The organism is Rhizobium sp. S96 (assembly GCF_030382195.1).
Classification (GTDB): Bacteria; Pseudomonadota; Alphaproteobacteria; order Rhizobiales; family Rhizobiaceae; genus Rhizobium.
Genome location: NZ_JAUDRY010000015.1, coordinates 55,662 through 112,073, shown reverse-complemented (window position 1 = coordinate 112,073; position 56,412 = coordinate 55,662). Strand labels below are relative to the sequence as shown.

General features: G+C 59.2%; 53 protein-coding genes, 2 tRNA genes and 1 pseudogene (1 of these 56 cut by a window edge). 23 read left to right on the top strand and 33 right to left on the bottom strand.

Annotation, left to right across the window (positions count from 1 at the left end):
* Positions 1 to 53: 53 nt before the first annotated feature.
* Entirely contained in the window at positions 54 to 890 is an 837-nt protein-coding gene (locus QTL94_RS18125; protein ID WP_065694317.1) for a cell envelope integrity EipB family protein, read from the bottom strand.
* A 136-nt stretch (positions 891 to 1,026) separates the two neighbouring features.
* Here QTL94_RS18125 and QTL94_RS18120 point away from each other — a divergent pair, with 136 nt between their 5' ends.
* From QTL94_RS18120 to QTL94_RS18105, 4 genes are all read left to right on the top strand, one after another.
* Positions 1,027 to 1,497, top strand: coding sequence for a RidA family protein (locus QTL94_RS18120; protein WP_065694316.1), 471 nt, complete (start codon positions 1,027 to 1,029; stop codon positions 1,495 to 1,497).
* Positions 1,494 to 2,213: a glycerophosphodiester phosphodiesterase gene (locus tag QTL94_RS18115; protein ID WP_289802756.1), complete on the top strand. Its 720-nt coding sequence runs from the start codon at positions 1,494 to 1,496 to the stop codon at positions 2,211 to 2,213. The genes QTL94_RS18120 and QTL94_RS18115 overlap by 4 nt, the downstream gene beginning before the upstream one ends.
* Positions 2,214 to 2,290: 77 nt before the next feature.
* The gene (locus tag QTL94_RS18110) at positions 2,291 to 3,481 is read left to right on the top strand and encodes a GNAT family N-acetyltransferase (protein ID WP_289802755.1); all 1,191 of its coding nucleotides are present in this window, start codon (positions 2,291 to 2,293) and stop codon (positions 3,479 to 3,481) included.
* Between the two features lie 55 nt (positions 3,482 to 3,536).
* Entirely contained in the window at positions 3,537 to 3,962 is a 426-nt protein-coding gene (locus QTL94_RS18105; protein ID WP_289802754.1) for an HIT family protein, read from the top strand.
* 77 nt (positions 3,963 to 4,039) lie between these two features.
* On the opposite strand, the gene clpA is transcribed toward QTL94_RS18105, so the two are convergent.
* The 7 genes from clpA to QTL94_RS18070 form a co-directional block, all read right to left on the bottom strand.
* A complete protein-coding gene (clpA, locus tag QTL94_RS18100; RefSeq protein WP_289802753.1) occupies positions 4,040 to 6,553 on the bottom strand; it encodes an ATP-dependent Clp protease ATP-binding subunit ClpA in 2,514 nt (837 codons plus the stop codon).
* 10 nt (positions 6,554 to 6,563) lie between these two features.
* A complete protein-coding gene (clpS, locus tag QTL94_RS18095; RefSeq protein ID WP_065694377.1) occupies positions 6,564 to 6,917 on the bottom strand; it encodes an ATP-dependent Clp protease adapter ClpS in 354 nt (117 codons plus the stop codon).
* Between the two features lie 259 nt (positions 6,918 to 7,176).
* Positions 7,177 to 7,548, bottom strand: coding sequence for a phasin family protein (locus QTL94_RS18090; protein ID WP_289802752.1), 372 nt, complete (start codon positions 7,546 to 7,548; stop codon positions 7,177 to 7,179).
* A gap of 214 nt (positions 7,549 to 7,762) precedes the next feature.
* Positions 7,763 to 8,191 (bottom strand): DUF3597 domain-containing protein, encoded by a 429-nt coding sequence (locus QTL94_RS18085; RefSeq protein ID WP_289802751.1) that lies wholly within the window; start codon positions 8,189 to 8,191, stop codon positions 7,763 to 7,765.
* Positions 8,192 to 8,435: 244 nt separating this feature from the next.
* Complete coding sequence (locus QTL94_RS18080; RefSeq protein ID WP_065694309.1) at positions 8,436 to 8,639, bottom strand: DUF3126 family protein; 204 nt, start codon at positions 8,637 to 8,639, stop codon at positions 8,436 to 8,438.
* A gap of 138 nt (positions 8,640 to 8,777) precedes the next feature.
* Positions 8,778 to 9,611: a serine O-acetyltransferase gene (cysE, locus tag QTL94_RS18075; RefSeq protein ID WP_289802750.1), complete on the bottom strand. Its 834-nt coding sequence runs from the start codon at positions 9,609 to 9,611 to the stop codon at positions 8,778 to 8,780.
* Positions 9,612 to 9,732: 121 nt separating this feature from the next.
* Positions 9,733 to 10,518: an alpha/beta fold hydrolase gene (locus QTL94_RS18070; RefSeq protein ID WP_289802749.1), complete on the bottom strand. Its 786-nt coding sequence runs from the start codon at positions 10,516 to 10,518 to the stop codon at positions 9,733 to 9,735.
* 157 nt (positions 10,519 to 10,675) lie between these two features.
* Between QTL94_RS18070 and QTL94_RS18065 the strand changes: the two genes are divergently transcribed.
* Together QTL94_RS18065 and QTL94_RS18060 are read left to right on the top strand one after the other, a co-directional pair.
* Positions 10,676 to 10,921 (top strand): zinc-finger domain-containing protein, encoded by a 246-nt coding sequence (locus QTL94_RS18065; protein WP_065694306.1) that lies wholly within the window; start codon positions 10,676 to 10,678, stop codon positions 10,919 to 10,921.
* Between the two features lie 27 nt (positions 10,922 to 10,948).
* Positions 10,949 to 12,100: an FAD-dependent monooxygenase gene (locus QTL94_RS18060; RefSeq protein WP_289802748.1), complete on the top strand. Its 1,152-nt coding sequence runs from the start codon at positions 10,949 to 10,951 to the stop codon at positions 12,098 to 12,100.
* Here QTL94_RS18060 and QTL94_RS18055 read toward each other — a convergent pair whose 3' ends face one another.
* Positions 12,101 to 13,291, bottom strand: a complete 1,191-nt coding sequence (locus QTL94_RS18055) for a cystathionine beta-lyase (protein ID WP_289802747.1) — start codon at positions 13,289 to 13,291, stop codon at positions 12,101 to 12,103.
* Positions 13,292 to 13,658: 367 nt separating this feature from the next.
* Here QTL94_RS18055 and QTL94_RS18050 point away from each other — a divergent pair, with 367 nt between their 5' ends.
* From QTL94_RS18050 to QTL94_RS18035, 4 genes are all read left to right on the top strand, one after another.
* Entirely contained in the window at positions 13,659 to 14,684 is a 1,026-nt protein-coding gene (locus tag QTL94_RS18050; protein ID WP_065694303.1) for an amino acid ABC transporter substrate-binding protein, read from the top strand.
* Between the two features lie 95 nt (positions 14,685 to 14,779).
* Positions 14,780 to 15,982: an amino acid ABC transporter permease gene (locus QTL94_RS18045; protein ID WP_289802746.1), complete on the top strand. Its 1,203-nt coding sequence runs from the start codon at positions 14,780 to 14,782 to the stop codon at positions 15,980 to 15,982.
* Position 15,983: 1 nt separating this feature from the next.
* Complete coding sequence (locus QTL94_RS18040; RefSeq protein ID WP_289802745.1) at positions 15,984 to 17,138, top strand: amino acid ABC transporter permease; 1,155 nt, start codon at positions 15,984 to 15,986, stop codon at positions 17,136 to 17,138.
* Between the two features lie 17 nt (positions 17,139 to 17,155).
* Positions 17,156 to 17,929, top strand: a complete 774-nt coding sequence (locus tag QTL94_RS18035) for an amino acid ABC transporter ATP-binding protein (RefSeq protein WP_065694300.1) — start codon at positions 17,156 to 17,158, stop codon at positions 17,927 to 17,929.
* A 175-nt stretch (positions 17,930 to 18,104) separates the two neighbouring features.
* Here QTL94_RS18035 and QTL94_RS18030 read toward each other — a convergent pair whose 3' ends face one another.
* The gene (locus QTL94_RS18030; protein ID WP_065694299.1) at positions 18,105 to 18,539 is read right to left on the bottom strand and encodes a hypothetical protein; all 435 of its coding nucleotides are present in this window, start codon (positions 18,537 to 18,539) and stop codon (positions 18,105 to 18,107) included.
* 219 nt (positions 18,540 to 18,758) lie between these two features.
* Between QTL94_RS18030 and QTL94_RS18025 the strand changes: the two genes are divergently transcribed.
* Positions 18,759 to 19,820: a class I SAM-dependent methyltransferase gene (locus QTL94_RS18025; protein ID WP_289802744.1), complete on the top strand. Its 1,062-nt coding sequence runs from the start codon at positions 18,759 to 18,761 to the stop codon at positions 19,818 to 19,820.
* A gap of 237 nt (positions 19,821 to 20,057) precedes the next feature.
* Positions 20,058 to 20,132, top strand: a tRNA-Glu gene (locus QTL94_RS18020).
* A gap of 302 nt (positions 20,133 to 20,434) precedes the next feature.
* Here the strand turns inward: QTL94_RS18020 and QTL94_RS18015 are convergent.
* The 6 genes from QTL94_RS18015 to QTL94_RS17990 all read right to left on the bottom strand — a co-directional run bounded on the left by QTL94_RS18015 (position 20,435) and on the right by QTL94_RS17990 (position 28,595).
* Complete coding sequence (locus tag QTL94_RS18015) at positions 20,435 to 20,824, bottom strand: cupin domain-containing protein (protein ID WP_289802743.1); 390 nt, start codon at positions 20,822 to 20,824, stop codon at positions 20,435 to 20,437.
* A gap of 555 nt (positions 20,825 to 21,379) precedes the next feature.
* A complete protein-coding gene (gene recJ, locus QTL94_RS18010; protein ID WP_289802742.1) occupies positions 21,380 to 23,185 on the bottom strand; it encodes a single-stranded-DNA-specific exonuclease RecJ in 1,806 nt (601 codons plus the stop codon).
* A gap of 60 nt (positions 23,186 to 23,245) precedes the next feature.
* On the bottom strand, positions 23,246 to 25,147 hold the full coding sequence (locus tag QTL94_RS18005) for an acyltransferase family protein (protein ID WP_289802741.1): 1,902 nt from the start codon (positions 25,145 to 25,147) through the stop codon (positions 23,246 to 23,248).
* A gap of 196 nt (positions 25,148 to 25,343) precedes the next feature.
* Complete coding sequence (locus QTL94_RS18000; protein WP_289802740.1) at positions 25,344 to 26,666, bottom strand: homoserine dehydrogenase; 1,323 nt, start codon at positions 26,664 to 26,666, stop codon at positions 25,344 to 25,346.
* Between the two features lie 66 nt (positions 26,667 to 26,732).
* Positions 26,733 to 27,953, bottom strand: a complete 1,221-nt coding sequence (locus tag QTL94_RS17995) for an LL-diaminopimelate aminotransferase (RefSeq protein ID WP_065694292.1) — start codon at positions 27,951 to 27,953, stop codon at positions 26,733 to 26,735.
* A gap of 225 nt (positions 27,954 to 28,178) precedes the next feature.
* Complete coding sequence (locus QTL94_RS17990; protein WP_065694291.1) at positions 28,179 to 28,595, bottom strand: hypothetical protein; 417 nt, start codon at positions 28,593 to 28,595, stop codon at positions 28,179 to 28,181.
* A 152-nt stretch (positions 28,596 to 28,747) separates the two neighbouring features.
* Between QTL94_RS17990 and phaC the strand changes: the two genes are divergently transcribed.
* Positions 28,748 to 30,586, top strand: coding sequence for a class I poly(R)-hydroxyalkanoic acid synthase (gene phaC / locus QTL94_RS17985; RefSeq protein ID WP_289802739.1), 1,839 nt, complete (start codon positions 28,748 to 28,750; stop codon positions 30,584 to 30,586).
* Positions 30,587 to 30,611: 25 nt separating this feature from the next.
* Here the strand turns inward: phaC and QTL94_RS17980 are convergent, their stop codons facing one another.
* Positions 30,612 to 31,631 carry an SAM-dependent methyltransferase gene (locus tag QTL94_RS17980; protein ID WP_289802738.1) on the bottom strand — a complete coding sequence of 340 codons (1,020 nt, stop codon included), beginning with the start codon at positions 31,629 to 31,631 and terminating at the stop codon, positions 30,612 to 30,614.
* Between the two features lie 349 nt (positions 31,632 to 31,980).
* Here QTL94_RS17980 and QTL94_RS17975 point away from each other — a divergent pair, with 349 nt between their 5' ends.
* The 5 genes from QTL94_RS17975 (at position 31,981) to QTL94_RS17955 (ending at position 38,632) form a co-directional block, all read left to right on the top strand.
* Complete coding sequence (locus QTL94_RS17975) at positions 31,981 to 33,294, top strand: DUF2778 domain-containing protein (RefSeq protein WP_289802737.1); 1,314 nt, start codon at positions 31,981 to 31,983, stop codon at positions 33,292 to 33,294.
* Between the two features lie 132 nt (positions 33,295 to 33,426).
* Positions 33,427 to 34,263, top strand: coding sequence for a type I methionyl aminopeptidase (map, locus tag QTL94_RS17970; protein WP_289802736.1), 837 nt, complete (start codon positions 33,427 to 33,429; stop codon positions 34,261 to 34,263).
* 7 nt (positions 34,264 to 34,270) lie between these two features.
* Positions 34,271 to 35,083 (top strand): RadC family protein, encoded by an 813-nt coding sequence (radC, locus tag QTL94_RS17965; protein WP_289802735.1) that lies wholly within the window; start codon positions 34,271 to 34,273, stop codon positions 35,081 to 35,083.
* Between the two features lie 166 nt (positions 35,084 to 35,249).
* Positions 35,250 to 36,656, top strand: a complete 1,407-nt coding sequence (gene sthA / locus QTL94_RS17960) for a Si-specific NAD(P)(+) transhydrogenase (RefSeq protein ID WP_289802734.1) — start codon at positions 35,250 to 35,252, stop codon at positions 36,654 to 36,656.
* A gap of 131 nt (positions 36,657 to 36,787) precedes the next feature.
* On the top strand, positions 36,788 to 38,632 hold the full coding sequence (locus tag QTL94_RS17955; RefSeq protein ID WP_502944151.1) for a B12-binding domain-containing radical SAM protein: 1,845 nt from the start codon (positions 36,788 to 36,790) through the stop codon (positions 38,630 to 38,632).
* 52 nt (positions 38,633 to 38,684) lie between these two features.
* On the opposite strand, the gene QTL94_RS17950 is transcribed toward QTL94_RS17955, so the two are convergent.
* The 5 genes from QTL94_RS17950 to QTL94_RS17930 all read right to left on the bottom strand — a co-directional run bounded on the left by QTL94_RS17950 (position 38,685) and on the right by QTL94_RS17930 (position 42,878).
* The gene (locus QTL94_RS17950) at positions 38,685 to 39,110 is read right to left on the bottom strand and encodes a nuclear transport factor 2 family protein (protein ID WP_289802732.1); all 426 of its coding nucleotides are present in this window, start codon (positions 39,108 to 39,110) and stop codon (positions 38,685 to 38,687) included.
* Between the two features lie 176 nt (positions 39,111 to 39,286).
* Positions 39,287 to 40,765, bottom strand: coding sequence for a trigger factor (gene tig, locus QTL94_RS17945; protein ID WP_289802731.1), 1,479 nt, complete (start codon positions 40,763 to 40,765; stop codon positions 39,287 to 39,289).
* Between the two features lie 181 nt (positions 40,766 to 40,946).
* Positions 40,947 to 41,031 (bottom strand) — tRNA-Leu (locus tag QTL94_RS17940).
* 156 nt (positions 41,032 to 41,187) lie between these two features.
* Positions 41,188 to 41,778, bottom strand: coding sequence for a GDYXXLXY domain-containing protein (locus QTL94_RS17935; protein WP_289802730.1), 591 nt, complete (start codon positions 41,776 to 41,778; stop codon positions 41,188 to 41,190).
* Positions 41,775 to 42,878 (bottom strand): DUF2157 domain-containing protein, encoded by a 1,104-nt coding sequence (locus QTL94_RS17930; protein WP_289802729.1) that lies wholly within the window; start codon positions 42,876 to 42,878, stop codon positions 41,775 to 41,777. The genes QTL94_RS17935 and QTL94_RS17930 overlap by 4 nt, the downstream gene beginning before the upstream one ends.
* Before the next feature lie 723 nt (positions 42,879 to 43,601).
* Between QTL94_RS17930 and QTL94_RS17925 the strand changes: the two genes are divergently transcribed.
* Positions 43,602 to 43,745: a DUF1127 domain-containing protein gene (locus QTL94_RS17925; RefSeq protein WP_289802728.1), complete on the top strand. Its 144-nt coding sequence runs from the start codon at positions 43,602 to 43,604 to the stop codon at positions 43,743 to 43,745.
* 296 nt (positions 43,746 to 44,041) lie between these two features.
* Positions 44,042 to 44,185, top strand: coding sequence for a DUF1127 domain-containing protein (locus QTL94_RS17920; RefSeq protein ID WP_065694257.1), 144 nt, complete (start codon positions 44,042 to 44,044; stop codon positions 44,183 to 44,185).
* Positions 44,186 to 44,309: 124 nt separating this feature from the next.
* Here the strand turns inward: QTL94_RS17920 and QTL94_RS17915 are convergent, their stop codons facing one another.
* Positions 44,310 to 45,893 (bottom strand): GMC oxidoreductase, encoded by a 1,584-nt coding sequence (locus QTL94_RS17915; RefSeq protein WP_289802727.1) that lies wholly within the window; start codon positions 45,891 to 45,893, stop codon positions 44,310 to 44,312.
* Between the two features lie 733 nt (positions 45,894 to 46,626).
* Between QTL94_RS17915 and QTL94_RS28490 the strand changes: the two are divergent.
* Positions 46,627 to 46,806: pseudogene (locus QTL94_RS28490) on the top strand (DUF2934 domain-containing protein); the annotation flags it as partial.
* A gap of 18 nt (positions 46,807 to 46,824) precedes the next feature.
* On the opposite strand, the gene QTL94_RS28485 reads toward QTL94_RS28490, so the two are convergent.
* The 3 genes from QTL94_RS28485 to QTL94_RS17900 all read right to left on the bottom strand — a co-directional run bounded on the left by QTL94_RS28485 (position 46,825) and on the right by QTL94_RS17900 (position 47,686).
* The gene (locus QTL94_RS28485; protein WP_502944157.1) at positions 46,825 to 47,019 is read right to left on the bottom strand and encodes a hypothetical protein; all 195 of its coding nucleotides are present in this window, start codon (positions 47,017 to 47,019) and stop codon (positions 46,825 to 46,827) included.
* A 221-nt stretch (positions 47,020 to 47,240) separates the two neighbouring features.
* The gene (locus QTL94_RS17905) at positions 47,241 to 47,450 is read right to left on the bottom strand and encodes a hypothetical protein (RefSeq protein WP_289802726.1); all 210 of its coding nucleotides are present in this window, start codon (positions 47,448 to 47,450) and stop codon (positions 47,241 to 47,243) included.
* Complete coding sequence (locus tag QTL94_RS17900) at positions 47,447 to 47,686, bottom strand: hypothetical protein (protein ID WP_289802725.1); 240 nt, start codon at positions 47,684 to 47,686, stop codon at positions 47,447 to 47,449. Before QTL94_RS17900 ends, QTL94_RS17905 begins: the two co-directional genes overlap by 4 nt.
* Here QTL94_RS17900 and trmFO point away from each other — a divergent pair.
* Positions 47,685 to 49,118, top strand: coding sequence for a methylenetetrahydrofolate--tRNA-(uracil(54)-C(5))-methyltransferase (FADH(2)-oxidizing) TrmFO (gene trmFO / locus QTL94_RS17895; RefSeq protein WP_289802724.1), 1,434 nt, complete (start codon positions 47,685 to 47,687; stop codon positions 49,116 to 49,118). The genes QTL94_RS17900 and trmFO overlap by 2 nt on opposite strands.
* Positions 49,119 to 49,164: 46 nt before the next feature.
* On the opposite strand, the gene QTL94_RS17890 is transcribed toward trmFO, so the two are convergent.
* The 6 genes from QTL94_RS17890 to yajC all read right to left on the bottom strand — a co-directional run bounded on the left by QTL94_RS17890 (position 49,165) and on the right by yajC (position 54,720).
* A complete protein-coding gene (locus QTL94_RS17890; RefSeq protein WP_289802870.1) occupies positions 49,165 to 49,827 on the bottom strand; it encodes a peroxiredoxin in 663 nt (220 codons plus the stop codon).
* Positions 49,828 to 49,974: 147 nt separating this feature from the next.
* Positions 49,975 to 50,442, bottom strand: coding sequence for a hypothetical protein (locus QTL94_RS17885; RefSeq protein WP_289802723.1), 468 nt, complete (start codon positions 50,440 to 50,442; stop codon positions 49,975 to 49,977).
* A 70-nt stretch (positions 50,443 to 50,512) separates the two neighbouring features.
* Positions 50,513 to 51,364 (bottom strand): phytoene/squalene synthase family protein, encoded by an 852-nt coding sequence (locus QTL94_RS17880; RefSeq protein WP_289802722.1) that lies wholly within the window; start codon positions 51,362 to 51,364, stop codon positions 50,513 to 50,515.
* A 2-nt stretch (positions 51,365 to 51,366) separates the two neighbouring features.
* Positions 51,367 to 51,753 carry an Mth938-like domain-containing protein gene (locus tag QTL94_RS17875; protein ID WP_065694247.1) on the bottom strand — a complete coding sequence of 129 codons (387 nt, stop codon included), beginning with the start codon at positions 51,751 to 51,753 and terminating at the stop codon, positions 51,367 to 51,369.
* A 4-nt stretch (positions 51,754 to 51,757) separates the two neighbouring features.
* Positions 51,758 to 54,319, bottom strand: a complete 2,562-nt coding sequence (gene secDF / locus QTL94_RS17870; RefSeq protein WP_289802721.1) for a protein translocase subunit SecDF — start codon at positions 54,317 to 54,319, stop codon at positions 51,758 to 51,760.
* Positions 54,320 to 54,372: 53 nt separating this feature from the next.
* Positions 54,373 to 54,720 (bottom strand): preprotein translocase subunit YajC, encoded by a 348-nt coding sequence (yajC, locus tag QTL94_RS17865; RefSeq protein WP_065694245.1) that lies wholly within the window; start codon positions 54,718 to 54,720, stop codon positions 54,373 to 54,375.
* Between the two features lie 209 nt (positions 54,721 to 54,929).
* Between yajC and QTL94_RS17860 the strand changes: the two genes are divergently transcribed.
* The gene (locus tag QTL94_RS17860; protein ID WP_065694244.1) at positions 54,930 to 55,805 is read left to right on the top strand and encodes an ATP-binding protein; all 876 of its coding nucleotides are present in this window, start codon (positions 54,930 to 54,932) and stop codon (positions 55,803 to 55,805) included.
* Positions 55,806 to 55,876: 71 nt separating this feature from the next.
* Here QTL94_RS17860 and QTL94_RS17855 read toward each other — a convergent pair whose 3' ends face one another.
* On the bottom strand, positions 55,877 to 56,412 hold the 3' end of the coding sequence (locus QTL94_RS17855; RefSeq protein ID WP_289802720.1) for a peptidoglycan DD-metalloendopeptidase family protein. 1,033 nt of this gene lie beyond the right edge of the window; the window shows 536 of its 1,569 coding nt (coding positions 1,034-1,569); the start codon falls outside the window, past its right edge; the stop codon is at positions 55,877 to 55,879.

The following is a 56,412-nucleotide window of genomic DNA, read 5'->3' as shown; positions in this document are numbered from 1 at the left end:
TTGGATATATCGGGCGGTCCTACCAATATCGCCCGATCAGCCAATATCCGTAACTACTTACAGGCAGCTGTCTTGGCGTCGATCAGCTCAAGCTTGGATAGCTTGCCCGACAGTACGAAGTCACCGTAGTCCATGGTGAGGTCGCGGGTGATGCCGTTTTCATAGAGCTTGAAGGACATGCGGTAGACGGGCAGCGCATCCGTCTTGGTGTTCTCGTTGAAATAGGAAATCGTCACCGGCCAGAAGGCCGTCTTGGAAAAGACGCCGGCATTGCCGGAATCGGCTTCGTCAGTAGCCGGGGTGACAGGCTTTCCGACCACGGTCGTCGTGACGAGGGCCTTGTCACCATCATCCGAACCGTCGAAGACGCGCGCCTCGAAAAGGCGGTTTCCAGCCTTGGCGTTCTGGATCACATCGAGCATGTGCTCCGTCGGGAAGCGGCTTGCCGCCAGTTGGAGCTCCTTGCTCGCCGGCTGCTTCAGGTCAACCTTCACACCTTCAGCTTGGTCTTCAGCGGCGCCATTGACCTCCTTGTCGAGCTGGTCGTCGGTGAAGGACTTCGTGTCGAAGGTGAATTTCCGATCCTTCAGGTTTTCGAACGTCTTGGTCTGCTGGTCGCTGACGCGGACGGCATCGCCCGTGTCGATCTGCGTCACGAATCGAAAGCTGGTGGTAAAGCCCGTGCAGTAATTGCCCTGGAACTCATAGACCATTCGTCCGGACATGCCCGATATGCCGGAGCGCTCGGATGCATCCTTCAGTTCAAGATCATAAACGGCCCGATGGGCAACCAGACCCGTGGCAATCGCCGCACTGGTTGCAGGTGCCGCTGCGAAGGCGTTCGCCGAAACGCCTGCTAGGAAGAGTGCGGCAAGACTCGCTCGGACCATCGATAATCTCCTGTTGGACTCGCCTGCGATGTTATAAGTACGCTTTCGGCCAAATCGAGGCTCGAAGATGTCACAAAATAGATTACGGCCTTGATGCATAATTCTAGAACTATTGACAACAAAAGCGGAGAGGAAAATGTCCAATCAAATCGCTGCAAGGCTCAAAGAGATGGGGATATCCCTGCCGGAAGCCGCCGCACCCGCCGCCAACTATGTTCCCTATGTCATCAGCGGTGGCCTTCTCTATATATCGGGCCAGCTGCCGCTCGAAGGCGGCAAGATCGCGGTCACTGGTCACCTCGGCAAGAATGTTGACGTGCCGACCGGCCAACGCGCAGCTGAGCTGTGCGCGATCAATATCCTGGCACAGGCCAATGCGGCGCTCGGCGGCGATCTCGGACGCATCAAGCGCGTGATCAAGCTCAACGGCTTCGTCGCCGCCACGCCCGATTTCGTCGAGGAACATCTGGTCATCAACGGCGCATCGAACCTGATCGCTGCCGTTCTCGGTGAAGCTGGCAAGCACGCCCGCGCAGCCGTCGGCATGGCGGCGCTGCCAATGAATGCCGCCGTCGAAATCGATGCGATCATGGAAATCGGACAATGACCTCTGCTGCCTGGCTAAAAGAACAGCCTGTCGCCCATCGCGGCTACCACGACATGAACAAGGCCGTCTGGGAGAATACGCTCTCGGCATTCTCGCGTGCCGTCGAAGCCGGTTTCGCCATCGAATGCGATCTGCACTATGCGTCCGACGGTGTGCCGGTCGTGTTCCATGACGAAGATCTGGAGCGCCTGTGCAATCTGAAGGGCGACGTGCGCGATCGTACGTCAAAGGAACTCGGACTGCTCTCCGTCGGCGGCACGAGCGACAAGATCCCGACGCTGAAGCAGCTCCTGGACCTTGTCAAAGGTCAGGTTCCGCTGGTGATCGAGCTCAAGGGCAGAGAAGCAGACGACGAGGGCTTTGTCGAGGCGGTGCTGGAAGTGCTCGAAGGATACGAAGGCAAGGTTGCGCTGATGAGCTTCGACCATTGGCTGCTTCGCGAACTGAAGGCGCTCAACGCCCCCTATCCGCTGGGCCTTACGGCCGGCGGCAACAATCCCGAGGAGTTCGAGGTTCACGAGAAAGCCATGAGCCTCGGCCTCGATTTCATCTCCTACTTTTTCGCCGATCTCCCCAATCCCTTCATAACGAAGCAGCGGGAAAAAGGCATCGTCGTCATCACATGGACGGTCCACGACGAGAAGGCGCGCAAGCATACCTTCGAGAACGCCGACCAGATGACCTTCGAAGGTTTCGATCCGCGCGCGTCGGTTTGACGCTCGCTTTTTGGACAAGATCATGCGCAGACTGTTCGGGAGCCCTATTCCCCCCCAAACGGTCTCGCATTTGCTCCATGACAGACGATCTTTCAATCCGCATCGAGCGGTCCTTTGCCGACATTTCCCCTGAGAGCTGGTCACGGCTTTCCGGGGCCTCCAATACGGGCAAGGCGATTGCTTATAATCCATTCATTTCACACGCCTTCCTGTCCTCGCTGGAAGAATCCGGATCCGCCACCGCGCAGACCGGCTGGCTCGGGCATCATATGCTGCTGGAAACCGACCGCGGGGAACTCGTCGGCGCCCTGCCCGGCTACCTGAAAAACCACAGCCAAGGTGAATACGTCTTCGACCATGGGTGGGCGGATGCCTTCGAACGCGCCGGCGGCCGCTACTACCCGAAGCTCCAATGCTCCATTCCCTTCACGCCCGCGACCGGTCCGCGCCTGCTTGTGGCGGAGGGATTGGACCGTCGTCCGATCCAGGACGCAATGGCGGAGAGCCTGAAGGAGGTTGTCCGGCGGCTTGGTGTTTCAACGGCGCATGTGACCTTCCTGCCGGAAGACGAAGTCAGCATCTTCGAGGGTGATGGCTATCTCCATCGGACCGACCAGCAATTTCACTTCATCAACGACGGCTATGCCAACCACGAGGAGTTCCTCGAAACGCTCGCGTCACGCAAACGCAAGGCGTTGCGCAGAGAGCGGCGGGCAGCGTTGGAAAACGGCATCAGCATCGACTGGCTGACAGGCCAGGATCTGACGGAACGCATCTGGGATCAGTTCTTCGCCTTCTACATGGATACCGGAAGCCGCAAGTGGGGCCGTCCTTATCTGACGCGGAAGTTCTACTCGCTGATTGGCGAACGCATGCCCGAGGACATCCTGCTGATCATGGCCAGGCACAACGGGCGCTATGTCGCCGGCGCGATCAACTTTATCGGCGGCGATACGCTCTATGGCCGCCACTGGGGCTGCATCGAGGACCATCCCTTCCTGCATTTCGAGGTCTGCTACCATCAGGCGATCGACTTTGCCCTGGCGAAGGGCTTGAAGCGGGTGGAGGCCGGCGCGCAGGGCGAGCACAAGCTGGCGCGTGGTTACCTACCGGTGACAACCCATTCCGCGCACTATGTCGCCCATGCCGGCCTGCGCCGCGCGATCGCCGACTATCTCGAGCGCGAGCGGGACGATGTCGAGCACATGAACGACATTCTGACCGAGCACAGCCCCTTTCGCAAAGGCGAGCGGCTTCAGGAGGATTGACGCCCTCGCCTTGACCGCGCTACGCGAACCAGATGCCGCAACGAGGAGATATCGAATGCCAAGCGCCGCCTATGACAGCACCAACATTTTCGCCAAGATCCTGCGCGGTGAAATCCCCTCTCACCGGATCTACGAAGACGAGCACACCGTTGCCTTCATGGACGTGATGCCACAGGCGCCGGGCCATGTCCTCGTCGTCCCAAAGGCGGCCTCGCGCAATCTGCTCGACGCCGATCCGGCGACCCTCGCTCAAACGATTCCGGTGGTCCAGAAGGTTGCGAACGCGATCAAGGAAGCCTTCGACGCCGATGGCGTCTTCGTCTGCCAGTTCAACGAACCGGCCGCCGGGCAGACGGTCTTCCATCTGCATTTCCACGTGATTCCACGCCACGAGGGCGTTGCATTGAAGCCGCATTCGGGCAAGATGGAAGACAACGCCGTACTCGCGGCCAATGCGGAAAAGATCAAGGCTGAGCTTTGATCGCAGGTTTTCCGCGCCAAGCTGACGGATCGCGGTTGACGTCAAAATAAAAGGCGGCTCAAGAGCCGCCTTTTTCCTTACTTCTTCGGAACCCGGGGAACCGCACTGCCCTTCTTGGGCGGGCTCTTCGTCTCGGGTTCGGCCGCGACAGCAGCCTTGGCTTTCTTGACGGTCGCCGTCGCCTTCTTGGCGCGGGACTTTGTCTTCAGCTCACCATCATCCTCGTGGTCCGTTTCCGGATGCACAACCTCGGCTTCCGGCTTGGGCTTGATCGGCGCGCTGTCCGATACCGACTCAAGGAGGATACCTTGCTTGCCGTCTTCCTTGATGCCGACCGTGACGTTGACGACGCCGCCCTTCTTCAGCTTGCCGAAGAGGATTTCGTTGGCCAACGGCTTCTTGATGACGTCCTGGATCACGCGAGCAAGCGGGCGAGCGCCCATCTTTTCGTCGTAACCCTTTTCAGCCAGCCATGCGATCGCGTCTTCGTGCAGGTCGAAGGTAACGTTCCGCTCGGAAAGCTGCGCTTCGAGCTGCATGATGAACTTCTGCACGACCTTGTGAATCACGACAGTCGGCAGCGGCGCGAACGGAATGACCGCGTCGAGACGGTTGCGGAATTCCGGTGTGAAGATGCGGTTCAGCGCCTCTTCGTCCTCGCCCGTGCGCTTGGAAGAACCAAAGCCGAAAGCAGCCTTGGCCATCTCGGACGCACCCGCATTGGTCGTCATGATAAGGATGACGTTGCGGAAGTCGATCTTCTTGCCGTTATGGTCGGTCAGCGTGCCGTGGTCCATCACCTGCAACAGGATGTTGTAGATGTCTGGATGGGCCTTTTCGATTTCGTCGAGCAGCACCACGCAATGCGGATGCTGATCGACACCATCGGTCAGCAGACCACCCTGGTCGAAGCCGACATAGCCGGGAGGTGCACCGAGCAACCGGGATACGGTGTGCCGCTCCATATATTCCGACATGTCGAAGCGCAGCAGTTCCACGCCGAGCGATGCCGCCAGCTGCTTTGCCACTTCGGTCTTGCCGACGCCGGTCGGGCCGGAGAAAACATAGGAACCGATCGGCTTGTTCGGCTCACGCAGGCCGGCACGCGCCAGCTTGATGGAGGTCGAGAGCGCTTCGATTGCCGTGTCCTGGCCGTAAACGACAGACCGCAATTCCTGCTCGAGGTTGGCAAGAACGGCCTCGTCGTCCTTCGACACGGTCTTCGGCGGAATACGGGCCATCGTCGCCACGGTGGCTTCGATTTCCTTTTCCGTGATCAGCTTGCGACGCTTGGACGGCGGCAGCAGCATCTGGGCCGCACCGGTTTCGTCAATGACGTCGATCGCCTTGTCCGGCAGCTTGCGGTCGGAGATATAGCGCGCCGAAAGCTCGACGGCCGTCTTGATCGCTTCGTTCGAATACCGGAGGTGGTGATACTCTTCGAAATAGGGCTTCAGGCCCTTCATGATTTCGATAGCATCGTCGATCGACGGCTCGTTGACGTCGATCTTCTGGAAACGACGAACCAGCGCGCGGTCCTTCTCGAAGAACTGGCGATATTCCTTGTACGTGGTCGAACCGATGCAACGGATCGCCCCGGACGACAGCGCCGGCTTCAGAAGGTTCGAAGCATCCATAGCTCCGCCAGACGTCGCACCCGCACCGATAACGGTATGGATTTCGTCGATGAACAGCACGGCACCTGGATATTCTTCCAGTTCCTTCACGACCTGCTTCAGGCGCTCTTCGAAGTCGCCACGGTAACGCGTGCCCGCAAGCAGCGTACCCATGTCGAGCGAGAAGATGGTGGCGTCAGCCAAGGCTTCCGGGACCTTGCCTTCGACGATGCGCTTGGCGAGGCCTTCGGCGATTGCGGTCTTGCCCACACCCGGATCACCGACGTAGAGCGGGTTGTTCTTGGAACGGCGGCACAGGACCTGAATGGTGCGATTGACCTCGGCGTGACGGCCGATCAGCGGGTCGATCTTGCCGCCCTTGGCCTTCTCGTTGAGGTTCACGCAATAGGCCTTCAGGGCGTCCTGCTGCTTCTTGGCGCCGCCTTCTTCCTGCTCGCCGCTTCCGCGAGATGCAGGCTTGTTCTCGGATTCACCCTCGTCTGAGCCACGTGGCGCACGCGACTCGGACGACCCAGCGCGCTTGCCGATGCCGTGGGAGATATAGTTGACGGCATCATAGCGGGTCATCTCCTGCTCTTGCAGGAAGAATGCCGCGTGGCTTTCACGCTCGGCGAAGATCGCGACAAGCACGTTCGCCCCGGTCACTTCTTCGCGGCCGGACGACTGGACGTGGATGACGGCACGCTGGATGACGCGCTGGAAGCCGGATGTCGGCTTCGAGTCCTCGTCATAACCGGTTACCAGGTTTGAAAGTTCGTTATCGACATATTCAATAAGCGTCTTGCGCAGCGCGTCGAGGTCCACATTGCAGGCACCCATGACCGCTGCCGCATCGGCATCGTCAATCAGCGCAAGCAACAGATGCTCGAGCGTCGCATACTCGTGATGCCGCTCGTTGGCAAAGGTCAGTGCCTGATGGAGCGCCTTCTCAAGACTAGGCGAAAATGTTGGCACGTTCAGATCCTCACTTCTTTTCCATGACGCATTGCAACGGATGCTGGTGCTGCCGGGCAAAGTCCATCACCTGGCTTACCTTGGTCTCCGCTACCTCGTATGTAAATATTCCGCACTCGCCGACGCCGTGGTTATGGACATGAAGCATGATGCGGGTGGCACTTTCACGATCCTTCTGAAAAAAACGCTCCAGGATATGGATGACGAACTCCATCGGCGTGTAGTCATCATTCAAAAGCAATACGCGGTACAGATTGGGTTTCTTGGTCTTCGGTTTCGTGCGTGTGATGACCGAGGTTCCGCGATTTCCGTTGTCCCCGTTCCTTTCGCTATCATTTTGCATCCGGATCGGCTTTACGATCATGTTCATTCATTCCTCGATCAGTTCGACGGTGCATCGGGAGACTGCTTTACCCGCCGAAAATCTGACTACTAACTTAGTTCATCGTAGAGCGATTTTAAGCCCCTCGTTTCACACTGCAATCACAATTCACCCGGAGTTTGTGCAAAGACACAAAAACTACGGGGCCAATCGTTCGAGGTTTCGTGAAAAACGAAAAGACCGGCCGCAAGTGCGTAGCCGGTCTTCGTTTTTCAAGGGGTATTTTGGTTTTTACGGCGGACTATGCCGCGTTGCTGGTAACCGCAGTCGCGGCCTTGCTGGCTTTAGCGACAGCCGCAGCAACCGGCGCCTCGTAGCTCTTGTAGGCGCTCTTGGCGAGATCGGAGTACATTTCGCCCAGCTTGGTTGCTTCCGCAACGAAGTTCTCATAGGCCGACTTCGCGTATTTGGTCTGGAGTTCCAGAGCGGCTTCGAAGCTGCGGGTTCCCGCGAGCGCTTCGAAATGGCTAATCGCATCCTGGAAAGATTTCTTCGAGTACTCTGTGGCTTCCGACGTTATCGCCTGAAATCCCTTGGTCGTGTCCGAATAGCTTTTCAGTATCGTGTCCATGGCTTCCTTGCTCTTCCCGTTGGCATCATCGAAGGTCAACATGCTTTATCCTCCCTGTAGGCATAGCTGACGTTAGCTGCACCGCACACAGAGTCAAGTAGTCTTGTGCGATGCAAAACAACCGATAATTGCATACCCAATCTAAGGAGATCAGGACGCCGCCGAGCGACGTCCATCATTCTTTGATTTTGCTAAAATATATCAGGTCGCCGCAACCAGGAGCTTTGCTCAAAATAATGCCACGGCGCCGGATCGGTCAGTCCAGCAGGTCGGCTGGAACCTTGCCGCCGTTTTCCGCGAGGCGCTTCATCAGTGCCTTGTGCAGGAACATGTTCATGGTGGCCGTGTCGTGTGTGTCGCCGGTGTAGCCGAGTTCGGAGGCAAGCTCCTTTCGCTCGGCAAGGCTTGCGTCCATTCCCACCGCCTTCATCAGGTCGACGATAGAACGGCGCCAATCAAGCTTCTGACCGCTTTTTTTAACAGCGGCATCGAGCAGCGGTACGATATCCACTGCGGCAGCCGGCGCCGATTGGGCGGGCGCGGAAGTCGTCGGTACCGGTGACGGAGCAGCGGAAGGAGAAGCCGGCGCCTGTACCGGCTCGACCCTCGGTGCTGCGGCCGGCGTGACCGGAGCCGCCTGGGCCTCCCCAAAAATCGCCTGCTTGATCTTGTCGAAAATACCCATTCTCAATGTCCCCTTGCTGGCGCTTGAGCACATGCTCCGGGCGGAAGATGGGGCAGCGGCGCTGGTGGTCCAGACTCCACGGCCATTTCAATCCACCGTCGGGCGACTGAATCGATATATTTCAGCTATTTCGGGAAAATTGGCGGCAGGCGCGCCGAAACGTCGGGGCGGCTATCCGCCGATTTGCAAGCCGCATCGCGTGCGACTTGCTGAATGGCAACGAAGACGTTCGTCGAATGCCAGATCAAAGATCGACGTCGAGGATCGCCATCGAGAAATTGTAGGAGCGGTCGCCGTCTTCGTCATCGATGTAAACGACGCCCAGAAATTCTTCGCCCATGTAGACTTCAGCGGAATCGTTCTTGCGAGGACGTGCCTTGACGATCATCTGCGGGTTGAACGTGCGTTTGAAATAGGCGTCGAGTTTCTTGATTTCTTCGGGCTTCACACTGCATCTCCTGAGCGGTCTCGGTGGCCGCTTCTTGCACGGGAAAGACGGGCCTGTAAAGGCACGGGAAGCGATGCTTGATTGCTTTCCCCGCCGAAGTTCAGGCCATTTTCATGTGTTGTTGCTGCGCCGGCAACGTCAGATGTCGGCGCCGATAACCTGATCCATTACCCGCGACGGCTCGGAACACCCGGCCTCTCCTACCACCTTCGCCGGCACGCCCGCGACGGTCGTTTTTGGAGGAACCGCCTTCAGAACCACCGAACCTGCGGCGATGCGCGAGCAGTAGCCGATCTCGATGTTGCCGAGTATCTTGGCGCCTGCGCCGATGAGGACGCCGCTGCCGATTTTCGGATGGCGGTCAGCCCCCTCCTTGCCCGTGCCGCCAAGCGTCACGCCGTGCAGGATCGACACGTTGTCGCCGATCACAGCGGTTTCGCCGACGACGAGGCCCGTCGCGTGATCAAGGAAAATGCCGCGACCGATACGGGCAGCCGGGTTGATATCTGTCTGGAATACGCTCGACGACCGGCTCTGGAGATAGAGCGCGAGATCCCGGCGACCGCGATTAAGCAGCCAGTGCGCCAGCCGATGGGTCTGCAGCGCATGGAATCCCTTGAAGTAGAGCACGGCTTCCATGAACCGGAGGCATGCCGGGTCGCGGTCGTAGATGGCCTGGATGTCGACGCGCAGGATCGTGCCCCATTCCGGCCAGTCTTCCAGCATCTGGTCAAAGGTCTGGCGCAGCAGGATCGCCTGCATATCGGGATGATCGAGGCGTTCGCAGATGCGGTAGATCACGCACTCTTCCAGTGATCGGTAGTTGAGAACCGTCGAATAGAGAAACGCCGCCAGCACCGGATCGCTTTCCGCTGCTGCTCGCGCTTCCTCGCGCAGGCTGTCCCAGATCGGATCCATCACCTTGAGCGAGCTTGCCGTCTCAAGAGGACGAATGTCTGTCTTTGCGACCATGGAAGGTCTCCTCGTATTCCGTATGAACGGCAGTATATAAGGCAAAAAGCCGCTGACATAAATGGCTTATGCGAGAATGGTTTCCCACATTCGCCTTACCCGATCGGCCGACCGCAGAATGTCACCGACCGGCGACCTTTCCATAGAAGCCGAGAACGGCCTGCTTGAACACTTTATCACCCACTGCCAGCATGTGATCGCGCCCGGGAATATCAAGCGCTTCGGCATTCGGCATCAGGGATGCAAGTTCCTGCGGAGATCCGGCAATGTCGTCCTTGGTTCCGACGCCGATCAGCGTCGGCGCGTCGATTTTTCCCATATCCTCTCGCGGCACAAGATCGCGTGAACCGCGGATACAGGCCGCCAGCGCCTGGCGGTCGCTCTTTGTCTGCTCGGCAAAGGCGCGAAACATCCGGCCGCGGGCATGGCTGACACCATCCAGCGCGGGCGCCAACAGCGCGTCGGCGATCGGATCCCAGTCGCCCACGCCATCCGTCATGCCGATCCCGAGACCACCGAGAACCAGAGAGCGAACGCGATCGGGACGCGCCAGCGCTGCAAACACCGAGATGCGCGCGCCCATCGAATAGCCCATGATATTGGCTTCGGGAATGCCGAGGTGATCGAGAAGCGCGATAGAATCGCCCGCCATATGCCAGGGCCTGTAGGCCTCGGCGTCATGCGGCTTGTCGCTTGCTCCGTGGCCGCGATTGTCCATTGCGATCACCCGATAGCCCGCATCGCCCAGGGTTTTCACCCAGCCTGGATGAACCCAGTTCACGCTCGCGGTCGAAGCAAAGCCGTGGATCAACAGAACGGGCGCTCCGTTCGGATCGCCTTCATCGAAGTAGGCTAGGTTCAGGCCATCGTGTGTAAAGCTGGAAAAGGCAGGCGTATTCAAGTTCATCGGGGCAGTCCTATTTTTGACGGGACCATATTTTATCGATCTGCGAACGGGAACCCCTGCCCCGACCAAAAATCGGCAGTGCGTCTCTTTGGCTCTACACATTTGCGATGAAGGACTATAAGGTCCGCGCACATTTCAAAGGCATTCGGAGATCACCATGGCCGGTCACAATATTCCTCACTTCCAGAACGACGGCGGACACCGCGTTATCGAAGTCGGCGTCAAGGAATTCATGTGCACCGGCGCGTCTGTTCCCTTCGATCACCCGCACATCTTCATCGACATGGGCGACGAAGACGAGAAGGTCTGTTCCTACTGCTCGACGCTGTACCGTTTCAACAGCTCGCTGAAGGCAACCCAGACGAATCCTGCCGGCTGCGTTTTCCATTTCCAGGTCGCCTAACACCACTGCGGAGAGATCGGATCCCTGATGCCGGTCGAACATGTCGCTATCGTCGGTGCCGGTATTGCCGGGCTGACAGCTGCGCTCGCATTGGCGAACCACGGCATTAGTTCCGAGATTTTCGAACAGGCACCTGCGCTGACAACCGTCGGCGCGGGTCTCCAGCTTTCGCCTAACGCATCGCGGCTTCTCGACAGGCTCGGCGTTCTCGAACAGCTTACAACGGTCTGGTTCGAACCGCAGTCGATCCGGCTGGTATCGGGAAAGTCGCTGCGCGAACTCGCGTCAGTCCCTTCCGGTCAGTTTGCCCGTGCGCGCTGGCACGCACCCTACGGGGTACTGCATCGCGCGACGCTGCAAAACGCTTTGCTTGATGCGGTTCGGAGCAACCCACGCTGTAGCCTGCATCTCGGTTCCCATATCGCGGCTGGCGACATGTTCGCTGGCGCGCGCAAAGCGGATGTGACGGTCGGCGCGGACGGCGTCTGGTCGAAGACACGAGATCTTATTGCCGGCAGTCCAGCATCCCGATTTTCTGGCAACATTGCCTATCGCTTCACCCTGCCCGCGGCGAAAGCCCCTGCATTTCTCGACCGCAACAGCGTAACGGCGTTTCTCGGGCCGTCGGCCCACTTGGTCTGCTATCCGCTTCGGGAGACGGACAGCTTCAACATGGTGGCGATCGCTGCCGGACATGCTGCCCCGCACGAATGGCTGAGCGAGCCGTCAGACACGCAACGGCGGCAGCTGATGCGCCAATTCTCGCGCTGGGACAGCAAGCTTGTTTCCCTATTCGAAACAGCTAGCGACATTACGTACTGGCCACTTTATGAGGCGACAGGCGGCAACTGGCATAATGGTCGCGATACTGTCCTGATCGGCGACGCAGCGCATGCCATGATGCCCTTTGCGGCGCAAGGCGCGGCAATGGCGATCGAGGATGCCTGCGAACTTGCCGCTTTCCTCGCCACACGCTCCCCCAGCGAGGCCTTACCGCTTTTCCAAGCCCATCGGGTGCCGCGCATCAATCATCTGCGGCAACGCGGCGCCTTCAACCAATTCGCTTATCATGCCCGGGGGCCTATTCGCATGGCTCGCGATGTCTTCCTGTCGCTGAAACCGCCGCAAAGTCTCGCGGCGGATCTTGACTGGATTTACGGCTACCAGGCCATCAACTGATCAGACGGCACTTGCCGCCGCAAAGCCGCGCTCGATATCGGCCTTGATATCGGCAACGTCTTCCAGTCCGATCTGCAACCGGATGACCGGCCCTTCGGCCGGCCCCTTGGCAATCCGGCGGTCGTTGAGGTTCACGTGAACCGCAAGGCTCTCGAAACCACCCCAGGACCAGCCGAGGCCGAAGATCTGCAGTGCATCAAGGAAGGCATGCGCCTTGGGCTTGAAGCTGCTGGCCGCATCGGCCTTCAGCACGAAGGAGAAGATGCCGCTCGCGCCCTTGAAATCGCGCTTCCACAGATCGTGCCCCGGGAAGCTCGGCAGCGCCGGGTGAAGCACCGAGGCAACGTCATCGCGGCCTTCAAGCCACTTGGCGATCGTCAAGGCACTTTCATAGTGACGCTCAAGGCGAACGCCCATGGTGCGCAGGCCACGCAGGATCTGATAGGCGTCGTCGGGCGCGCCGCAGATGCCCAGCGTAATGTTCGCCTCGTGCAACTGCTCCCAGTGCTTGGCATTGGCCGAAACGGTCCCCATCAGAATATCGGAATGGCCGGACGGGTATTTGGTCGCTGCGTGGATCGAAATATCGACACCATGGTCGAGCGGACGGAAATACACCGGGGTTGCCCAGGTGTTGTCCATCGCCACCACGGCGCCATGCTTGTGCGCGACTGCCGAAATTGCCGAAATGTCCTGCATTTCAAAGGTGTTGGAACCAGGAGCCTCGGTATGAACAAGCTTCGTATTCGGCTTGATCAGGGCTTCGATACCCGCACCGATCATGGGATCGTAATATTCGATATCCACACCAAGGCGCTTCAGCATCGTGTCACAGAAGTGACGCGTCGGGCCGTAGACGGAGTCAACGACCAGCGCATGATCACCTGCGGAGAGAAACGCCAGGAAAGGAACGGTGACAGCCGCGAGACCCGAGGGAACGAGGATCGTTCCGGCCGATCCTTCAAGCGCGTCGATAGCTTCGCAGAGCGCGTCCGTGGTCGGTGTGCCGCGCGTGCCGTAGGTGTATTTCTGGGCGCGCGTCTCCATTGCCTTGGCGGTCGGGAAAAGCACGGTCGAGGCGTGCACAACCGGCGGATTGACGAAACCATGGTAATCTGCGGGATCGTTGCCCAGGTGGGAAAGGCGGGTGTTGATGCCTGCGTTCTGAAGCAGACCGTCTCTATCTTTCATGCGGAAATAGCCTTTGGCAGGAAATGCAATTTCCGAAACTTTTGGACCCGCCTTTGCGTGCGGTCAACCCATCGAAAACACTGAACGACATCACGCCAGGGCGGAATCGCCAGATATATCAGCAAATTCAAGCAGTTTTTTTCGTCAACCGGTGCTCATTTCCTAGTCATTTGCTTATTTTACGCACCTCAATTAGCGAATTGCCGAATTATCACGCAATCTTGCAGCGCGACACTTGACCATAGTGACATTTGCGACTGTGATAGACCCACTCGCGCCGGGAGGGTGTCGGGTCGCTTGGGGGGTCTGCGCGCTTCAGCCGGCGCTCCCACAAGAAAAGATAAGATAACGGAAAAGGTTGGGAAAAATGAAGATTAAGCTTCTGTCGGCCGCGATTGGCGCAGCGGTTTTCGCACTTGGCGCTTCGGCAGCTTCGGCAACCACACTCGAAGATGTCAAGGCAAAGGGATTCGTCCAGTGCGGCGTCAACACCGGCCTTCTCGGCTTCGCGCAACCAGACGCATCCGGCAATTGGGCCGGCTTCGACGTCGACTTCTGCAAGGCCGTCGCCTCTGCAGTTTTCGGGGATCCTACAAAGGTCAAGTACACGCCGACCAACGCCAAGGAGCGCTTCACCGCGCTGCAGTCTGGCGAAATCGACGTCCTCTCCCGTAACACGACCTGGACGATCAACCGCGACACCGCTCTCGGCTTCAACTTCCGCCCGGTCACCTATTACGACGGCCAGGGCTTCATGGTTCGCAAGAGCCTGAACGTGAAGTCCGCTCTGGAGCTGTCGGGTGCAGCGATCTGCGTTCAGTCGGGCACCACGACCGAACTCAACCTCGCCGACTACTTCAAGGCGAACAACCTCCAGTACAATCCTGTCGTTTTCGAAAACCTGCCTGAGGTCAACGCCGCCTATGACGCAGGTCGTTGCGACGTCTACACGACCGATCAGTCGGGTCTTTATTCGCTGCGCCTGACGCTGAAGAATCCCGATGAGCACATGATTCTTCCCGAGATCATCTCCAAGGAGCCGCTCGGCCCGGCCGTTCGCCAGGGCGACGACCAGTGGTTCGACATCGTATCCTGGACGGCCTACGCACTGATCAATGCCGAAGAATTCGGCATCACCCAGGCGAATGTCGACGAGATGAAGAACTCTCCGAACCCTGACATCAAGCGCTTCCTCGGCACGGAAGCCGATACCAAGATCGGGACCGATCTCGGCCTCACCAACGACTGGGCCTACAACATCATTAAGGGCGTCGGAAACTACGGCGAAGTCTTCGAACGCAACGTTGGCCAGGGCAGCCCGCTGAAGATCCAGCGCGGCCTGAACGCTCTGTGGAACAAGGGCGGCATCCAGTACGCTCCTCCGGTTCGCTAAGCGACAACCGGTCTGAAAGCGTGGGAAGGCGGCTCGCGTCGCCTTTCCACCACAAAGAAAAGCCCAAAAAGGGCTCATAGGGGAATTGGCTCGGCATGACGCAAGAGGCTGTGCACACGACACCTTTGCCAAGCACCGGCTGGAGTTTCCGGTCGGTCATGTATGACCCCAAGTTTCGGGGCATATTCTTTCAGGTCCTAACCATTGTCGTCCTCGTCGGCGTCGTTTGGTGGATTGCTCACAACACCGCGCAGAATCTCGCCCGAAGCAACACGGCTTCCGGTTTCGGCTTCCTGCGCGGACGCGCCGGTTTTGAAATCGGCCAATCGCTGATCTCTTACTCCAGCGATTCGACCTATGGCCGGGCGATCATCGTCGGTCTGCTCAATACGATCCTCGTTGCGGTCGCCGGCATCATCACCGCCACGATCATTGGCTTCGTCGTTGGCATCGGGCGCCTGTCGCATAACTGGCTGATCGCCAAGTTGTGCACGGTCTATGTTGAGGTGTTTCGCAACATTCCGCCGCTGCTGGTCATCTTCTTCTGGTACCAGGGCGTTCTAGCGGTGCTGCCGCAGCCGCGCGAATCGTTGCACCTGCCGCTCAACATGTTCCTGAACAACCGCGGACTGGCCTTTCCGAAGCCGCTCTTCGATACAGGGATGTGGTTCGTGGGCGCGGCGCTGCTCGTTGGCATTGTCGCCAGCGTTGTCACCGCACGGTGGGCACACAAGCGACAGGAAGCAACGGGCAAGCAGTTTCACACCATTTGGGTGTCTATCGCCCTTGTTGTCGGCCTGCCGGCCTTGGCTTTCCTTGTCAGCGGGATGCCGCTAACCTTCGATGTTCCGATTGCGGGCAAGTTCAACCTCACCGGTGGCTCCGTGGTCGGCCCGGAGTTCATGTCGCTGTTTCTCGCCTTGTCGTTCTATACGGCAGCCTTCATTGCCGAGATCGTGCGGGCGGGCATCCGCGGCGTGGCGAAAGGGCAGTCCGAGGCGGCGGGCGCTCTTGGGTTACATCCCTCGAGCACGACCCGGCTGATCGTCGTGCCCCAGGCACTGCGCATCATCATCCCACCTCTGACGAGCCAGTATCTCAACCTGACGAAGAACTCGTCGCTCGCCATCGCCATCGGCTTCTCCGATCTCGTCGCCGTCGGCGGCACCATCCTCAACCAGACAGGTCAGGCCATCGAAGTCGTCCTGATATGGGCGATCGTCTACCTCACGCTCAGTATCCTGACGTCCATCTTCATGAACTGGTTCAACGCCAAGATGGCATTGGTGGAGAGATAAGATGTCGGTATCGAACACCTCTTACGTCAGAAAAGCGATCCTTGCACCGGAACCGGCACCACGCGGGGAAAGGGGCGCAGCAGCCTGGGTTCGGAAGAACCTGCTCGCAACGCCGAAGGATGTCGTCCTCACCGTCGCAGCCCTTGCCGTTCTCGCCTGGGCATTGCCGCACATGATCAACTGGCTGTTCATCCAGGCAGTCTGGCAGGGCTCGGATCGCACATTCTGCGCGACCACCGTGCAGGGCGGCATCCAGCCGGACGGTTGGAGCGGCGCTTGCTGGGCATTCGTCAACGCGAAGTTCGACCAGTTCATCTTCGGCCGCTATCCGCTGGATCAGCGCTGGCGCCCGACGATCGTCGGCATTCTCTTCGTGCTGCTGCTCGTTCCCATGCTCATTCCCAAGATACCCAGGAAGGGATTGAACGCCCTCCTTCTCTTCGTGGCGCTCCCCATCCTGTCCTTCTGGCTGCTCTATGGCGGCCTGGGCCTCGAGGTGGTGGAAACCTCCCTCTGGGGCGGCCTGATGGTGACGCTGGTGCTCTCCTTTGTGGGCATCGCGGTGTCCCTGCCCTTCGGCATCATCCTGGCGCTCGGCCGGCGATCGCACATGCCTGTTATCAGAATGGTGTGCGTGGTCTTCATCGAGGTCATCCGCGGCATCCCGCTGATCACCGTCCTCTTCATGGCGAGCGTGATGCTGCCGCTCTTCCTGCCGACCGGCTGGACGATCGACAAGCTGCTGCGAGCGCTGATCGGCGTCGCGATTTTCGCATCCGCCTATATGGCCGAGGTGATCCGAGGTGGTCTGCAGGCCATTCCGAAGGGACAGTTCGAAGGCGCGGATTCACTCGGCCTCGGATACTGGCAGAAGACGCGGCTGATCATTCTGCCGCAGGCGATCAAGCTGGTTATCCCCGGCATCGTCAACACGTTCATCGGCATGTTCAAGGATACGTCGCTGGTAACAATCATCGGGATGTTCGACCTGCTCGGCATCGTGAAGCTCAACTTCACCGATGCCAACTGGGCAACCGCTGTAACCGCCAGAACCGGCCTGATCTTTGCAGGCTTCGTTTTCTGGCTATTCTGCTTCGGCATGTCGCGCTATTCAGGTTTCATGGAGCGCTATCTTGATACCGGCCACAAACGATAAGAATGAGGGAAAGAAACATGGCTGAAGCCCAACAGAAAAAGATGACGGTGTCGACGACCGATGTAGCAATCGACATCGTCAACATGAACAAGTGGTACGGTGATTTTCACGTTCTGCGCGATATCAACCTCAAGGTCATGCGCGGCGAACGCATCGTCATTGCTGGCCCTTCGGGTTCGGGCAAGTCCACGATGATCCGCTGCATCAATCGTCTCGAGGAACACCAGAAGGGCCAGATCGTCGTCGATGGCGTCGAGCTCACCAACGATCTCAAGAAGATCGACGAAGTACGACGCGAAGTCGGCATGGTGTTCCAGCACTTCAACCTCTTTCCGCACCTGACTATTCTCGAGAACTGCACGCTGGCGCCGATCTGGGTGCGCAAGATGCCGAAGAAGCAGGCGGAAGAGATCGCCATGCACTTCCTCAAGCGCGTCAAGATTCCGGAACAGGCGAACAAATATCCGGGCCAGCTGTCGGGAGGCCAGCAGCAGCGCGTGGCAATTGCCCGCTCGCTCTGCATGAACCCGAAGATCATGCTGTTCGATGAGCCCACATCGGCGCTCGATCCTGAAATGATCAAGGAAGTTCTGGATACGATGGTCGGTCTCGCCGAAGAAGGCATGACGATGCTGTGCGTTACCCATGAAATGGGCTTTGCGCGTCAGGTCGCCAACCGCGTCATCTTCATGGACCAGGGGCAGATCGTCGAACAGAATTCGCCGGCCGAGTTCTTCGACAATCCGCAGCACGAGCGCACGAAGCTGTTCCTCAGCCAGATCCTGCACTAGGGCGCTCGACAAGACCGATAGCGAAAACCGCCGGGCAAGCCCGGCGGTTTTTTTATTGCCATGCACATGCTGCGGCATCTCAATGACAAACGAGGCCGGAACATCATGACAATGTTCCAGCCTCGCAATGTCTAAGCCCTCGCGGATCGGCAGGCTCTTCTTTCGAAATCCGGTGCTAGCCCTTCAGCTTCGCATTGCAGAGGCTGTAGAAGCCGCCACCCTTCTGGATCCACTTCAGGCCGTTGAGCGTGTTGGCGTCCTTGTTGGCGTGATAGGAATCGACGCAGGTGTGCATGCGCGCCTTTCCGGGTGTCTCGCTGGAATATTTGGAATCGACCGCGGTCGGGAACTTCACGCCTGTCGGAGCTTTCATCGTCGGCTTTGCGGGTTCTTCGCCGGTCGCCATGGAGACGTCAGGCTCGGCGGTCGCATCGGGGCCACACTGTGCCTTGCGGAAGTCGTTCCACTTTGTGTCCTTGGCGGAGCCATCGGCCTGCGCCGCTTTATACTTTGCGCTGCACTCTTTCATGCTCAGCGCCGAGGATGGCGTTGCGAACGCAAGAGCGCCCAGCAGGGAAACGGAAGCAAGAATTGTCAAATGCTTGATCATGGTCATTCCTCCAACGCCTCGGATAGGCAAATCGACTATCATTCCCGGTATTTTTCTTGTCAACGCGGCATTTTCGCAACCGCTACGATAAATTGTCGGGCTCCGACCGAGGCGCCTGCGGGGGGCAGTGCGGCGCCATCCGTTCTGTTTGCGCGAGGATAGCAGCGAGTGGTAGAATGCCGGCGCTGGTTCTTCCCTGCATTTCTGATGGAGGATGACATGCGCCAACCCGACATGCAAAAAGTGGAATCCCTCGTTGGCCGATTGATCGGCGACGTCGGTGCTGCCGTATCCGGTGCCTTGGTGGTGCTCGGCGATGAAGTGGGTCTGTTCAAGGCGATGGCCGATGGTGAACCCGTGACATCGACGGAGCTTTCCAAGAAGACCGCGATCAAGGAGCGCTACCTTCGCGAATGGCTCTCCGCTCTCGCGGCCGCCGATTATCTGACCTATGACGAAAAGACTGACCGCTTCTGCCTTACGCCCGAACAGGCGATGGTCTTTGCGGAAGAAGACAGCCCCGCCTTCTTCGCGGGCGCCTTCCAGGTCGTACAGGCGATGTGGACGGACGAACCCCGGATCGCGGAAGCATTTCGAACCGGCAAAGGCGTCGGCTGGCACGAACACAGCAACTGCCTGTTCCGCGGAACCGAACGCTTCTTCCGCACCGGCTACAACAACAATCTCGTTGCCGAATGGATACCTTCGCTCAAGGGAGTCGAGGCACGACTGAAGGCAGGCGCCAAGGTGGCCGACATCGGCTGCGGCCACGGGGCATCGACCATTCTGATGGCCCAGGCCTATCCCGCCTCCAAGTTCTATGGCTTCGACTATCACATGCCGTCCATCGAACGGGCAAGGGCCGCCGCCAAGGAGGCCGGTGTTGACGATCGTGTCACCTTCGAGCAGGCATCCGCGGCAAGCTTCCCCGCCCAGCGCTACGACCTGATTGCCATGTTCGACTGCCTGCACGACATGGGCGACCCTGTCGGCGCCGGCAAGCACGTCAAGGAATCGCTCTCTCCTGATGGAACCTGGATGATTGTCGAACCGTTCGCGCATGATCGTCTCAAGGACAATCTCAACCCGGTCGGCCGCGTCTACTACGGCGCATCGACCATGATCTGCACGCCGGCCTCGATGTCGCAGGATGTCGGATTGGCACTCGGCGCGCAGGCGGGAGAAATGAAGTTGCGCAAGGTAGCCCTTGACGCCGGCTTCAAACACTTCCACCGCGCCACCGAGACGCCGTTCAACATGGTTTTCGAGGTTCGCGCCTGAGCTGCCGACAACTTAACCGGCCTGCCGCATCGTTCGTGTGCGGCAAGCCCTCCATTCGCAAGCTGATAAATATCATTTTAAATCAATAGCATAGGCCTCTATTCCCGATTTTTCGGCAACTGCGGATGGCGGCATTCATCCACAGGAAAAGAAAAATACGCCCTATCGCCATTTTTTCCTCTTTTGCCGCTTGCGTGACTCAAAGTGCCTGACTATAAGGGCGCCACCACGAAGGAAGCGCCCTTCGTCTATCGGTTAGGACACCAGATTTTCATTCTGGGAAGAGGGGTTCGACTCCCCTAGGGCGTGCCATCGTTTTCTCTTTAGAATCAAATACTTATCTGTGCAAGGACAGAAATTCGACTTTCCGGGTTCGCTGATTTTTTGCCGCTTTCCCCTATACGGATGTCGGGAAATCTGTCTGCTGATATAGCTTATTGCTACCATGCGACATGTTTACGCAAATCGCTCGCGGCTAAGCGAAAGTTTCGTCTGCAGGACAAGCCCTGCCCTATCCGACGTTTATCCAACAGTCATAAAGCGGCCGGTCGTAGTTGACGACTTTCCGGCAGCAAGGTCGTTCCTGTTACGCCGCTGTCCGCCGAGTTGACCAGCTATTCTGGCGGCAGTTCAAGACCGTTGGGGAGCGAAATCCAGATGACCGTCTGCGCTTCCGGGGAATGGCGCGACAAATGGCCTTTGCCGTGGGTATCCTCAACTAGCACGAAACTGCCCGCCGGAACGTACCGCACCTCACCGTCGCTCGTCTCGTACTCTGCCGAGCCATCAAGTCTCACCGTCAGCACCGGCTCCGGCACACTATGCCACGCGACCTCGCCCATCCCAGCCGGGATATGGGTGATCCGTACGTGGGAGGCCGTATAGCTGCCGGTGACGTCGAACGGGGCGGCTTCGGAGTGTACCGCCCTCTTCGTCGTCGGCAGTTCGATTTCATCGAAATGTGACTCGCCATCCGGGCTGGCATAGATGCGAAGGCCTTTCATGCAATGGCTCCAACACTAGGCTGAGGGATAGTGCCTACCACAAGGCAGCCAAGCTAGCCTAGCCTGGCGAAGGTGGTCATGATCTAATTCCAAGTCCAGATGCGGCGGTCGACGAGGTTCCAATGCTCCACTTCAAATCAATCTGAGATTGCTTTTTGACATTTGTCAATTAAATCAAAAATTGATCTTGCCACGCCCTCCGCGGTGGCTACCCTGCGATTTAATCTGCGAAAAGCCTCCATGACTTAAGGCGGGAAGTCGACATTGATGAAGGAAAGCCTTGGCGAGACGGCGACCAAGTCCGGTCTCCACATTTTTCGCGCCGAACTTGGTACCGGAATACGCATCTGCGTGCAGTGTGGCAGGCCGAAAACTCAGCGGGTGAAGATGATCGCCTGCGACAGAGTCGCAGCGTCTACCGGCCGCCAGTCTTTGGACAATCGCTAGCCTCTCGGCGTCCCTTCACTTGATGGGCAAGGCGATGGGTTAGTATCTCGCGCGGATCACACCGCGCCGTGGAACGGGATGGGCAGGCCACATAATGGCGGGAGCACGTTACCGCGCCAAGGCGGCGTCGAAGACGCGCAGCTGGATACGGCGCGAGCCTTGATAGTGATCGGCGCCAAGCGAGCCCGCGACGTGCAGGCTTCCGCCTCTGGAATTCAGGAGCAGGTTGCCGAGTTGCGTGTCAGCCGCACGGAAGGCGATGCCGTCGAGGCGGGCGCCGTCCATCGCCTCCAAGGTCACCTTGACGTGCTTTTCTCCTACCAGGCGGGCATCACGAAGCCGGTGGGCTGGAATGGCGAAGACCGGCTGCGCATGACCGGAACCATACGGACCTGCCGTTTCAAGACGATCGATCAGGTCGATCGTTGCGCCGCTTGCGCCGATGGCACCGTCGATCTTCAGTGTTTCGTTGGCGACCAGCGCCGCTACGGTCTTTTCGGCACGCTCGGAGAAGAAGCTTCGCAGCCGACCCAGCTTGTCACGCTCGACCGTCAGGCCGGCCGCCATGGCGTGGCCGCCTCCCTTGACGAGCAAGCCTTCGTCAACGGCCGCGCGCACCATCTTACCCATGTCGAAGCCGTTGATCGACCGGCCGGAACCGGTGCCCCTGCCCGATGGATCGAAGGCGATCGCGAAGGCCGGTCGCTTGAACCGCTCCTTGAGCCGCGCGGCAATTAGGCCGACAATGCCGGGATGCCACTTCTCGCGCGCGGTCACGATCACGGAAGCGCCCTCGCCGTCACCATACTCCGCCAGCGCCTCGGCTTCGGCTTCCTGCAGCATCGCCGTTTCCATGACCTGCCGGTCACGGTTGAGCTCATCGAGCTTCTGGGCAATCACCTCCGCCTCGCCCGCATCGTCCAGTGTCAGCAGCCGGCTACCAAGGGCGGCATCGCCGATCCGCCCGCCCGCGTTGATGCGAGGGCCGATCAGGAAGCCGAAATGATACGGTGTTACCGGTCCGGCGAGCCCGGCCTTCCGAAACAGCGCGGAGAGCCCCGCATTCCCTTGATGACGCGCCGCGATCAGACCCTTCACGACATAGGCGCGGTTCAGCCCCTTCAAAGGAACAACGTCGCACACGGTGGCGAGCGCCACGATATCCAGCCACTGCAACAGATCGATGGATCGTGCGCGCTGATCGCCGGCTTCGCGCAACAAGCGCAATGTGGCAACGAGGACCAGGAACACGACGCCGGCTGCGCAGAGGTGCCCCTGCCCGGACAGATCGTCCTCCCGGTTCGGATTGACCAGGGCATGACAGGGCGGCAGCTCGTGTGTCACCTGGTGGTGATCAACGACCACGACGTCGACATGCCGCCTGGCGGCAGCGGCCAGCGCATCGTGGCTTGTCGAGCCGCAGTCGACGGTGACGATGAGGCGGGCGCCGTTGTCGATCAGTTGATCGATCGCGGCGGGGTTGGGTCCATAGCCTTCAAAGATGCGGTCGGGAATATAGATCTCGGCCTTCACGCCGAAATGCGTCAGGAACCGGTACATCAAGGCAGAGGACGATGCACCATCAACATCGTAATCGCCGAAAATCGCAACCTGCTGCCGGCCACGGATCGCCTCGACCAGACGCTTGGCAGCGGTCTCGCAATCCGTCAACGTATAGGGATCGGGCATCAGATTGCGGAGCGTCGGGTCCAGAAACTCAACAGCCTCCTCGACGCTTACTCCACGCCCGGCAAGAACGCGCGCAATCAGATCCGGGAGACCATGCATCTGCGACATCGCAAGCGCGCGGTTCTGGCCGGCCTGATCCAGCCGCGCTATCCAGCGGTTGTCGAGAACCGATTTCTCCACACCCAGAAACGCTCGCTGTACAGGATCGGCAGGTTCTAAAGTCATTTATCTCAAACTAGATTGGTGGGCGTGGGGGCGAAGGGATTCAACGCCCAGCTAGATAGTCTATCGATTTCCGTCACGCGTTCCCCGCATGGTTTTGCGCGGCTCGAGCAGAGCCGTTTCGACCCTGTTGATCAGCAAGCGTGAACCGGCGCCCGTCAGGTGTCCGTAGTCAAATTGGATCGGCAGGTGGGCGGCGTCCCAGACGGTACAGTTCTTGTCGGGACAAAGCGCCTTGTAGACAGAGATGTATTCAACCCCAGCCCTTCCCAACTCCGCGCTCATGATGCGATCCGTATCTTGTTGGTCATCTACGCGATACTCCGCAACGAGATCAGGATCGCCGTAATACAATGATTTCGCCAGGACCTTGGGTAACGGCTCCTCATACTCCACAATCGGACCAAAGACGAGAATGCGATCAGAGTAATGCTTCAACCATTCAACTGTCTGCAGCAAGCCCGGAAGATCTGACTGCTTCCACCGTGCCGAGAGCATGATGGTATCCACGCGGTGCTTCGGCAGAAAATCGTTCATCACAAAAGACATCAACTTCGTGCAGCGCTCCGCGCCCGTCGAACCGATCACGGGTTTGCAGCCCGAGGCGGAGGCCTGCAAGACATTGATGCTTCTTGTGGCAACCAGCCCCGCGTAGAGATGGGCGGCATGACTGTCACCGATTAGCAGATAGTCCGGCTTCACATCCGAGATGGCGAGACATTTGTCGGATTGGAACTTCTCGGGATTGTCGCTCGCGGACGACAGGAAACATGTGCCGCTTCGATAATCGGTGGCGTTGCCGGAATACCGAAAGCCATCCAGCGTCTCGACACTCGGCGGGACCTGCCAGACCGCCTGCGAAAGAAGCGGTAAGGACACTGCGGCGACGGACATCGCAGACAGGCAAATCACGCCGTAGCTTACAGCACGAAGACTGCTTATCCCGTAAGGCGTTCTCCTAAAGGGCGATTCGACGTATCGCCACGACAACACCGCCAACACGAAGCTGATCGCTATCAGCATGAGCTTTTCAAGGACGCCGTTCGGATCAAACAGCTCCGACCCGGCGAGCCAAACCGGCCAATGCCAGAGGTAGAAGGAATAGGAGACCAGGCCGACGAATCTGATGGCTGGAGCGCCCAGCATGCGTGACACGACCGTTCCACCACCTGCCCCGGTGTAGACAAGCAGAAGCGTCCCGATGCACACCGGCAACGCCGCCAATCCGGGAAACGGAATGGCCTCGGAAAGTCCGAAAGCGCTTGCAGCAATCAGCGCCGTCGCAAACAACGCCAAAGCGTTGGCAATCCTCGTATCTGATGGCCGCTGGAACCGCCCGATCGCCAGAAGCGCCCCCGCGAGCAACTCCCAAGCACGGTATTGCAGGAGATAGAAAGCCGCAGATTGGTCTACCGAGACCATCCATTGCGCCGCGGCGAGGCTAGCAACAGATATGGCCGCCAGCAAGCCAACAATACACATGCGCCTGACACGCGAAAGCATGAGCAAGGCAAGTGGCAGAAAGATGTAGAATTGCTCTTCCACGGAAAGCGACCAAGTATGAAGGACGTAATTCGACGCTGCCGCATCGTCGAAATAGCCGGCCTTGGTATAGAAGAACCAGTTTGAGATGAAAAGGAGTGACGAAATGACATTGCTCGCCACTTCGTGGGCACCCGAGGGCATCTTGGTGATGAACGCCCACGCCATTACTGCGAGATAGACGGGGACAAGGGCTGGAAATATGCGTCGTACGCGGCGATTATAGAATTCAACGATGCTGAACTCACCGCGTTCAATGGCGGAGTAGACTATTCCGGTGATCAGAAAGCCGGAAATCACAAAAAACATGTCCACACCGACGAATCCGCCGGGGACATACTTCGAGAAACCGCAGTGATAGAGAACCACGAAGCCGACGGCAAAGGCCCGCAATCCGTCGATGTCGTTTCTGTTCTTGATCATGTCTGCCGATAAACAACCCGCTTATGGCGATCTAGTCGCCTCTGTGCGCATTGTCTGGCTAATTGCAGGCGTGTCGACCTGAATATACGTCTGCCCACAGAACATTGGAACGAAGACGCCGGCAACAGTTGCGTGCCAGCGTCTTCGTCGTTGCGGTGTTCATCGTTGCCTTTGGCGGCAATTCTATGTCAGCGACCTAGTTCTCTTTCGGGCGCTCGATACGGATGACCTGTGGTTCGCCGACGTGGAAGCCCTCTTCCTTGATCGCGTTGACCGCCTTGCGCACCGAGTCCTCGGTCGTCGCATGGGTGACCATGATGATGGTCTGGTGGTGCGAGGGGGCGAGATGCTGCTTCGAGCGCTGCACGATCGATTCGAGCGAGATGTGGTTTTCGGCCATGTGCGTGGCAACACTGGCGAAGACGCCGGTGCGGTCGAGGACGGTCAGGCGGATGAAGTAGCCGCCTTCATGGCTCTGGATCTGCGCCTTGCGATAGGGCTCGAGCGCCTTGGCCGGATGACCGAGGACCGGAACCCTCTGCGCACCCGGGCGGCTCTTGGCGATATCGGCGATATCGCCGAGGACCGACGACGCCGTGGCATTGCCGCCGGCACCCGGGCCGACCATCAGCAATTCGCCGAGGACGTCGGATTCGATCGCCACGGCGTTGGTAACGCCATCGACCTGCGCGATGACACTGTCGACCGGCACCATGGTCGGATGCACGCGCTGCTCGATACCGGTATCGGTCCGCTGGGCCACGCCCAGCAGCTTGATGCGGTAACCGAGATCGGCGGCTGCATGAATGTCTTCGATGGAGATATTGGTGATCCCCTCGAGGTAGATATCATCGGCGGCAATCTGGTTGCCGAAGGCGAGCGTCGTCAGGATCGACAGCTTGTGGGCCGTGTCGTTGCCTTCGATGTCGAAAGCCGGATCGGCTTCGGCATAGCCGAGGCGCTGCGCTTCCTTCAAGCAATCCGCAAACGAAAGACCTTCCTTCTCCATCTTGGTGAGGATGTAGTTGCAGGTGCCGTTCATGATGCCGTAAACGCGCGAAATGGTATTGCCCGTCAGCGACTCCCGCAGCGCCTTGATGACCGGAATACCTCCGGCAACGGCCGCTTCGAAGTTGAGGAGCACGCCCTTTTCTTCCGCGATGGTCGCCAGGCCCACGCCGTGATAGGCAAGCAAAGCCTTGTTGGCGGTCACCACATGGCGACCTCGTTCAAGTGCCGTCTGAACGGCCACCCGGGCCGAACCTTCCGCGCCGCCGATCAGTTCGACGAACACGTCGATATCACCCTTGGCTGCCAGATCTTCCGGACGATCGAACCATTCGATGCCGCCGACATTGATGCCGCGGTCCTTGGTCTTGTCACGGGCCGAAACGCCCGTAATCAGGATCGGCCGGCCGCACGTAGCGGCAAGCTCGTTGCTGCGCTGCTGAATGATACGGACAAGCGAAGCACCAACGGTACCCAAGCCCGCAATGCCGATTTTGAGGGCATCTGCCATGGATCGATCCTGAAATGTGTCATGAAGGGCAGCCGCCAGAAGCGGCTGCCGTGAGGGATTACTATATCAGCGGTGAGCGTTCAGCGAGACGACATTGTGCATCGTCTGGTCCGCCGTGGACATGAACTTCTTGATGTTACGGGCCGCCTGGCGAATGCGGTGCTCGTTTTCGACGAGCGCCAGACGAACGTAATCGTCGCCCTGCTCGCCGAAGCCGATACCAGGCGCGACAGCCACGTCAGCCTTCTCGACCAGAAGCTTGGAGAACTCCAGCGACCCGAGATGGCGGAACTTTTCCGGGATCTTCGCCCAGGCGAACATCGTCGCGGCCGGTGGCGGCACTTCGAAGCCTGCCTTGCCGAAGCTGTCCACCATCACGTCGCGGCGGCGCTTGTAGACGTTGCGTACTTCGGCAATGTCGGAGCCATCGCCGTTCAGCGCGTGGGTGGCTGCAACCTGGATCGGCGTGAAGGCGCCGTAATCGAGATAAGACTTCACGCGCGTCAGCGCCGCGATCAGGCGTTCGTTGCCAACGGCAAAGCCCATGCGCCAGCCAGGCATGGAGAAGGTCTTCGACATCGAGGTGAATTCGACGCAGACATCGATGGCGCCCGGCACTTCGAGAACCGACGGCGGCGGATTGTTGTCGTCGAAGTAGATTTCCGAATAGGCAAGGTCTGAGAGCACGATGATGTCGTGCTTCTTCGCGAAGGCGATGACGTCCTTGTAGAAATCGAGCGTCGCGACGAATGCCGTCGGGTTCGAGGGGTAGTTGAGGATCAGCGCCAGCGGCTTCGGGATCGAATGCTTCACGGCGCGTTCCAGCGGCGGGAAGAAGCTCTCGTCCGGCTCTACCGACATGGAGCGGATCACGCCGCCAGCCATCAGGAAGCCGAAGGCGTGGATCGGATAGGTCGGGTTCGGGCAGAGGATGACATCGCCAGGTGCTGTGATCGCCTGCGCCATGTTGGCGAAGCCTTCCTTGGAGCCCAGGGTGGCGACCACCTGCGTATCCGGATTGAGCTTCACGCCGAAGCGGCGGGCGTAGTAGGCGGCCTGGGCGCGGCGCAGGCCGGGAATGCCCTTGGACGAGGAGTAGCGATGAGTGCGCGGGTCCTGGACCACTTCGCACAGCTTGTCGACGATTGCCTTGGGTGTCGGCAGGTCAGGGTTTCCCATGCCGAGATCAATGATATCGGCCCCGCCCGCTCGCGCGCTTGCTTTCAAACGGTTGACCTGTTCGAAAACATAAGGCGGCAAACGCCGGACTTTGTGAAACTCTTCCATTTCTTTCCCCACGGAAATGCGGCCACCATGACCGCCAATCGAAGTTCGTCCTAACTCCGGTCGCTTGCGATACGAACTTCACAATCGCGAGCGCCGTATTGATCAGACTTTGAGCGCGCGGCGATTCTTTGAGGGAATTCCGCGCAGACTGCGCATTATCAGGAAAATTTCATCTTCCGCTACTCGCGGAAGGCTTTGCTTCCAAATCACCGCGAAGGCAAGGCCTTAATTGTTGATTTCGGAAAGCGTGTCGGCGCCGTGTTCGGCTGCGAGCTTGCGATATTCGGCCACGCGACGCTGATACTCTGCCTCGGAGATCGTTCCAGCCTTACGCTGGGACGCCAGTGCCGACAGCTTGTGCTGAAGGCCCGCGGCTTCCTCGTCGCTCATCTGAACGTTCGCCGCCGTCAGCGGTGCACCGAAGGATGGATAACCATCGGGCGTGTGCGCCAGGCCGCTTTCAGTCGGCGCCGCACCCTTTGTCGGATTCATGACGACCGCCGTCGGCGCTGCCTGCTTGGCTGCGAACGCCGCCTTCTCCTCAGGCGTTCGCATGCATCCCGCAAGCGTCATCGCCGCGGCGGCGCCAATCAGCGCGATGCGGGTAACGTTTGCGATAATGCGAATGCCGTTCTTGGTCATGCCAGAGGTTCCAGATCCTAAGCTGCTTCGACTGTTAGATTCGTCGCACCCACAAAGCAATAGCATGAGCGCATCTCAGCGGAACTTGTTTTCTTGATCTTTCCAGATGTACAACTCGATATGTAGAGACATGCTGCCGCCGGAGGATATGCGTGACCGACAGCAAGCACGAGAGCGACGAGAAGGCGAAAGCCCCGAGCTTTGATGCGAAAGACCTCGATCCTTACCTCATGAAGGATCCGGAGGCGATGGCGATGAACCTGGCGCGCGCCTTGGAAAATCTCGGCAAAGCGGCCTCCGCCTGGCTTGCGCCTCGCGAGCGGGGCGAAATCAGCCAGAATGTTGCCGAGCCGATGGCCGATATGGTCAAGACGCTTTCCAAGGTCACCGAATACTGGATCTCGGACCCACGCCGGGCGTTTGAGGCGCAAACCCAGCTCATGAGCAGCTACTTCGGCGTCTGGATGCGGTCGATGCAGCGCATGCAGGGCGAATCGCCGGTTTCGGAGCCGGAGCGCAAGGACAAGCGGTTCGCGGACGAGGATTGGCAGAAGAATCCCTTCTTCGAATTCCTGAAGCAGGTCTATTTCATCACCGCCGACTGGGCTGAAAAGCTCGTGAGCGAGACCGAGGGCCTCGACGAGCATACGCGCCACAAGGCCGGCTTCTATGTGAAGCAGATCACCGCGGCACTTTCGCCGACAAACTTCGTCGCCACCAATCCTCAGCTCTATCGCGAAACGATCGCAACCAGCGGCGACAACCTTGTTCGCGGCATGAAGATGCTGACGGAAGACATCGTGGCCGGGCACGGCGATCTGAAACTGCGCCAGACCGACATGAGCAAGTTTGCGGTCGGACGGGACATGGCGCTGACGCCGGGCAAGGTCATCGCACAAAACGAGATCTGCCAGATCATCCAGTACGAGGCGACGACGGAGACGGTGCTGAAGCGCCCTCTCCTCATCTGCCCACCGTGGATCAACAAGTTCTACATCCTCGACCTCAACCCGCAGAAATCCTTCGTGAAATGGTGCGTGGACCAGGGACACACGGTCTTCGTCATCTCCTGGGTCAATCCCGATACACGCCACGCTGAAAAGGATTGGACCGCCTATGCCCGCGAAGGCATCGACTTCGCGCTGGGGACGGTTGAGAAGGCGACGGGTGAAAAGGATGTGAATGCCATTGGCTATTGCGTCGGCGGAACGTTGCTTGCGGCCACCCTTGCGCTGCATGCAAAGGAAAAGAACAAGCGCATCAAGACGGCCACGCTCTTCACGACGCAGGTGGACTTCACCCATGCCGGCGACCTCAAGGTCTTCGTAGACGAGGAGCAGCTTGCGTCGCTCGAGGCGCAAATGGAGAAGGTGGGCTATCTCGACGGATCGAAAATGGCGACGGCTTTCAACATGCTGCGCGCCTCCGAACTGATCTGGCCCTACTTCGTCAACAATTACCTGAAGGGTCAGGAACCGATGCCCTTCGATCTGTTGTTCTGGAATGCCGACTCCACGCGCATGGCAGCGGCAAACCACGCCTTCTATCTGCGCAATTGCTACCTCAAAAACGCGCTGACAAAAGACGAAATGGTTCTCGGCGGCCAGAAACTGTCGCTGAAGGACGTGAAGATTCCAATCTACAATCTTGCCACGCGGGAGGATCATATCGCGCCCGCCAAGTCGGTTTTCCTCGGCAGCCAGTTTTTCGGCGGCAAGGTCGATTTCGTTCTCGCTGGGTCCGGGCACATCGCCGGTGTCGTCAACCCGCCGGACAAGAAGAAGTATCAATACTGGACCGGTGGCCCTGCCAAACACGAATACGAAACCTGGCTCGATACAGCGGACGAGGCCCCCGGCTCCTGGTGGCCGCACTGGCAGGCCTGGATCGAGGCAAAGGACGACAAACGCGTCCCGGCACGAAAGCCCGGAGGGGCTGCGCTCAACGCGATCGAAGAGGCACCGGGAAGCTACGTGACCGAACGAGCGTGAGCTCACAGGATTCGGTAACGCCCGATCACTGCAGGAAGATAAGGCTCGCTGGCGTCGGCGGCAGCGGTTTCGTGGTCACACTGCCGAAGCCGGCTGCCTTCGCCATCTCACCAAACTCCCGCTCCGTGTAGGCATCGCCCTTCGGTGTCGAGGCCAGCATCACCAGCGCAAACGCAGCCGGAAACTCTGGTGAGACGCGATCGTCGTTCGGAACGAACTCGACAATTGCGACCCGTCCCGCCGGCGCCAGGCTTGCCCGCGCCTTCTTCAAAAGCGTGACACATGCATCGAAATCGAAGTGGTGCAGGAAATTGGGAAGCAGGATGAGATCGTAGTCACGTCCCCAATCGAGATCGAAAGCGCTGCCGGGCTGGAAGCTGAAGCGTGCGGCGACACCCGCCTTCGTCGCATTCTCCTCGGTCACGGCAAGGACCGGCTTCCAATCAATGGCAACCACCCTCGCCGCTGGCGCTACCTTGGCAATCTCTATGCCGAACGCACCGGGACCGGCTGCAATGTCCAACACCTTGGCCGGCGGCTTCGGCCACGTCGCAACGTCCGACGCCAGGGCCATCGCACTCGTGCCCGTAAACGCCCCCATGGCGCGGGCAAACTTCACCCACACGGGATTGCCGGCCGATACGTTCGCCAAGCCAACGGAACCACCGTTGCGAACATAGGCTGCGGGGTCGTCGAGCAGAAGCGACAGCATCTGCGGAGCGGCCAGAAAATCGATCGCGGCGCCCATGTAGGCTGGCGAATGACTGTTGAGGAAGACCTTGCTCGATGGGGTCGGCGCATAGGTCTCGCCGCTCTTCGTCAAAAATCCCGATACGACGAGGAAATCGCAGAGTATCCGCACGCCGCGCTCGGCACACCGCGCCTTCTCGGCCACCTGCCTGGCGGTTCCGCCGTCGCCCAGAATTGTGACGAGATCGATCTCGATCGCCGCCTTGATCGCCGACGTCTTGCGCGTTGCGAACATGGCATCAACCAATAATGCCGGCGAGATATCGCTGCCGGCCACACCATCCGTCGAAGACATCGGCTTCTCCCAAAGGCGGGTTGTCGTTGCGCTTTTATAGCAGACTTTGGTGCCAATAACACATTTCACTAATATTCAATTTAACACAAAAGGATAGAGGCGAATTGGCTTGAATCGGGAGGCTGAAGCGTCGAGACACGACCCCAAAAATCGTATCTGCGCGCCTTCTAATCGAACAGATAAATCGCTCACGTAAAGAAATTGGTTACCATAATTCGTCATCCTAGAAATCAGCCGGAAATGATGCCGGGCCGCATTTTGGCCCCGTTGCTCCGTTACCGGCCCCGGCGAAGAAGTATTCACCTGTCAGTACCGCCGGCCTAGTAACGAGTTGTGAAAGACGAGTGTCATGGCGTTTGCGGTCGATGTGTTTGCCAATACCAGGCCCATAGGTAAGTCCATTTCTCGTTTACGCCGCTCATTCAACTTTCTCTCGGGTGCAACTCTTGTTGGTGCTAGCTTTGCAGCTTCTGCCTGGATCGTGACAACGATCGCGGCGATGCATGTGGCTGCGCCGTCGACACCGGTCAGATCGCTCACGGACATAACGCTCGCACCCAAGGTCGCCGCCGTCGCACCGGCGAAAGAGCGCCTGGTCCACGTTACGAAATTTTCGCGCCTGGGCATGCTGACTGCCGAGAAGGCGCCCAGCCCGTCCAAGAACGGTCGCGTTCTGGCCCCCTCGGCGCTGATGACGGCGTTCATTGGTACTTCCGCTCCCGTCGCCGTCGCGGAAGCCGCGCCGCCGCACGCAGCAACAGTTGTCGCGTCTGCAGCACCTGCTCAGCAAAAGACCAAGGACGACAGTTTGCCAGTCGCACCAGCCGCGACCAAGATGGTGGCATCGAACGATCGCATCGTCATTCCGTCAAAGGAAGAGGTCGCGGCGATTGAAGGCCCGGCGCTTCTTGCGCTTGCCAGCGCACCACGCGCGACGACCGCACCGAACAGCGGACCCACCAAGACTGCGGACATCGAGGTCGCGAGCGTCGCGCCCGACACCGAGATGAAAGGCGCCGCACAGGATAATGCTACGCAGCCGTTCGATCTGGTCCTCAGTGATCGCGATGCATCGATACCGCTGCCGATGGCCCGCCCGGATGGGCTAAAGCGCGCGCCTGCTGCGGACCACGCCTCTCGCCCAGCCGAACCCGTCCTCGCCTATGCACGGCCGGACGTCGGCGACGACGAGGGCCAGATCCCGATGGTGCCGAAGCGGTCCAACGCTGTCGCCCGCAATGGCGTAGCCGTCTATGACATCTCTGCCAACACGGTCTACCTTCCGAGCGGCGAGCGCCTTGAAGCGCACTCAGGTCTCGGAAAGATGCGCGACAATCCCCGCTTCGTGCATGAAAAGAACCGAGGGCCGACGCCGCCGCATACCTATCAGCTCACCATGCGCGAAAGCCTGTTCCACGGTGTCGAGGCGATCCGCCTCAACCCGGTCGGCGGCGCAGGCAATGTCTACAATCGTGTTGGTCTGCTTGCGCACACCTACATGCTCGGCGCCCGCGGTGATTCCAACGGCTGCGTTTCCTTCAAGGATTACAGGCGCTTCCTCGCTGCCTTCAAGCGTGGGGACATCCGCCAGCTGGTGGTCGTCACCAGCATGCAGAGCAAGCCGTCATCAACCCTTGCCTCCCTGTTCTCGTCGCGCTCCTGATCCAAGGGGCGCCGATCGGGCCTGAACCTATCGGCAGCGGACAGAAATCATGGTCCTTCCATTGATGGCGATGGACGAACCCGGCATAGCTGCATTATGAACGACTGAGACAATTTCTGCTAAGGCCCTGCAATGGTGAACTATATCGAAGCCTCCTCCGCGCCCGCGAAAAACACGGGCGCCATCAGGCTATACGGCCCCGAGGCATTCGAGGGGATGCGAAAGGCATGTCAGGTGACTGCGCGCTGCCTTGATGAATTGGAAGCGATCGTGAAGCCCGGCCTGCCGACCGACGCGATCGACCGGTTCGTCTTCGAGTTCGGCATGGACAACGGCGCCTATCCCGCGACATTGAATTACCGCGGCTATACCAAGTCCACCTGCACGTCGATCAATCACGTCGTCTGTCACGGCATCCCTGACAACAAGCCGCTGCGCGAGGGTGATATCGTCAACATCGACGTGACTTACGTGGTCGATGGCTGGCATGGCGACTCCAGCCGCATGTATCCGGTCGGCACGATCAAGCGAGCTGCCGAACGGCTGCTGGAAGTCACGTATGAATCGCTGCTACGCGGGATTGCCGCTGTCCGTCCCGGCGCGCGCACCGGCGCCATCGGTGAAGCAATCCAGACCTATGCGGAAGCGGAGCGTTGCTCGGTCGTGCGCGACTTCTGCGGCCATGGCCTCGGTGCGCTCTTCCACGACTCTCCGAACATTCTGCACTACGGTCGCGCCAACGAAGGCCCGGAACTGCGCGAGGGCATGATTTTCACGATCGAGCCGATGATCAATCTCGGACGCCCGCACGTGAAGGTCCTGGCCGACGGCTGGACCGCGGTAACAAGAGACCGCTCGCTATCGGCTCAGTACGAGCATGCGGTCGGCGTCACGGCCACGGGCTGCGAGATCTTCACCCTGTCTCCCGGCGGCCTTGATCGCCCTGGGTTGCCTCCCTTGAGCCGATGAGTGGTTGATGGCGAAGGATCCCGTTTCACAAAGTGATGACGAAAAGGCCTTCGCGATCAGCGAGGCCCCGGACGAACGCCTGTTCTTCGCCGAACAGCATCCGGCCAGGGCCCCAGCATCATCCCATCAAGCGGCGCCCGCGAGTGCGGTAGAACACTACCATGGACATCGCGAGCGGCTGCGGAGCCGCTTTCGCGAACATGGCGATACGGCGCTCGCCGACTATGAACTGCTGGAACTGCTGCTCTTTCGCCTGATCCCACGTCGGGATACGAAACCGATCGCCAAAGCTTTGCTTGATCGCTTCGGCTCACTGGCAGGGGTATTCGGCGCGCCGATTACGCTCCTGCAGGAGATAAAGGGGATCGGCGAGGCCGTAGCGCTCGACCTGAAGCTTATCTCGACGGTCGCCCACAGGACGCTGAAAGGCGAGCTGCGCGGCAAGCAGGTTCTGTCGTCATGGTCGTCCGTCATTCAATATTGCCACGCGGCCATGGCGCATGAAACCCGCGAACAGTTCCGCATTCTCTTTCTCGACAAGCGCAACGCCCTGATTGCCGACGAGGTCCAGGGACTTGGAACGGTCGACCACACGCCGGTTTATCCGAGAGAGGTGGTAAAGCGCGCGCTGGAGCTCTCCTCCACCGCGCTCATTCTCGTGCACAATCACCCGTCCGGCGATCCGACGCCGTCGCGCGCCGATATCGACATGACCAAGATGATCATCGATACTGCAAAGCCGCTCGGGATCGCCGTTCACGACCACATCATCATCGGCAAGGAAGGTCATGCAAGCCTCAAGGGACTGCGGCTGATCTGAGGTCATCGGGCGGCGGATCGAACGCCACCAGCCGCAGAAACCCAAGTTTGGGTCTCTTATTCCTGAGCAATGCTCGTAAAACAATCTGTAACATTGACCAGCTACCCGTGGACACGCGACATATTGCGTCGCAAAATGATTCTAGCCTCCCAATCAGGACCACTTCATGTTCCAGTTCGATCTCGTTGTTGTAGGTAGCGGCCCTGCAGGTCGCCGCGGCGCAATCCAGGCTGCCAAACTCGGCAAGAAGGTGCTGGTCATCGAGCAGGGCAAGCGCGTCGGTGGTGTCTCCGTTCACACGGGTACGATCCCTTCCAAGACACTGCGCGAAACGGCGCTCAATCTATCGGGTTGGCGCGAACGTGGCTTTTACGGCAAGGCCTATCGCGTCAAGGATGAGATCAGCGCCGACGATCTGCGGCGTCGCCTCCTGATCACGCTCGACCACGAAGTCGAGGTTCTGGAACACCAGTTCGCCCGCAACCGTGTCCAGCACATGCGCGGCAAGGCGAGCTTCGTCGATCCCTCGACACTCGAAATCGTCAAGGACGATGGAGAAGTGGTCAAGGTCACGGGCGCAAGCATCCTGCTTGCGGTCGGCACCAAGCCGTTCCGGCCCGACTACATCCCCTTCGATAACAAGACGGTGCTCGATAGCGACGAACTGCTCGACATCGAAGAGCTGCCGCGATCGATGGTCGTGATCGGCGCCGGCGTCATCGGCATCGAGTATGCGACGATCTTCAGCGCGCTCGACACCGCCGTCACGCTCGTTGATCCGAAGTCGACAATGCTCGACTTCATCGACAAAGAGATCGTTGAAGACTTCACTTATCAGCTGCGCGACCGGAACATGAAGATCCTGCTCGGCACCAAGGCCGAAAAAGTGACGAAGCTCGACAATGGGAAGGTCGAGCTGCAGCTGGACAACGGTCGCCGACTGGTGACAGACATGGTTCTTTTCGCTGCCGGCCGCATGGGCGCGACCGATACACTCAATCTTGCAGCAGCAGGCCTCGAGGCGGACAGCCGCGGCCGACTCAAGGTCAACCCGGAAACCTTCCAGACCTCGGTGCCGAACATCTTTGCGGCTGGTGACGTCGTCGGCTTCCCGAGCCTCGCTTCGACCTCGATGGAACAGGGCCGCATCGCGGCGCGCGTTGCGATTGGCGCGGTCGCCAAGGAGCCGCCGAAATACTTCCCGTACGGCATCTACGCCGTGCCGGAAATTTCGACCTGCGGCCTCACCGAAGAGGAAATGAAGGAGCGCGGCATTCCATATGAATGTGGCATTGCACGCTTCCGCGAAACCTCGCGCGGCCACATCATGGGTCTCGATACGGGCCTGCTGAAGCTGATCTTCTCGCTGAAGACGCGGCGCTTGCTCGGCGTTCATATCGTCGGCGAAGGCGCAACCGAACTGGTTCACATCGGTCAGGCGGTGCTCAATCTGAAGGGCACGGTCGAGTATTTCGTCGAGAATACCTTCAACTACCCGACGCTGGCAGAGGCCTACAAGATTGCCGGACTCGATGCCTGGAACCGCATGGGCGATATCAAATCCGAGCTGTAATGCGCCTGGCTCGAATCGCCCTGGCGCCTCCCGCTTTCGTGAATACATACATCCTAACAACGGCTTAGGCGCATCCAGAACGGGTGCGCCTTCTTCGTTCGGGCTGCGCGACAAAGCGTGGCTTGTATTCTATGCCGTGTCTGCTAGCGTCGGTGACTGGGGTTCTCTCTTACCAGCGAGTAGCCGTGCAAGATTCGTCTGAGAATGCTGAACGGAAATTCCAGCTCATCCTCATCAAGCCGTCGCACTACGACGACGATGGCTACGTGATCCGCTGGTGGCGGGCAATGATCCCTTCGAACTCGCTCGCCGCCCTTTACGGCATTGCCGCGGATTGCGCTGAGCGAAAGGTGCTCGGACCGAATGTCACGATCGACATCACGGTGGTCGACGAGACCAATACGCGGGTCAATACCGCGGCACTTCTCAAGCAACTGAAGGCCAATGACAACTTCGGCATGGTGGGCCTGATCGGCGTTCAGTCGAACCAATATCCGCGAGCGCTCGATATCGCCCGCCCCTTCCGCGACGCCGGCATACCGGTATCGATGGGCGGGTTCCACGTCTCGGGCTGTCTCGCAATGCTGGACGGCACCGCTGTCGGCCTAGAAGCCTGCCGTGAAATGGGCATCTCCATGTTCGCGGGAGAGGCAGAGGGGCGCCTTGACAAGGTCCTTCAGGATGCTGCCAAGGGCGCATTGGAGCCGCTCTACAATTTCATGAATGATCTGCCGAGCATCGAAGGTGCGGCGGTGCCGTTTCTGCCGAAGGCCAATGTGGCGCAGACGCTGGGCCTCAGCACGAGTTTCGATGCTGGCCGCGGCTGTCCCTATCAATGCTCCTTCTGCACGATCATCAACGTGCAGGGACGCAAGTCCCGCTTTCGTACGGCCGACGATGTCGAGAAGCTGGTGCGGATGAATTGGGCGCAAGGCATCCATAAGTTCTTCATCACCGACGACAACTTCGCGCGCAACCGCGATTGGGAAGCCATCTTCGACCGGTTGATCCAGCTTCGGGAGAAGGACGGCATTCCGCTGGGCCTGATGATCCAGGTCGATACGCTGTGCCACAAGATCCCCAATTTCATCGAAAAGTCGAAACGCGCCGGCGTTACCCGCGTCTTCATCGGGTTGGAAAACGTCAATCCCGACAATCTGACCGTCGCCAAGAAGAACCAGAACAAGATCACCGAGTATCGCAAGATGCTGCTGGCCTGGAAGGCGCAGGGTATCATGACGCTCGCCGGCTATATTCTTGGTTTTCCGTCCGACACACCGGAATCGATCCGGCGCGATATTGCCATCATCCAGCACGAACTGCCGCTTGATGTCATCGAGTTCTTCGTCCTTACACCACTGCCCGGCTCCGAAGACCACCAGACGCTCTGGAGAAAGGGCGTCGAGATGGACGCCGACCTCAACATCTATGATGTCGAGCATGTGTGTACGGCACACCCGAAGATGACCAAGCAGGAATGGGAAAGCATCTACCAGGAAGCATGGTCGCTCTACTACTCACCTGAGCATATGAAGACGCTGCTGCGGCGTGCCGTTGCGACCGGTGTGCCGCTGGCCAGCCTTGTGAAAGTCCTCGTGTCTTTCGCCACGACCGTTCCGCTGGAAAACGTACATCCGCTGCAGAGCGGGCTGCTGAGATTGAAGCACCCTTCCGAGCGACGTCCCGGTCTGCCTCGCGAAAGCGCCCTCGTCTTCTGGCCGCGTTTCGTTGCGCAGACCATCGCCAAGCACCTCTCGTTCGGCGGCACGATCGCGCGGCTGGCGATCAGCGCCTTCTTCATCGCCCGCGACAAGAAAACGAGGAGCTACATGGACCAGGCTTTGACACCGGTCGGTGACCACGAGGACGAAACGCTGGAGCTCTTCACCAAGACCGCGGGCGGCCTAGCCGCTGTTTCGCATATCAAGAAAGTGGCGGAACTGACCCACGCCCATCAATCCAGTGGCGCGCTTTAGGACTCACCCCCAGCGCGTCCCCACACGGTGACAAGCTCTCGATGCTGTCCTTCTATTGCTGAGCTGTGCTTAGCTGGACAAGGTTAAGCACGGCAGCCGTCTGAAGCGTATCGATGAATTCGACGCATTCCCGCACCTTTCCGTTCTCGAATGTCATCTTGTCCATGATTTCGGTATCGAACGCCACGGGGCCGGCGCGCATCTGACCTCGGCGGTGAACGAATGCCACATTGCCGTCGACATGGATGGATTCGATCTCGATCCCGGCCATATCCCAATTCGCCGCCAGCTGTTCTATCGCAGCCCGGATGGCATCGACGCCCCTGACCGCATCGGTCATCGGCGACAGGTGCTGGTTGCCGACAACGCGGAATTCGCAATTGTCATCCACCAGTGACATCAATCGGTCGATGTCACCATCAACGCGCGCCTTGAAGATTTCTTCTACCGCCTGCCTGAGATCCGCACCTGATGCCATTGCCCGCCCTCCTCTTCATGCACTCAATCTGAGCGCGATCGATAAAGATTGCAACTATGCAGCGCACGTCCTCTCCCATTGACGTATGACGTCCGGATTACGACGCCTCTCCTCAGGAACCGGAAAACAAAAAACCCCGCACGAGGCGGGGTTTCATGTCTAATTGGTACCGATGATTACTCGGCGCCTTCCTCGGAAGCCTTCTTCTTCGGAGCGGCCTTCTTCTTCGGAGCGGCTTCTTCGCCTTCGGCAGCTTCTGCCTTGGCAGCAGCCTTCTTCTTCGGAGCGGCCTTCTTGGCATCCTTTTCCGAGCCTTCGCCTTCTTCTTCAGCGAGCAGCTCTTCCTTGGTTACCTTCTTGTCGGTGACGTCGATTTCGGTCAGCAGATGGTCGATGACCTTCTCTTCGAAAATCGGTGCGCGGATCGAAGCAGCGGCGCCCGGCTGGCTGCGGAAAAACTCGAGGATCTGCTTTTCCTGGCCCGGATACTGACGCAGCTGCTCGTAAATGGCGCGCTGCATTTCGTCTTCGCTTACTTCGACGCCGGCCTTTTCGCCGATTTCGGAGAGAACAAGGCCGAGGCGGACGCGGCGCTCAGCGAGCTTCTTGTACTCTTCGCGAGCCTGCTCTTCCGTCGTGTCTTCGTCTTCGAAGGTCTTGCCGGACTGTGCGAGGTCGTTGGCGACCTGGTTCCAGATGCCGTTGTACTCGGCGTCGACGAGCGACGTCGGGGTCTCGAACTTGTACATTTCGTCGAGCTGGTCGAGGATCTGGCGCTTGACCTTCTGACGGGTCAGCGAGCCGTACTGCGACTCGATCTGGCCGCGAACGATTTCCTTCAGGCGATCAGCCGATTCCAGGCCGAGCTTCTTGGCCAGTTCGTCGTTGATTTCAACGTCTGCAGGAGCAGCAACGTCCTTGACGGTAACGTCGAACGTGGCTTCGGCGCCAGCAAGGTTCTTGGCCGGGTAGTCAGCCGGGAACGTGACGGTGATGGTCTTTTCGTCGCCAGCCTTGGTGCCGACGAGCTGGTCTTCGAAGCCGGGGATGAAACGGCCAGAACCGAGAACGAGTTCGGCGCCTTGATCGGTGCCGCCTTCGAAGGCAACGCCGTCGACCTTGCCGACGTAGTCCATGGTGATGCGGTCGCCGTCGGCAGCCTTACCCTTCTTGGTTTCGTAAGAACGGGCGCTTTCGGCAACCTTGAGAACCTGCTCGTTGACTTCCTCGTCGGAGATATCAACGACTTCGCGGGTGATCTTGACGCCCTTGACGGACTTCAGTTCGATCGGCGGCAGAACTTCATAGGAGAGCGTGAACTCGAAATCCTTTTGAGCGGCAAGGATCAGTTCTGCTTCGTCCTTGTCTTCCGTCATCGCGATTTCAGGCTGCGTAGCAGACTTTTCGCCGCGCTCAGCGAGAATGGAGGTCGGCTGTTCGCGGACGATCTCGTTGACGAGGTCGGCCATGATGGACTTGCCGTAAACCTTCTTCAGGTGAGCGGCCGGAACCTTGCCCGGACGGAAGCCGTTGATCCGGACCTTGTCCTTCACGTCGGCAAGACGCTCGTTCATCTTGGTTTCCATGTCCTTGGCCGGGATTACGACCTTGATTTCGCGCTTCAGCCCTTCAGCGAGCGTTTCGATAACCTGCATGTCTTCCTACCTTCAATTCGTGGCGGCCGTGCCCAGACGCCGTTTGTTTCGGTGAGCACGACGCCGGCAAGTTGCCGAGCGTGGCTTGTTCTCAATTCTTGTTCGTTCAGCCCAGGGCGGAACGGCGCTTGCTGCCGGGTAATGAGGGACACTTCTAGAGGTCCCCCCGCCTGCAAACTTTTGGTGCGGGTAGAGAGACTTGAACTCCCACGCCTTGCGGCACCAGAACCTAAATCTGGCGTGTCTACCAATTTCACCATACCCGCGTTCTCAAAAACCGCATGCATATGCCTGCACATGAGGCCTTCCGGAGCGCGGCGTCTCTATATCACCCGATTTGGAGGAGGCAAAGGAAAAATGAAGGGCAAATGACAGGGATTTCCAATGTTCACATGCCCTTTTTCGCACGGTACGGCGCGAAGTCAGTAGAGAGGCTCGTCGTAGGCCGGTTTGCCATCGACAAGCAGGCTGCGAATCTGCGGCGTACCGTCGGACGAAACGCGCACGGCGATCGAAACGTCGCCATCCTGCCGGGCCTGCTCCAACGCCCTGCCCGCGCCCTCCGGCACATAATAGCGCTCGATGCCATATTCGACATGGATGCTGTCGCCGGTTGACGAGCCATAGCTGTAGAACGGCCTGGTATGCAGGACGACACTTCCGTCCTGTTGCGGAAGAGGCTGGAACGCCGATTCGGCAACACTCCAGAAACCGCCGTCGCCCTGCTTCAGGCGTACCCAGAGTGTGCGTTCGCCGGGTTCGGCGGGCACTCCGCCGACGATCGACTGAGAGGGTACCGAGGAAATGTCATAGTTCAGCACCACATAGTCACCGCGAAGGAAATCGCGCGGATCGACGGGCGCTGTTTTCAACAGCACCTCTGCTCCGTTTCGCAGGATCGCGGCCCGACCTTCGATGATGTAACCAAGCACTGCCGTCTGAATGGCAGCAACAGCGATTGCCGCTACCCAATAGCGGCGTGCCGAGGGAACGCCTGCTGTAAAGATGCTCATTGGCCGACCTCCCCGGTCTTGATCGCAAATCTGCGCTCCAGGCGAATGACCACCCACGCAACCGCGGCGACGAACAACCCCGAGCACAGGAAGAGGCCCGACGTCCCCAGAATCGAGCCAACCGTCACCGACCCCAAATAAAGCAGCTCTATCGCAAACACCGTGTAGGCAAGATAGCGAACGGCGCCGTTGTCACGCCCCTGCAGCCCGATGGCCAGGATCGCTGACGCCAGGGTGAGGACGCCCAGTACAATCAACCGCCCGCCCTGATCGATCTCCACATGCAGGAAGAACAATCCGATGACCGCGACAAGAAATGCGTAGAAGGCCGGCGCAGCACCCGCCGTTTTAACAAGACGGGATAGTGGCGAGAAAGGCAGCCCGACGAGAATGAAGACCAGCATGCCGACGATGGCATAGGCACAGGCAAGCCGGATGTCCGAATCCAGCGTATAGAGCCAGGCGAGCCACCCCACGAGCAAAAGATAAGCAAGGTGGCGGGCGCGATCGGCGCCTGTATAACGCACCAGAGCGATGACCACGACCGCCATCAGCGGCGCCACCCACGGATGGAAGCTCATCCACCGCATGTCGTAGGCGTTGAGATAAACGGCGAAGCTCGCCCACGACAGGAAACCCGCGACCGCCGCAACAACCGCAGATCTGAAAAGCACAGCTGACACAGCGGCGATCGCAAACCACAGATACATGACGGCCTGCTCGTCCCCCGACAAATGATACATTTGTCCGACCAGCGAGATCGCACCGCCGAAACTCAGGGTCCCGATAACAAGCAATCCGCCGGCTGCGGCAACAGCTCCGCGCGCCAGGATGGCCGCGGCTCCCAGGTGCACAGCCCAGATCAAGGCTAGTATCACGCCGACGCGCACCAGACGCGGGATCTGCTCCCAGTTGGATGCAATGACGAGCAGAATGGCAGCCGCCAGCAGTATCGCCGCCAGAATCATCAGCACATTGCCGAGACTGAAGCTGGCGGGGCGTGTGTCGTATTCCTTGAGCAGCGAATCCGCTGTCTCATCGGTCAACAACCCCTTGCCGACCCACGTTGCTAAGTCTCTTTCCAGACGGCCGCGGTACATGCCTCACTCCGCAATATGCGCAACGCTGCGCCCCAATATGCAACCTTATAGACATTGATTGGCCGCGGAGGAAACGGGCGGCGACAAATTCCCCATGACATGAGTTTGGGGCCTTATCTTAATCTCGCGATAACGCCTGACACCGAAAATGGGACGCATCGAAGTAGCTATGCACGAACGGCATGCCCACCATGTCGATATTGCACTGCAAAAATCGGATAAGTCATACTATTTAAATGATCACAAGCTTGGGGTGGCGCCCCGGCCCGGTTCTCCGGAAAGCCTGCGAAGTTATCTTCGTAACGAGATTCGGAGCCGCGCACTCCTCCTCCCAGCGCACTCCGATAGACTGATGACACTCCTCCTCCCAGTCGTCAGTCACCTACACGACGCCCACCGGATCCTCCCCCGGTGGGCGTTTTCGTTTGCTCTGCCGCGATCGCGCGGGTCGGCAAAGACTACGGAGCTGCTCTGGTGGCGGGAGATCGATTGGCGGGGGACCAAGCCGACTCCTCAAAAAATCGGGGTTTCTGCCTATCCGTTAGTCAAATCCAGCCAAATCAGCCCAATCCACCCTTCGAGAAATGCAGCCGCTGCATAGGTGCTCTGAAATCTTGTCTCTGTTAGCTCTTCGCAATGCAACATACATTGCAGTCATCGAATTGGAAGTCAGCGCCGATGGGCGGCAGCTGGCAGACGAAACCCTCGGAAAGGGGACTTAGAATGAACTTCACACGCTCTTTCAACAACTGGCGCAAGTATCGTCAGACCGTCAGCGAACTCGGCCGCATGACCAACCGTGAGCTGCACGACCTCGGCATCGACCGCTCCGACATTCATCGCGTTGCTCGCGAAGCAACCCGTTAATACATAACGATCGGCTTCCTCCTAAGCAGATCGCCTTATTGAAACACCCGCTGCCTCAGGCCGCGGGTGTTTTCTTTTGTCCGTCAGCTGGATACCGCTCCGGTTGCGGCCAACTCCCGTGCCTTGCGCTTGCTCAAAAAATGACGACTGCTCATTGGGTGTGCATCATATGCACAATTGCATGGCAGGCGACTAATATTTGCACTGCACAATATGACTGCAGAAGCCTATATAAGCGTCAACCACGTTCGAGCGGCAATGACGCCGCCCGCGATTGTCATTCTGAGGAAACGACCATGAACCCTATTCGCATTGCAAAGAGCTGGATCAGCTACCGCCGTACGCTTACCGAACTTGCCAGCCTGTCGAACCAGACGCTGTCCGACATCGGTGTCAATCGCTACGAAATCCGCAACATCGCTTCCCGCGCATTCCGTTAATAGCGAGTGCGTGAAGCTTCCAAAACGGCGCCATGATGGCGCCGTTTTGCGTTTCTGGCCTATTGATTGCCTTGATCGACTTCGATCGCGCTGCGCGCTCTTGCGCCGCGCTGATCTCGATCAGCTATTGTACGGTCGCAGGCATGGCTGAGCGATCAACATCTAAATCCTCGTTGATGCCCACTGTGGATAAGCGCTGCGCGATATACTGACCGACGCGCAGCGCATTCGCCGCGATGGTCAGGCTCGGATTGGTTCCCCCGCTACTGGGAAAGAACGAACCATCGACGACAAATAGATTTGCAAGATCGTGGGCCTGATTGTTCGCATTCAAGACGGATGACTCAGGATTGTCGCCGAACCGGCACGTGCCGCAAGCATGACCGTAGTTCAGGTTTTGCCCTGTGCTGAGCAAGAACATCCGATGACCGGAAAAAGCGCGACGATAGAGTTTTCGAAACCGCGCTATTCGGCCCTTCAACTCATCACGCGACGTGTAGCGAAAGCGGATCTCGCCGGTCGTCGGTGAGCCGGGCAAGACTTGGTTCTCCCAATAGGGGCGGTCTTCCATGATCGAGGCGAAGATCGTAGCGCGCCCAAAAAACAAGGAGCCCAGGAAAGCAGGAATATGCAAGAGCGGCCTCAGCGATCGGGGCAATCGCAAGCGGCCCGTATCAAACCGCTCCTTCAGATACTGCAGAATGTTCGAACGGCCAGCGGTAAGCCCCGTCGATTGTATCTGGCCCAACTTTTCGCCTTGGTGCCAATAGAAGTCACGAAAGCCGATCGATTTCGCCGGCGACGAAACCCTGCCTCCACGGCGTGGCCAGACGGCGATAAAGTCGGAGATGTGGAACATCAAATTGCGTCCCACCAAACCCGATGAATTGGCAATTCCATTTGGCCAAAGCGGGCTCGCGGAACCGAGCATCAGAACAGGTGTCGACAGCGCGCCGGCTGCGAGGACATAGATCGTCGCCTTTACCTCGAATTCCCGCCCATCCTGCTGACACAGAAGGCCCGTCACCTCATTCGGACCGGCCCCGATGCGCTTGGCAACACACCTTGCAAGCAGATGCACCCCGCCTGATCTGATGGCAGGATCGAGAAAGGCATCGTATGCATTCATCTTACCGCCACGGGAATCGCTGTCGCCGGCGGTACGGAGCTCATATGGGTTCATGCCGTTGGAACGCAGCGATGCGAAGAAATGACGGTCGGTTGCATTCAGCGAAACGGTATTCTGAAGTTCCTCGGCGTCCGACTGCAAGGGATCCCGACCGCCGCGTGCCTTGAGGCATTCTTCCGCAAGCCGGTAAAATGGCGTCAGGTCGTCGTAAGAGATCGGCCAGGAAGGTGTTGGATTGCCGCGATCGTCAGCTCTCCTGAAGTCATCGCGCTGAAAGCGCTCGAGCGTGCCACCGTATAGAATCGTGGAGCCGCCCGGGCCGCACCCCAAGGCGGGAAAGAATCTAACGTTGGAAGCATCGACTGTTGCTTCAACGGGGTGAGGCCAAAGGCCCGCGAGCATCCGCGTCTCGGGATCGAAGCTCTCGTCGTCCGAGGCGTCTTTGTCGAGTTCCGCTTCGCCCTTTTCAATGATCAGAACGCTAAATCCGGAAAGGGCAAGGGAATAGGCCAAAGCAGATCCGCCCATGCCCGCCCCAACGATCGCCACATCCCATCGCTCCGAACTCAAGTCGCACATGGTACCCCTCGCACGCATACACAACGCTCACTAAGCCGACGAAGTATATCGATGCGACGAGGCGATGATAGCTGCCTGGATCCTATACTAATTGTGAAAAACCGCCTGCTTTTGGATGTATCCATGTCCTATACATTCGACTCTGGCTCGATGGTGCTTACTCAACGCAAAGTGCAAAGCCACCTTGGAACAATCGGCGATGCCAGCCATTAATGAGGCAGCGGCGTTGCTCCCGTGGCGTTGCTTCGGCAGGCGGTCACGAGGGCCGCTCGCTGGAAATGTCAGCCCGGTGTCGGTCCCTCCGCACCGGGCTTTCCTTTTCCAGGATACGGATTTTCCCTGTAGTACCGCTGCCGAGGTAACCTTACCGACTAACCATCGGCCAAGGTTGGAATTGCACGTATATTCCAAAGCGCTAACGTCTAGATAGCGGTAAGAAGGCAGCCGTGGTCCGATGGGGTCGGATCGGTAGGAGCCCGTCCTGGCTCGGGCCCAGGGCGGGCTTTTTCACGTGCGATATCCCCATGGAACGCGCCTTGGCGCTCTTTTGGCGGATCGCGTTGGCCGGAGCCCCAAACCTCTGGACGAGCCCCTTGTGAGCCGAAGCAATCTGCTGCCCCATAGAGAAAAACGACTTCCTTGCCGGTGCCCGGAACCTTTTTCTGAAAGCCGCGTTTTATGTCTGCAACGCACGCCCCAAACACGTTGCGCGCATGGCTGGCAACCGCCCTAAGTGCCAGCCGACTTCAAAGCCCGGTGCTCCCCTAGCGCCGGGCTTTCATCTGTCAGCCGCGGAACGAAGCCGGAGGCTCCAACGAACGATCGCGAAAAAGCTATAAGAGAACGCGCCTATTCAATCTGGGAGCGCGAAGGCAGGCCCGAAGGCCGGCACACAGACCATTGGCTGCAGGCTGAACACGAGATCAGCCACTCAGCCGACCAGCTGGAAGGCGACGATCTCCCACGACTTGATGCCATTCGTGAGGCCGTCAGGCAGCACACCGACAGCTTTATTGTCGCGGCGGATCTCGAGGATGCCGATCAGCGTGAGGCGGCTCCGGGTACACGCGAGCAGCCGTAGCGATGCACTGTGATTGCGGAGGTCGCATTGTGCAAGAAGCATCAAGCTAGCGATCGAGGTCTAAAGATTGAGGCAAGACTGCCTAATCAATATTTTGGGTACCCATTGGTTCTTTTATTTTCACGCGCCTCTGGTATGACTCATCTAGGATCGCGCGGGACACCCCCCCGGCCAATCGGGACACCACTCCCAATGCCCCTGCGCGATCCGCTTCCCGATTGATCGTCTATATTAAGCGGGCCCACGGTCGCCGACCTATCGTTGGATCAGCTCTGGCTAACAGCGTCCAGTATCGACTTGCCGCTGCCGAGTTGCACTTCCTGATCTCGCGCCTTCACAAGATTTGAGAGACTTGCCTGTATCGACGCAAGCTTCTCCATCGCCTGATCTTGAACGCCCACTTCGGGCACGACCGTCCGTCGTAGATCGAGCAGCCGCTTCAATGCTTCATCGATATCGGTAACGTACTGGTTCATGATGTCCTCCGCTCGCTAGAGACTTCCATTCTTGTTGAGGGAATTTGCCGCGCCGGGTTTGTGGCGGTCAAGAGCATCGCGCGCCGTTCGCCGCGCGGCCAGATGAAGGCCGGTTCCTTTTCCTTGTCGTCGACGCCCTGGGAGAACGCCGCGAACCCGACGAATGCCTGAAGATGTACCCAGTCGTTGATTCTTTCGGTTCCATGTCCCCGGCCGGCGTGATAATCAGCCGCCATGAACACGACCTCTACTTCTTCCCCCATCCATGTCATCGGCGGCGGGCTCGCCGGCTCGGAAGCCGCATGGCAGATCGCCAGCGCGGGCGTTCCCGTCGTCCTGCACGAAATGCGCGGTGTGCGCGGCACCGACGCCCACAAGTCGGACGGCCTTGCAGAGCTTGTCTGCTCGAACTCGTTCCGCTCCGATGACGCGACCAGCAACGCGGTTGGCGTGATCCATGCCGAGATGCGGATGGCCGGATCGCTGATCATGGCGTGTGCCGACCGCCATCAGGTTCCGGCTGGCGGAGCGCTCGCCGTCGATCGCGACGGGTTTTCCGACGCGGTGACCAAGGCGATCCACAACAATCCGCTGATCACCGTCGTTCGGGAGGAAATCACCGGTCTGCCGCCGAAGGAGTGGGGCCTAGCGATCGTCGCGACAGGACCACTGACGGCCCCTTCCCTTGCGCAGGCCATACAGTCCGAGACCGGCGCTGATGCACTTGCCTTCTTCGATGCCATCGCGCCGATCGTGTATCGCGAGAGCATCGACATGGATATCTGCTGGTATCAGTCGCGCTACGACAAGGTCGGCCCGGGCGGCACCGGCAAGGATTACATCAACTGCCCCTTGAACGAAGAGCAGTACAATGCCTTCGTGGATGCGCTGATCGCCGGCGACACCGTGGGCTTCAAGGAATGGGAAGGCACGCCATATTTCGACGGCTGCCTGCCGATCGAAGTCATGGCGGAGCGCGGCCGCGAGACGTTGCGCCACGGCCCGATGAAGCCGATGGGCCTCACCAATTCGCATAATCCGACAGTGAAGGCCTATGCGGTCGTCCAGCTGCGACAGGACAATGCGCTCGGCACGCTCTACAACATGGTTGGCTTCCAGACGAAGCTGAAATACGGCGCGCAGGCCGAGATCTTCCGGATGATTCCCGGCCTCGAGAACGCCGAGTTCGCGCGCCTCGGTGGCCTGCACCGCAACACTTACATCAATTCGCCGACGCTGCTCGATTCGTCGCTGACCCTGAAGTCGCGGCCCGGCCTGCGCTTTGCCGGCCAGATCACTGGCTGCGAAGGCTATGTCGAAAGCGCGAGCGTCGGGTTGCTGGCCGGTCGTTTTGCAGCGGCAGAGCGCAAAGGCGAAGCCGTCTCGCTGCCACCGGCGACAACTGCGCTTGGTTCGCTCCTCGGCCACATCACCGGCGGCCATATCGTCACCGATGAAGAGCCCGGAAAGCGTTCGTTCCAGCCGATGAACATCAATTTCGGTCTTTTCCCGGAACTGCAACCGGGTTCGATCGTCAAGCCGGAAGGCGTGAAGCGCTTCCGTGGCAAGGACAAGACGATCATGAAGCGTCAGCTGATCGCCAAGCGGGCGCTCGCCGATTGCGCAACCTGGCTCGGTCAGGCCGCGCCCTTGGCGGAAACGGCCTGACAGGAGGGTTGGCGGGCACTTGTTGTCCGCCACTATCTCGCGAAGGCTAACCGTGCGGCTGCGGCACGATGCGGATATAGGGCTTCGGTGACGTCCAGCCCTGCGGATACTGTTTTTTCGCGTCGTCGTCCGAGACTGACCCGGCAATGAAGACGTCGTCGCCTTCTTTCCAGTTCACGGGCGTTGCAACCTTGTGCTTTGCCGTCAGCTGCAGGGAATCGATGACACGCAGCACTTCATCGAAATTCCGGCCTGTCGTCATCGGGTAGACCAGGATCAGCTTGATCTTCTTGTCGGGCCCGATCACGAAAACATTGCGGACAGTCTGATTGTCGGCCGCGGTACGCGTTGTCGGATCACCCGACACCAGCGCCGGCAGCATGTTGTAGCGCTTCGAGACCGCGAAATCGACATCAGCAATCATCGGGTAGTTCGGTCTGACGCCTTGCGTCTCCTCGATGTCCTTCAGCCAGCCCACATGTCGTTCCAACGGATCAACGGAAAGGCCGATGATCTTCACGCCGCGCCTGTCAAATTCCGGCTTGATCTTCGCCATGTAGCCGAGCTCGGTCGTGCAGACGGGGGTAAAATCCTTCGGATGGGAAAACAGCACAGCCCAGGAATTGCCGATCCAGTTGTGAAAACTGATCTTTCCTTGCGTTGTCTGAGCTTCGAAATCCGGGGCGATATCATTGATTGCAAGCACCATCATGCGCCTCCATCGCGTTGTGAAACGGTTTCAAACATTCACCGGATGAGGCAAAATCTTGCGCCCATTTCCAACATGAGGCAATGCTAAAAAAACAACGCAGTGCAGCGCTTGACCACGCGATGGGCCGGCGTCGGCCGGCGCGGGCTAGTGGCGATTGGCAGCCGATGGATTGGTTGCCGGCAACTCCTTGTCGGGATCGGCGACATAGTTGCCAAGCAGCCAGAGCGACACTTCGGACGCCTCTCTTGGAGAGGCAAACTCGAAGGTGGCGTTGTGATGGGGCGCATCCAGAAACTGGATGCTCAAGCCTCTGCCCGTTTCCGAGCTCAGCACACGCACTCTTCCGGGTTCGATGACATGGCAGGAATAATGCCGCTGCATGTTGCGCATGAAGCCCGCCTTGTTGTCGTGAAGACGGACAAATACGGCCTGCCCATCGGCAGTCGCCTGCAGCTGGCGAATCGCCTCATTCGGAAAGGCGCGATTGAACTCGATGATCGCGAGCCCGGTATCGTGCAGGCCATCTTCCTGGTTCCGCGACGCCATGCGCGTGGAGACGACAGCAATGGCGATGACGATGGCGAATATGGCGCACCAGACGATTATGCTCACGCCGTTCTCCGTTCAAAACATGGCAGCAGCACTATCCATAATGCACGAGCCTTGCGCGAGTTTGAACCCATCAGACTTTCTTGCGCACAAGAGCGAGTGTCATGCTGATCTGGCGGCGCCATTGGGACTGCTGAAGCGACCGCTCGAACAACCCTACGCCGGCCTTCTGGGCACTGGCGAGAACGTTGCTGGCCAGCGCCGCGGGCAGAAATGCCGGGAAGACGGCAGGCGCTATCGCGACATCACGCGCCTTGGCGAGATGGTCCCTGCCGAGACCGGCAAAGGCTTGGATCGCAGCCGAAATGCGCTGCTTGTCTTCCCCCGCAAGGAACGCATCACGATCAAGGCCGGTTGCGGCAAGGATTTCCAGAGGGATGTAAAGCTGGCCCCGGTGGCGATGCAACGGCATCAACAGCAGAAGCCCGGCGATGGCCTGGGCAACGCCAGCATGTCCGGCGGCTTCGGCGGACTTCGCAGCCTCTTCCGGCGACAGCACCAGGCTTGCCAGCTGAATTAGCGCGGATGCCGTTTCACCGGCATAGCCCTCGAGCGAGGTCCGCGTTTCCATCGGGTCGTCGTAAAGATCGAAGATGCGTGCGTCGATCATGTCGGTAAGTGTCTGGCGCGGCAGCCGATGTGTGTCGATCGCCGTCAACAGTGCCGATGCCACCGGATTGGCCTCGGTCGAACCGTGGGCGCTGCCCGCCAGCAGATCGCGCCAGTATTGCATGCGGACTTCGCCGGGAAGCGGCTCGTGCACGAGGTCGCGGATGCGGGCGAGTTCAGCGTTGAAGGCGTAGAGCGCTGCCAGCGCGCCGCGCTTGTCTTCCGGTGATAGCAGGCAGGCCAGATAACGGTCGCGATCGTTGTCACGCAGCATCGCCAGGCAGATATCCTGGTTCGTCATTGATTGGTCGGCCATGTTCAGACTGCGATCAACGCGGCAGCCACTGCGCGCGATTCCATGAGCATGATGTTGAAGGTGCGCACAGCAGCCCCCGTGTTCATCGAGTCGGAGGAGATGCCTGCGGCCTTGAGCGCAACCTTCAGATCGGCCGGGATCGGGCGCATGTCTGTTCCTGTGCCGAGCAGCAGAAATTCGATCTCGGCTGCCTCGGCAAGCACGCGCTCGAAACTCTCCACGGAAAGCGGTTTCGTCGCGTCCATGTCCCAGCCGTAGATTCCCGAAGGCAGGCAGAGGATCGAGCCGCGGTGCGACATGTCCGCAAAGCGGAAGCCCCCATTGCCATATGTATCAATCGGCGCGCGCCCGGGGAAATGCGCCTCGCGTATTTCTATGCCTCTTGCCATGGTCTCATATTGCCGGATTGCCGGTCTTGGTGCCCGGCTCCGCTGCATTCCTGTCTTGGTCGTTGTCGAACGCGTCCGGACGAAGTTTGAAAACAATCAGTACCGGCGCTGCGATGTAAATGGAGGAAAAAGTGCCCATGGCAACGCCGATGAGCATGACGAAGGCAAAGGAGCGGATCACTTCTCCGCCGAAAAGTGAAAGCGCCAGTAGCGCAAGCATCGTCGTCGCGGCCGTCAAGACAGTGCGCGACAGCGTCTGATTGATCGTTGCATCGATCAGGATCGGCAACGGCATCTTGCGGTAACGCTGAAGATTCTCGCGCAGGCGATCATAGACGACGACGGTGTCGTTCAACGAATAGCCGATGATGGTCAGCAATGCGGCAACGCTGGTCAGATTGAAATCCATGCCGGTCAACACGAACAGGCCGAGCACAAGGATGATGTCGTGCAATGTCGCGATAATCGCCCCGACAGCAAACTGCCATTCGAACCGCATCCATATGTAAATCAGAATGACCGCAAGTGATGCCAGAACGCCAAGCGTGGCCGCCTTCGTCAGCTCTCCCGAAATTGCCGGACCGACCACCTCGACCCGACGGAAATCGTAATCGTCGCCGAGTTCATCGCGCACAAGCGTGATCGCCGATTGCTCGGCATTCTCGCCGCCGCCCTGGGACTCAAGCTGGATCAACGCGCTCGCGGGATCGCCGAGCCGACGGACAGAAATGTCACCGAGGTTCAGATCCCCAAGGCGGTCGCGGATGTCGTCAGGATCGGCTGCACCCTGCTTTGCCTTGACCTCGACGATCGACCCTCCGGCAAAATCGATGCCGAGATGCATGCCGACGGTCGCAAATCCGATCATCGCGGCGATCGACAACGCTGCCGAGGCGGTGAACGTGTAGCGGCGAATGCCCATGAAACGGATATTGGCGCGGTCGAAGATACCCGTTCGCACATCCTTGGGCAGATGCTTCGGGTGACGTCTGTGCAGCCAGGTGACGACGATCCACCGCGTCAGGGTTACGGCCGTGAATACGGTTGTCAAAATTCCAGCCGCGAGCGTAATGGCAAAGCCGCGGACCGCGTGATTGCCGAGGAAATACAGGATGACGGCCGCGATGAAGATCGTGACGTTGGCATCGAGGATCGTCATGATCGCCTTGGAATATCCATGCTCAATGGCTTGGAAGAACGGGCGGCCAGATTTGGCTTCCTCGCGAATGCGCTCGTAGATGAGGACGTTCGCATCCACGGCCATGCCCATGATCAGCACGATCCCGGCAATGCCCGGCAGGGTCAGTGTTGCGCCGATAAGGCTGAGTACCGCGAGGATGACGATCAGATTGAGCAGAAGCGAGAGCGCGGCGATGAGGCCCAACCCGCGATAGAAGCCGAACATCAGACCGATGACGAGGATTGCGGCGACGATGCCAGCAACGAGGCCGGCGCGTGCCGATTCCGAACCGAGCGCGGGGCTGACAGTGCGTTCCTCGACGGTTGTCAGCGTTGCAGGCAGGGCACCCGCGCGCAGCATCAGCGCGAGGTCACGTCCACCCTCTTCCGTAAAGCTGACGGGGATCGCCCCTGCGCCATCGAGGATGGGAGCGTTGATCAGGGGAGCGGCCATCACCTGGTCATCGAAAATGATCGCAAGGTGGCGGCCGATGTTCTGTCGCGTTCTCTGCGCGAGCCGCTCGGTTCCTTCGGCATCCAGCTTGTAGGTGATCGAAACGGCCTGCGTCTGAGCGTCTACCTTCGACTGAACGTCAACGATGTTCTTGCTGGTGATAAAGTCCGCTCTGTCGACGAGGTAGGGAACTGGAGGATCATCCAGCGAGTAGAGTATTTCCGATGTCGCTGGCCAGCGTCCAGCCAGCGCTTCCTGTCCTGTCATGCTCTCGTCGATCATCCGGACAGAAAGCTTGGCTGGTTCGTTGAGAATATTCTTCAGCCGCTCCGGATCGACCGCACCGAGCGCTTCCACATCGATACGATCGGAGCCCTCCGGCTGAACGGTGAAATTCTCGCTGCCCATATCGGCAACGCGTCGACGAACGACTTCCAGCGACTGCGCTTGAGCCGCGGCCATCCCGCTGATGATCGCTGCGTCGGAGATCTGCAGCGTCAACTGGCCGCCTTCGGCCTGCTGCAAGTCGAGATTTTGCGTGGAGCCTCCGAAAAGGCCAGCCTTGGTGCTCACCACTAGGCTCTTCAGCGTGTCAACGGCGGCCTGAATTTGCGCCGGATCGGTGATTTTCACCGTCACCGTCTGATCGTTGCCCGTCAGGCCGGTGTAGCGGATATTGCCCTGGCGCAGCTTCGCACGCACATCCGCGACTGTGCTCTCGAGGCGTTCGCGAACGATGTCGGCCTTCTCGATTGCGAAGAGAACATGCGTTCCGCCCTGCAGATCGCCGCCGAGTGCGACGCGATCGTGAGGTACCCAGGACGGCAGGCGCTCAAGCTGCCTGTCCGACAAAAGATTGGGGGCCGCGATCAACACGGCCACCAGCACCACGAACCAGATCAGAATGGTCTTCCAGCGGGAAAAATGAAGCATTTTCTCTCGACGATTTCCGACCCGGCCAACCCGGTTCGCGGGGGTTGCCTTCGTTACGCTGCGTCGGCCTTCACGGGTTCGCCCTTGACGCGAACTTCAGAGATGCCGCTGCGAACGATGCGAACGCGGACGCCGTCAGCGATTTCAACTTCGACTTCCTTGTCGTCGACAACCTTGGTGACCTTGCCGACGAGGCCGCCACCGGTGACGACCTGGTCGCCGCGACGGATTGCCTTCAGTGTCTCTTCGCGCTTCTTTGCCTGTGCCCGCTGCGGACGGATCAGCAGGAAATACCAGACAACCATCAGCGGCACGAACAGGATGATCATTTCAAAACCCGAACCGAACGGCGATGCCGCGGTGTCGGTTGCAGCCTGGGCGAATGCCGGGGTGACGAACATGCTAAACTCCTCAAAACTTTTCCGGAGGCGGAACTTCGCCATTTTGCCGGGTGGCCGGACTATAATTACGGCCTTTGCGAATGCAACAGAAACAGCCGAAAACCGTACCGATTCCGTTGCCTAATAACCTTTCCGCTCGCAAAAGGCCATGCTACCCCGCTGCGAAAAGCGAACGGCTCACAGCCGCAAGGCCCCAAGGAGGACAAGCTATGGCCGAAGACGTCAACACTGTCATTCTCACCGAACTCCGCCGTCTTGCCGATGCGGTCGAACGGCTGGCAGGTCCGGCGCCCGCCGTCAACGACTGGGATGCGGCGGACTGCTTCGTCTGGTCGCCTGCCCGCTCGCATCTGCAGCCGGTTGCGCGCCCCAATCGCGTCGCCCTCAAGCTCATCCGGGGTGTCGATCGAGTACGTGACATCCTCCACGAGAACACCGTGCGCTTCGCCGACGGCTTTCCGGCCAACAATGTCCTCCTCTGGGGCGCGCGCGGGATGGGCAAATCCTCGCTGGTGAAGGCCGTGCATGAGGACGTCCGGCGGGAAAGCGGTGTATCGCTGAAGCTCGTAGAGGTTCACCGCGAGGATATCGCCAGCTTGCCGACGCTTCTCGACCTGCTGAAAAACACGCCACATCGCGTCATCGTTTTCTGCGACGATCTTTCGTTCGATCACGACGACACCGCCTACAAGTCGCTGAAGGCAGCGCTTGACGGTGGCATCGAGGGCCGGCCGGAAAACGTGCTCTTTTACGCGACGTCGAACCGCCGCCACCTTCTGCCACGCAACATGATGGAGAACGAGCAGTCGACGGCCATCAATCCGTCCGAAGCCGTCGAAGAAAAGGTCTCGCTTTCCGACCGTTTCGGTCTCTGGCTTGGCTTCCACAAGTGCAGCCAGGAAGACTACCTGACGATGATCGACGGCTATGCCGATCATTTCAAGCTCACGCTCGACCGGGAAAAGATGCACGCCGAGGCGCTCGAATGGGCGACGACGCGTGGTGCGCGCTCGGGCCGTGTCGCGTGGCAATACGTCCAGGATCTCGCCGGTCGGATGCGCATCGCGCTTGATCGAGCGGGATAGCGACACCACTGCCGAAACGACAAAAGCCCGGCTTTCGGCCGGGCTTTTGCTTGGTCCTCGATACGAACTACCTATTCGAGGAAAGTGATCGGGTTCACCGGCGTTGCGTCCTTGCGGACTTCGAAGTGAACCTGCGGCTGCTTGACATTGCCGCTCATTCCCGAGACCGCGACCGTCTGGCCGCGCTGGATCTTCTGGCCGCGGGTCACGCTCAGGGTGTCGGCGTTGCCGTAAACCGTGACGGTACCGTCGTCGTGGCGAACCAGGACGGTGTTGCCGAGTTCCTTCAGGCCATTGCCTGCGTAGATCACGACACCATTTTCAGCGGCCTTGATCGGCGTTCCCTGCGGTACCGAGATGTCGATACCGTCGTTGCGGCTGCCGTTGACGTTGGCGCCGTAGGCGGCGATCACGGCACCACGAACCGGCCAGCGATACTTGCCGATGCCTGTTGCCTCGGGGGCTGCGGATGCAACTTCCTTCTTGGCGGCATCATCGACGGTTTCCGTCGCAACAGGCGCCTTGTATGTTGCAGGCTGGGCTGCGGCGGTGGTCGTAGCCGACGCCGGCTGTGCGACCGGCTTCGGCTCAGCCTTGGCCGGGATCG

Excerpts from the sequence above, each read along its gene's own strand:
- QTL94_RS18015 (WP_289802743.1), bottom strand. The coding sequence starts at position 20,824 with ATGAAAGGCCTTCGCATCTATGCCAGCCCGGATGGCGAGTCACATTTC.
- QTL94_RS17990 (WP_065694291.1), bottom strand. The coding sequence starts at position 28,595 with ATGACCAAGAACGGCATTCGCATTATCGCAAACGTTACCCGCATCGCG.
- QTL94_RS18115 (WP_289802756.1), top strand. The coding sequence starts at position 1,494 with ATGACCTCTGCTGCCTGGCTAAAAGAACAGCCTGTCGCCCATCGCGGC.
- QTL94_RS18050 (WP_065694303.1), top strand. The coding sequence starts at position 13,659 with ATGAAGATTAAGCTTCTGTCGGCCGCGATTGGCGCAGCGGTTTTCGCA.
- QTL94_RS18105 (WP_289802754.1), top strand. The coding sequence starts at position 3,537 with ATGCCAAGCGCCGCCTATGACAGCACCAACATTTTCGCCAAGATCCTG.
- sthA (WP_289802734.1), top strand. The coding sequence starts at position 35,250 with ATGTTCCAGTTCGATCTCGTTGTTGTAGGTAGCGGCCCTGCAGGTCGC.
- QTL94_RS18030 (WP_065694299.1), bottom strand. The coding sequence starts at position 18,539 with ATGATCAAGCATTTGACAATTCTTGCTTCCGTTTCCCTGCTGGGCGCT.
- tig (WP_289802731.1), bottom strand. The coding sequence starts at position 40,765 with ATGCAGGTTATCGAAACGCTCGCTGAAGGGCTGAAGCGCGAAATCAAG.
- QTL94_RS17975 (WP_289802737.1), top strand. The coding sequence starts at position 31,981 with ATGGCGTTTGCGGTCGATGTGTTTGCCAATACCAGGCCCATAGGTAAG.
- QTL94_RS18005 (WP_289802741.1), bottom strand. The coding sequence starts at position 25,147 with ATGATCAAGAACAGAAACGACATCGACGGATTGCGGGCCTTTGCCGTC.
- QTL94_RS18065 (WP_065694306.1), top strand. The coding sequence starts at position 10,676 with ATGGCCGGTCACAATATTCCTCACTTCCAGAACGACGGCGGACACCGC.
- map (WP_289802736.1), top strand. The coding sequence starts at position 33,427 with ATGGTGAACTATATCGAAGCCTCCTCCGCGCCCGCGAAAAACACGGGC.
- QTL94_RS18070 (WP_289802749.1), bottom strand. The coding sequence starts at position 10,518 with ATGAACTTGAATACGCCTGCCTTTTCCAGCTTTACACACGATGGCCTG.
- trmFO (WP_289802724.1), top strand. The coding sequence starts at position 47,685 with ATGAACACGACCTCTACTTCTTCCCCCATCCATGTCATCGGCGGCGGG.
- QTL94_RS17875 (WP_065694247.1), bottom strand. The coding sequence starts at position 51,753 with ATGGCAAGAGGCATAGAAATACGCGAGGCGCATTTCCCCGGGCGCGCG.
- QTL94_RS17900 (WP_289802725.1), bottom strand. The coding sequence starts at position 47,686 with ATGGCGGCTGATTATCACGCCGGCCGGGGACATGGAACCGAAAGAATC.
- QTL94_RS17880 (WP_289802722.1), bottom strand. The coding sequence starts at position 51,364 with ATGGCCGACCAATCAATGACGAACCAGGATATCTGCCTGGCGATGCTG.
- QTL94_RS18040 (WP_289802745.1), top strand. The coding sequence starts at position 15,984 with ATGTCGGTATCGAACACCTCTTACGTCAGAAAAGCGATCCTTGCACCG.
- QTL94_RS17980 (WP_289802738.1), bottom strand. The coding sequence starts at position 31,631 with ATGTCTTCGACGGATGGTGTGGCCGGCAGCGATATCTCGCCGGCATTA.
- QTL94_RS18110 (WP_289802755.1), top strand. The coding sequence starts at position 2,291 with ATGACAGACGATCTTTCAATCCGCATCGAGCGGTCCTTTGCCGACATT.
- QTL94_RS18055 (WP_289802747.1), bottom strand. The coding sequence starts at position 13,291 with ATGAAAGATAGAGACGGTCTGCTTCAGAACGCAGGCATCAACACCCGC.
- QTL94_RS18000 (WP_289802740.1), bottom strand. The coding sequence starts at position 26,666 with ATGGCAGATGCCCTCAAAATCGGCATTGCGGGCTTGGGTACCGTTGGT.
- QTL94_RS18120 (WP_065694316.1), top strand. The coding sequence starts at position 1,027 with ATGTCCAATCAAATCGCTGCAAGGCTCAAAGAGATGGGGATATCCCTG.
- QTL94_RS17930 (WP_289802729.1), bottom strand. The coding sequence starts at position 42,878 with ATGTACCGCGGCCGTCTGGAAAGAGACTTAGCAACGTGGGTCGGCAAG.
- QTL94_RS18090 (WP_289802752.1), bottom strand. The coding sequence starts at position 7,548 with ATGTTGACCTTCGATGATGCCAACGGGAAGAGCAAGGAAGCCATGGAC.
- QTL94_RS17915 (WP_289802727.1), bottom strand. The coding sequence starts at position 45,893 with ATGTGCGACTTGAGTTCGGAGCGATGGGATGTGGCGATCGTTGGGGCG.
- clpS (WP_065694377.1), bottom strand. The coding sequence starts at position 6,917 with ATGATCGTAAAGCCGATCCGGATGCAAAATGATAGCGAAAGGAACGGG.
- QTL94_RS17890 (WP_289802870.1), bottom strand. The coding sequence starts at position 49,827 with ATGGTGCTTGCAATCAATGATATCGCCCCGGATTTCGAAGCTCAGACA.
- QTL94_RS18060 (WP_289802748.1), top strand. The coding sequence starts at position 10,949 with ATGCCGGTCGAACATGTCGCTATCGTCGGTGCCGGTATTGCCGGGCTG.
- QTL94_RS17955 (WP_502944151.1), top strand. The coding sequence starts at position 36,788 with ATGCCGTGTCTGCTAGCGTCGGTGACTGGGGTTCTCTCTTACCAGCGA.
- QTL94_RS17860 (WP_065694244.1), top strand. The coding sequence starts at position 54,930 with ATGGCCGAAGACGTCAACACTGTCATTCTCACCGAACTCCGCCGTCTT.
- QTL94_RS17925 (WP_289802728.1), top strand. The coding sequence starts at position 43,602 with ATGAACTTCACACGCTCTTTCAACAACTGGCGCAAGTATCGTCAGACC.
- QTL94_RS18085 (WP_289802751.1), bottom strand. The coding sequence starts at position 8,191 with ATGGGTATTTTCGACAAGATCAAGCAGGCGATTTTTGGGGAGGCCCAG.
- QTL94_RS18035 (WP_065694300.1), top strand. The coding sequence starts at position 17,156 with ATGGCTGAAGCCCAACAGAAAAAGATGACGGTGTCGACGACCGATGTA.
- QTL94_RS17935 (WP_289802730.1), bottom strand. The coding sequence starts at position 41,778 with ATGAGCATCTTTACAGCAGGCGTTCCCTCGGCACGCCGCTATTGGGTA.
- QTL94_RS17950 (WP_289802732.1), bottom strand. The coding sequence starts at position 39,110 with ATGGCATCAGGTGCGGATCTCAGGCAGGCGGTAGAAGAAATCTTCAAG.
- QTL94_RS18125 (WP_065694317.1), bottom strand. The coding sequence starts at position 890 with ATGGTCCGAGCGAGTCTTGCCGCACTCTTCCTAGCAGGCGTTTCGGCG.
- QTL94_RS18045 (WP_289802746.1), top strand. The coding sequence starts at position 14,780 with ATGACGCAAGAGGCTGTGCACACGACACCTTTGCCAAGCACCGGCTGG.
- recJ (WP_289802742.1), bottom strand. The coding sequence starts at position 23,185 with ATGACTTTAGAACCTGCCGATCCTGTACAGCGAGCGTTTCTGGGTGTG.
- secDF (WP_289802721.1), bottom strand. The coding sequence starts at position 54,319 with ATGCTTCATTTTTCCCGCTGGAAGACCATTCTGATCTGGTTCGTGGTG.
- QTL94_RS17995 (WP_065694292.1), bottom strand. The coding sequence starts at position 27,953 with ATGGAAGAGTTTCACAAAGTCCGGCGTTTGCCGCCTTATGTTTTCGAA.
- QTL94_RS17905 (WP_289802726.1), bottom strand. The coding sequence starts at position 47,450 with ATGAACCAGTACGTTACCGATATCGATGAAGCATTGAAGCGGCTGCTC.
- radC (WP_289802735.1), top strand. The coding sequence starts at position 34,271 with ATGGCGAAGGATCCCGTTTCACAAAGTGATGACGAAAAGGCCTTCGCG.
- QTL94_RS18025 (WP_289802744.1), top strand. The coding sequence starts at position 18,759 with ATGCGCCAACCCGACATGCAAAAAGTGGAATCCCTCGTTGGCCGATTG.
- yajC (WP_065694245.1), bottom strand. The coding sequence starts at position 54,720 with ATGTTCGTCACCCCGGCATTCGCCCAGGCTGCAACCGACACCGCGGCA.
- cysE (WP_289802750.1), bottom strand. The coding sequence starts at position 9,611 with ATGGTCGCAAAGACAGACATTCGTCCTCTTGAGACGGCAAGCTCGCTC.
- QTL94_RS17920 (WP_065694257.1), top strand. The coding sequence starts at position 44,042 with ATGAACCCTATTCGCATTGCAAAGAGCTGGATCAGCTACCGCCGTACG.